Here is a 55,910-nt window from a genome sequence, read left to right on the forward strand (position 1 = left end):
CGGACGCCGCGGAGTGGATCGCCGTGCCCTTCCCGGCGGCGATGTCGACGCCGTCGTGCCCGGGCCGTTGGCTGGTGCGGTAACCGGAGCCGACCCGGCCGGCGATGGGGGCGGTCCAGCCCGAGGCCGCGACCTCCTTGCCGGAGGCCGCGTCGCACACCTCACGGCCCGACACGAGCGCGGTCCGCGCCGCGCCGCCGGCGAGCGCGTCGACGATCTGGGCGGCCACCGTCTCGTGCTTCGCATAGGCGTCGGGGAACGCGCTCACCTGCACCCGCTGCGCGGCCACCGTGAGCGGAAGCTGCTCCCAGCCTCGGATAGCGACGAGCTTCTCGTAGAACTTCTTCGCCGCGTACTCCGGGGTCATCCGCTGCCGCGCACTGCCCCAGGAGGCCCGCTGCTGGAACAGCCCGACCGAGTCGTGGTCGGCGCCGACGCCCTCGTTCGGCAGGTCCCGGGAGTCCCGGACGGTCCGGTTCGCCAGGTTCCGCAAGCCGGACTCCTGCATGGCGGTCGCCACCGCGACGACCCAGCCGCGCGGCGGCACCTTCATCTGCTGTCCGGTGCCGATGATCCGGGCCGCGTTGCGGAGCTGGCTGTCGCCGTAGTCGGCCATCCGCGGCATCTTCCCGCTCACGTTGACCTGGAAGTCTCCGGTGCACTCGACGCTCATCGGCGTCATCTGCTCGGCGGAGCCCCCACCGAGCTCGGTGAGGAAGAAGGCGGCCGTCCCGCCGGTGCAGCAGAGGAGCGCCAGCGCCACGGTGGACGCTGCGGCGAACGCACGCAGCGGCAGCCGCCGACGTCGGGGAGGCTTCTCGTCGTTCATCCCTGCTCCCAGTCCACCGCGTCGACCAGCCACTCGCCGTCCGGTGCCACCAGCTCCAGCCGGAGCCGGCCGGTGTCCATCGGCACCAGCACCTCGACGAAGGTCTCGGTTCTGGGCCGCAGGGTGGCCTCGTCGGTCGCCTCGTGAGCCGGCACCGTCTCAGGCGCCGCTTCGGCCATCTTCGCGATGAGCGCGGGCGTCGACAGCTGTCGCATGCCTTCGCGCCACTCGGTGGCGGTCATTCCCGGCTTCCCGAGCCAAGCCGTCACGAAGCGGTCGGCGGTCTGCTCCGGCTTCAGCGCACCCGGTCGGGTGACCGGGTCGCGTGGCTCCTCGCCGGCGATCAGCCCGTCGTCGCCCGCGTGCGGGTCGACAGTGGTTATCGGTTCGGTGGGCCGGTTACTCAGCCCGAGGGACGGATCGATCGGCCCCGACAGCAGCCGGGCCGCGCCGATGATGCCGAACACGACCACCGCGAGGGCGAGGGCGATCCCGATCCGGGACCGCAGCACCCGGGTGAAGAGGAATTCGAGCGCCCGTCGCACCGCGATCACCTGGCCTCGGTGCGGATCCGCGGTGCGCTTCGCTCGGGCACGCTCTCCCCGGATCCGGGCCGGTAGACGACGTACGAGGGGCGTTCCTCCGGCACGTCCGGCGCCGTCCAGGTGCCCGGCTGGCCGCGTCTGGGTCGCGGCGCGGCCGGTCGAGCCGCCGGGTTCTCCTCGATCGTCGGCGCGCCCTCGGTCCGTTCACGGCCGTCGGAGCGCTGCCGGTCGCCGCGGTCCGGCGCGGTGTGCACTGGGTCCTCGTGCCGGGCCTCCGGCCGAAGCCTCGTCTGCTCCGCCACCACCGCTTTTCGGCGTCCCATGGTGGGCTCGGCCGTGCCGCCGGGTTCGGCCGGGTCGAGCCGCGCGGCGGTCCGCATGTCGCGGAAGAACCGGCGGTGCCACGATCCGGCCGAGCCGACCGCCTCGCTGCTGTCCTTGCCACCGAGCTGGGTGATCCGGCGGTACGGACGCAGCAGCAACCAGCCGACCACGCCGCAGAGCCAGACCAGCACCACCTGGAGCCAGCCGGGAAGGCTCGGCGTGCTCATGATCAGATCAACCGCGAAGAGGTAGACGGCGGCCCCGGTGCCGAAGATGGCGATGTTGAAGATGGCGGCCACCACGGCGTTCCCGAGCCGGCGCAGGCCGGCGCTGGCCGGCCTGAGTAGACCGATGGTGCCGAGGATCGGCGCGGCGATCACGGCCCACCGGAAGATGAGGAAGCCGAGCAGCACCAGCAGCGATGCCGTCAGGTCGAACATGGCGAAGAGCAGCGACGCGAGCACCGCGATGAAACCGGCGCCCACCCGGTCCATGTCTCGGACCCCCTGGAGGTACTCGTACGCCTCCGGGTCCTCGATTCTTATCTGCTCCGCCACCTGGGCCCACTGCCGCTGTTTTGCTTGGATGGTGGCGGTACGCGTTGCCGGGTTAGCGCGAAGCTTCTCCGCTTCCTCCCAGGAGAGGGACTTCGCGTCGTAAAGGGCCCGACCGTACTTCTTCGCAGTCTCGCTGTCGGCCGAGCCCAGAACACCGCGCAGCCAGTTGCGGTAGAGCATGGCCTCGGTCGCGGTGTCACTGGCGCGCACCGCGGGGGGTCGCTTCTCGACACATGCGTCCGGGTTCGGCACAGCGCATCTGTCCGGAGGCGTGCCCCTGGACGCGGGGCCGAGGGCGTCGTGCACCACGCCGAGGCCGGTGATCAGAGTGCTGTCGGCGACGTTTGCCGACTTCACCGGCCAGGCAGCGAGGGCCGTCACGGCCACCATCACGAACAACGCCCAACCCGCCGTGGTCATGGCGTTGCTCATGTCGGATTGACGCGACCGCCAGAGCAGGTAGAGCCCGACCACACAGAGCGTGACGATGCCGAAGACGCTGAACACCTTCTGGTAGATCGCCTTGGTCGCCTGGTCCACCAGCGGGTCGGCCCAACTCCACATCGACCGCGGGTCCCAGGCCCGCTCGCGCAGCGCGTTGGACGCGCCCATGATCGCAGTGGCGACCATGAACTCGCCGTTGGCGATGGTGTTGCTGAACTTGTAGTCCGGGTGGAGCACGGTAGAGACGCAGCCGTCGTCGATCCGGTACGTCGTGTAGCTGTAACCGGCGTAGCCGTAGTCGGTGTAGAAGCCCTTCGGGCCGGGCTGTTTCGAGGCGTCGGGTCGTGAGGCGAACCAGCCGGCCAGGCCGGAATCGGGCGCAGTCGGCGTCGGAGACTTCCAACAATTGACTTGCCCCTCGACGGAATTCCCTAGCCGCTGGACGCAGGCGCGGAAGTCCGCCTGCCACTCCTGAGTCGTGCAGAGGTCGGCCTGCGACTGCGCGACCACCGGGGCGGCGGACGCCGGAGACGCCCCGATCAACGGCCAGGCGATCGTGGCTCCGGCCAGCAGGCCGAGCGCGAGCAGGAACGCCGTGATCCTTGCTCGGGCCCTCGCCATGTCACGCCTCCAGATCCGGCAGGGGGACGCTCGGCAGCACCCCGGCCGCTGCGGCGACCGCTGCGGGCGTGGTGTCGAGGTGTTCCAGCAGTCGGTCGACGTACGAGACGTCCACCCGGACCTTCTGCACCCGCCCGTCGACGTCCCGCATGACGAACTCGCGGAAGCCCAGTCGGGTGGACGATGTGGCGTCGGCGGTGGAGAGCGAGGCGAGGGTGGCCTCGTAGCCGTCGTTGACCGGTACCCGTAGCAGCCGCAGCGCCTCCGAGGCGATCTCGTTGTCCTCGGCGATCCGGCCGACGAAGACGGTCGAGACGAGGTTCTGCACGTCGAGACCGAGAATGTCGCGCGGGTTCTGGGAGGCGACCAGCGCGGCCAGGTTCCACTTGCGGGAGTCGCGGGCGAGCCGTACCAGGAAGGAGCGGCCGGAGCGCCACCCCTCCATGAAGTGCGCCTCGTCCAGGCCGACGAGCTTCCGGGACGACATCGACCCGCCGTAGCAGCGGCGTACGGCGAGCCGGTGCGCGGTGTGCAGCATCGGCAGGGCGAGCGCCTCCTCGGCCGACCAGTACTCGCGCTCGATCTTCAGGTCGGGCAGGCGCAGGCCGGCCATGGTGATCACGGTGAGCGCGGCGTCCGGACCGAGCATGCCCTCGGGCGGCCGGCCGAAGAAGAGCATCGCCAGCGGCATCTCGGCGGTGTCCAGCAGGAGGTTGGCGAGTTCCCGGCCGGTGTCGTCGTCGAGTTGGCCGAGCACGGTCACCACGTCGTCCAGGGTGGACGTCTCCTCGGCCGGCACCTGGCGTACCGCGTGCCGGAACAGCGTGGCGGTCGACGCCTCGCGGGCGACCTGCGGCGGCACCAGCATCATGCAGATGTCCTGGACGAGCATCCGCCGCTCGGCCCGCGCGTTGGAGACCGCGATCTCGTACTCCCGGTCGCCGGCGGCGCCGGTGCCGAACTCGCTGCGCCGGGGCGTCGGGATGAGCGCGTACGGGGCGAGGGTGCCGTGCTCGGAGCCGGTGAGGTTGAGCACCCGGGAGTACGGGGCCAGCTCCGGCATGCTGCAGAGCCGGGCGAGCGGGCCGGACGGGTCGAGCAGCGTGACCTGGACACCCCGCCGGGCGGAGAGGTAACCGAGCGCACCGAGCAGGGTCGACTTGCCACCGCCCGGCTCGGCCACGAAGACGGCGAGGCCGGAGCGTTCGCGTACCTCCATGGGGTAGTGCAGGTCCAGGAAGACGGGCCGCCGGCAGGTGCCCGCGGTGCGACCGATCAGGTCGCCGCGCCGGTCGCCGACGGTCGACGCGGCCTGCGGCAGCGCGGCGGCGAGCAGTGGCACCGGCATCCGGCGGACGTAGCCGGTGTTGGCGATCGGCTCACCCGGAATGAACTCCCGGGCCAGCCAGTCCTGGTTCTTCGGGTGTTGCAGGGAGATGCGCAGCTCACGCGAGTAGAGCTGGATGAGCCGGCGGGCCCGTTCCATGCACTCCTCCCGGGTCCGGCCGCCGACCGCGAGGCGGTGCCAGCCGTGGGCGCGGGCCGAGTCGATGGGCAGGCCGGTCGTCATCTCGTCGCCGATCACAAGCGCCCGTTTGGCCAGCCGCTCCAGCTCCGGCGGGGCGTCGATGCCGTGTTCGGCGTAGTCGAGCTGCTGCGAGCGGATCATGCGCAGGCGGTGCTCGAGGTTGCGGAACGAGTCACCCGAGCCGAGGATGTCGACCCGGGTCGAGAGCTCCATCGGCCAGGGCAGCCGCTCGTGGAAGTGCAGCCAGGGCTCGTGCCGTTCGGGGATCTCGAGTGGCTCCATCCGCCCCACGGCCAGCACGGCGACGTGGCGCTCCTCGCCGGTCATCCGGTTGACCAGCTTCACCGTCGTGCCGTACGGGGTGCGGTAGCGCTCGATCTGCTCGGTGAGCGCGAGCAGGTCGCCGCGTTCCCACCGTCCGTTGGTCACCGGCGAGAGCGTCCCGGGCGGTGCCATGCAGAGCGCCACCGAGCGGTAGAGCAGCCACTCCAGCTCCTGCGCGGTCACCCGTCGCCCGCGCATGCCGAACGCGCCGAGCACCTCGTCGAACTGCTCGACGGTCCGGCCGAGGCGGCGGCGTTCGCCCTCGGCGACGCCCCGGCCGAAGGTCCGCAGCACCCGCTCGCTGAGCGAGTCGCCGAGCGACCGGCGGGCGAAGGTCACCCCGAGGTACGTCTGCCCCTCGGCGTGGTTGACCGACATCAGGTGCCGCTGCGCGGCCACGAGATGGTCGGCCCAGCTCGGTGTGCCGGGCACGTCGGGCAGCGGGGCGACGGTGTGCGTGTCGACGGTCCGGGCCCACTCGTCGGCCGGGAACGGCCGGGTGGTGCGGCGCAGGTGCAATCGGAAGCCGGCGAGGCCCGCGTACTGCTCGGCGATGGCGGCGAGCAGCGCCTCGCGCTCGGCGTCCGGCCGGAACGCCCAGCGGACCTCGGGCAGCCAGTACCAGGCGGTGACGGTGTTCGGGGTGAAGGTGAGGTGACCGGCGATCTCGGTGATGGCCAGCTCCACCGACGGGTCGCGGTCACCGAACTTGATCTTCGGTGGCTTCACCCGGGTCGGCTTGATCGGCTTGTCCCGCCGTTCCGGTGACCGCTGCCGTGGCGGTGCGACCTCGCGCCCGAGGTGTTCCGCCGGGCTCTCCGCGGGAGGGCGGGGCGCGGGAGTGGGTACCGGCGGGGCAGGTGGTATCTGCCGAGGCTGCTCGGCCACCGGCTCCGGTTCGACCACCGGCCGTCGGGCCGGCAACCGGTCGCCGGCCTGGTGCGGCACTCGCGTACGGGTGACCGGTTCGGGTGCCTCTCCGGTCACCCGGTCGCTGCGGGAGCGGGGCGCGGTGGTCGGCACCGGCTCCTGCCCGGCGCCGGAGGGCTGCGGCCGCGGCGGCGTGGCGGGGGCCGCCGGCGCCGGCTCGATCGCGGCCGGCTGCGGCGGGATCGGGGGGTGTTCCCGCTCGGGACGTCGCGCCGCCGTGAGTGGGCGGGCGGTACCGGGGCGGGGGGCGCCGAAGAGGTCGAGGAAGGGTGAGTCGATGTCGGGACTCTCCGCGCCGGTCGGCGACGGGCTCCGGGGCGGTGGTTGCTCCGCCGGGTTGGCTCGTCGGGTCACCGGGTCGCCGGGCGGGGTGCGCCGCGCCAGCGGGCGGGGTGCCCGGAAGACGCCCACCCCGCCGTGCCCGGGTGAGGTGGCCAGCGCCGGATCGAGGGCGTTCTCGTCCAGCTCCTCGGCCTCTGGGTAGTCGAGCGAACGCGCACGGTGACTACCCGGCGCGGCCGGACGGCCAGCCGGGGAACCCGGCGTGGAATTGCGACTCATGCGACCGCCTCACCCGCATCGTGTGACCGCCCCGTCGGCGTACGTCCGGTCATGCCAGTTCCTCCCGGATCCTGATCCCGCTGCCGACCAGGCGAGGGTCGCGCTGCTCGGCGGCGGGCTCCCGGGTGCGTCGCCAGTCCGTCAGCGCGGTGCGGATCACCACTCGCGCGGGCCGGTCCGGGTCGACGTACCGGAAGACGAACGACGTGCTCACGATGGCGAGCGCGATCTCCCAGGCGGGGAAGAGCTCGACCTGCAACGTGAACAGCCAGTGGATGAACATGTAGAGGGGGACGAGCAGCATGAAGAGCCCGTACTGGGCGTACGGGAGGTGGACGGGAAGGGTGTAGCCGGGCGGCCCGAGATAGACCAGGCGGGCCCGGTAGATGTCGTCGTCGGTGCGCAGCCGCATGTCGCCCGCGCCCTATTCGAAGATCAGGTCGATCAGGTAGTCGCCGACGAAGAAGAGTGTCGCCGCCCCGGCGATGAAGGCCAGGCCGACGATCGCGATGGCCGAGCTGGTCAGCACCTTGGAGATCTCGCCGCGACTGGCTCGGCCGATGAAGATGACGCCGAGGACGGCGAGCAGGATCGGCGCGATCTTGCTGGCGAAGAAGGTGACGACACTGTTCGTGTCGATGCCCTTCGGTTCCGGCTCGGCGAGTGGAGTCGACGCCAAGGCGGAGAGCGCGTGGGCGACGCCGGACGACGCCTGCTCCATGAGCTCGATGGCGATCACTGAAACCTCCCCAAAACGCGGCCGGCGGCGCCGCAGCGGTGCAGTTGGAAAGCCCACGGGTAAAAATGTCCAATTCGAGCGCAGCCAAGTTGCTCTGCGTTCGTTACTCACCACAGAGGGTGGCGAGTTTTGGGCGATTTGGTCCCGCTTCGGCCCTCCCTCCACGCTTCGCCATCTCGATGCTGGGCAATTCCACAGCGTACGGGCCGCCCCGGAATGCGACAAGCCGCGAAGAGGCTGCCCGATACGACCCGGACGACCGATCGTACACCTGTTCCAATGCGCATGTCAGGGCCGCTCTGTAGGCCCGCCCCGGGACGGTGGAGGCCCCACCGCCGACCGGTACGGTCTAGTCGTGACCGATCTGGTGCGGGCCCCGGCCCCCGTTGTGATGGGCGTCCTCAACGTCACGCCCGACTCCTTCTCCGACGGCGGACGGTACGCCGACCTCGACGCCGCCGTCGGACACGGCGTCCGACTGCACGGCGAAGGGGCGCACCTGATCGACGTGGGCGGCGAGTCCACCCGGCCCGGCGCCGAGCGGGTCGACCCGGAGACCGAGGCCGCCCGGGTGGTCCCCGTCATCCGCGAACTCTCCGCCGCGGGCGTGCCCGTCAGCATCGACACCACCCGGGCCCGCGTCGCCGAGGCGGCCCTGACCGCCGGGGCGGCCGTGGTCAACGACGTCTCCGGCGGGCTGGCCGATCCGGACATGGCCCGGGTGGTGCGGGACGCGGGCTGCCCGTGGGTGCTGATGCACTGGCGCGGGCACTCCCGGGGCATGCGCGAGCTGGCCCACTACACCGACGTGGTCACCGACGTCCGGGCCGAGCTGGCCCAGCGCGTCGACGCGGCGCTGCGGGCCGGGGTGGCCGCCGACCGGATCGTCGTCGACCCGGGGCTCGGCTTCGCCAAGACCGCCGAACACAACTGGCAGCTCAGCGCCCGCCTGCCCGAGCTGCTCGACCTCGGCTACCCGCTGCTCTTCGGGGCCAGCCGCAAGTCCTACCTCGGCCGGCTGCTCGCCACCGCGGACGGGACCCCACGCCCGCCCGACGACCGCGAGGCGGCCACCGTGGCCACCAGCGTGCTCGCCGTGGCGGCCGGCGCCTGGGGGGTGCGCGTGCACGACGTACGCGCCACCGTGGACGCGCTCGCCGTCTGGCGGGCCACCGGCGGTCCGCGCCTGGTCGCGCCGGTCGGCGCGACGACCGGGTCGGCCGGCGCGGGAGAGGGGCGTCGGTGACCGACCGGATCACGCTGACCGGCCTACGGGCCCGCGGCCGGCACGGGGTGTACGACTTCGAGCGCGAACAGGGGCAGGACTTCGTCGTCGACGTGGTGCTGGAGCTCGACCTCGGCCCCGCCGCGCGCTCGGACGACGTCGCCGACACCGTTCACTACGGCGAGCTGGCCGACCGGCTGGTCGCCGTCGTGACCGGCGACCCGGTCGATCTGATCGAGACGCTCGCCGACCGGCTGCTGGACGTGTGCCTGACCGACCCGCGGGTGGCGAGCGCGACCGTGACCGTGCACAAGCCGGAGGCGCCCGTGCCGCACACCTTCACCGACGTCGCCGTCACCATGACCCGTGGCCGTGCCCGGTGAGCCGCGCGGTCCTCTCCCTCGGCAGCAATCTCGGCGATCGCCTCGCCCACCTGCGCTGCGCCGTCGCCGGCTTCGGCGACGCGGTCCGCCTGGTCTCCGACGTGTACGAGACTCCACCGTGGGGGGACCCGGACCAGCCCGCGTACCTGAACGCGGTGCTGCTCGCCGAGGACCCGACCGCCGGCCCGTACGACTGGCTGGAGCGGGCCCGGGCCGCGGAGCGCGCCGCCGGGCGGGTCCGCGACCCGCGACGGCGCTTCGGGCCGCGCACCCTCGACGTCGACGTCATCGCGGTCCGGCGCGACGACGACGAGCCGGTCTTCAGCGACGACCCCGAGCTGACCCTGCCGCACCCCCGCGCCCACCTGAGGGCGTTCGTCCTGCGGCCGTGGATCGACATTCAGCCGGACGGTGAGCTGCCCGGCCACGGCCGGCTCACCGAGCTGCTGGAGACCGGCGCCGCCGCCGCCGACGCGCCGGAAGTGCGCCCGCGCCCGGATCTGGAGTTAGAGTCGACGGCATGACCCAGCGGAGCCGGCCGGCATGACGCAGGCGCAGTCCCCGCAGCCGGGCGGGACGGGACCGGACCGCTCGCGGATGGGCCCGACCCGGATCTCCACCCTCGTGGTGGCCGGGCTGGCCGCCGCCGCGGCGGCCTGGTTGCTGATCAGCACCTTCTACTACAGCGGCATCCCCCAGCTGCCGTGGCTGCCGGTGGTCACGCTCGCCGTGCTCGCCGTGCTCGAGGGGTACGCCGCCGTCAACACCCGGGGCCGCATCGAGCGCCGACCGGGCCGGGAGCCGGTCAACGCGCTGATGGTGGCCCGGTTCGTGGTGCTGGCCAAGGCGTCGTCGCTGGCCGGCGCCATCTTCGCCGGCTTCTACGCCGGGCTGACCGGGTGGCTCTTCGTCGAGTCCACCCGCGCCGCCACCGAGGACCGTGCCCCGGCGGTCGGCGGGCTGATCGCCTCGCTGGCCCTGGTCGCCGCCGCGCTCTGGCTGGAGCGCTCCTGCCGGGTGCCGGAACGGCCCGAGGACGAGCGGGAGCCCGACGACCGGGAGAGCCGCCCCGGCCAACGCTGAGCCCAGCCACCGCCCTCCCGTGACGGCTGGGGGGTTACGTGCGGCTCACCACGCGGGTACGGTGCCTCCGACCGGACAGCAATGGCCGCCGCCGGTCCGCCCGCACGTCGGACCGGACGACCGGCCAGGGGGAGGCGGCGTCATGGGGTACGACGAACCGGGCCGGGAAGCGCCCGTCGAGCCCTCGTCCGGAGTGCCCGCCGCCGTGCTGGACAACGTCTTCGACGACCCGTTCCACGGTGAGCCCGGTCGGGACCGCGTCGGCGTTCACATCGGCTGGGAGATCGTCCTGCTGATCGGGCTGGCCGCCGTCGTCTGGCTGCTCTGGCAAGAGGACCCGGCCGTGCTGCGTGCCACCGCGCTGCAGTCGCTGCTGGTCGACGTGGCCGCCCTCGGACTGCTCGTCCTCGCCGCCGGGCTGAGCCTGCGTACCGCCGCGGTGAACCTCGCCATCGGGCCGGTCGCGGTCGCCGCCGGGCTGCACTTCGCCGAGCAGAGCGACCGGGGCGTGCTGGCCGCCATGGCCCCGGCCGCCGTGGTCGCCGCGATCGCCGGCCTGCTCCTCGGGCTGGCCGTGGTGGTGCTGCACGTGCCGGGCTGGGCGGCGAGCCTCGCCGGGGCGGCGGGCGTCATCGTGTACATCGAGCAGCGCTCCACGCCGGTGCTGGTGCAGGGTGAGTACGACCCGCGCCGGCACGCGTACTACCTCGTCGCCGGCTTCGCCGCGGTGGCCGTCCTCGGCGGCCTCTTCGGCGCGATCCGGCCGGTCCGTCGGCTCGTCGGCCGGTTCCGTCCGGTGGCGGATCCGGCGCGCCGCCGCGGGGCGGTCGCCGCGGTCGTCACCGCTGGCGCGTTGATCGGCTCGACCCTGCTGGCCATGCTGGCCGGTGTCCTCGTCGCCGCCAACGACGCCGCACCGGTGGCCCCCACCACCGGCCTGGACTGGACGGTGCTCGCCGTCGGCGTGGCGCTGCTCGGCGGCACCAGCGCGTACGGCCGCCGTGGCGGGATCTTCGGCACCGTCTTCGCGGTCGGGCTGGTCAGCGCGTTCCTCGCCTATGTCGACGCGCGCGACTGGACGGTGAGCCGGTGGGCGGTCGGCGGCGCGGCCCTGGGGATCGGGCTGCTCGTCACCCGGCTCATCGAGCGGTACGGGCGTCCCGGATCGCCCACCGTGCAGACGCCGGAGCCGCCCGCCGACGGCACGATCAGCTCGGGTTGGACGGTGCCCGGGCCGGTGGAGGACTGGCCGCCGGTCCTGCCGACACCGGCCGCGGACGCGCCGCTGGACCCGTGGCGGTCGCCCCGCTGGGAGAGCGAACCGCGCCGCTGGGACGACGCCCGCTGAGCTGGGGCCATGTCCGACGAGCCGGAGGTGATCTCGGCGGTTAGGCTCGGCGGCATGAGCGAGACACCTGCCACCCCCACCGGCGGTCACACCTTCGCGGAGTTGGACGCACTCCCCACCGAGGAGCTGCGGGAGCGGGCGTTCGCGCTCGCCCGGGAGCGGGTCGACGTCGGCTTCTTCTGGTCGGTGCTGCGTCACCTGCCGAACGCGGACGAGGCGGCCGCGCTGGACGGCGCCCCGAACTCCGTCGGGCCGATCATCGACGAGGCCGCCGCGCTCCTGCGGGAGCTCTCCGGCCACGACTACGAGGAGACGGCCCCGCTGCTGCGGGCCGCCTTCATCGACTACCTGATGAAGCACTGACGCGACAGGTACTCGGAGATCCGCCCGCCTCCGCGGGCCGGGAACGGACAACATCATGGCGCTCACCAACCGGACCGGCGCGGTCAGCCGGTACGGCACGGCCGCCGGCACCGGCGCGCTCGCCGCGCTCGTGCTCGTGGCCGTGGCCGGCAGCCCGGCGTACACCGGCTGGGCCGGGAACCACACCGATCCGAACTCGGCGGCCGGCTGGTACCTGCGGCTGCTCGCCTGGCCGGCCTGGCGGATCCACGACGGCGACCAGGGCGGCGGGGTGTTCGCCGCCGACCTGCGGGCCATCCTGCTGGTGATCCTCGCGGCGGCGCTGCTCTACGTGCTGCCGGCCTCGCAGGTGGCCCGGGTGCCGGGCGGGTTCAGCCAGTTCTTCTCCGGCTGGGCGGCGTTCGTGCTGGCCGGCGGCCTCGCCGGGCTGCTGGCGGTCCTCCTCGGGCCGGGGCCGTCGATGCTCGGCGCGTTGCAGGCCGCCGGTGAGGGGGCCAGCTACGGATTCCTCAGCGGCTGGGTCATCGGCGTGGCCAGCCTCGGCGGCCGCGCCTGATCCAGCCGGTCCGGGGCCCGTCGCCCCGGCCGCACCTGATCTCACGGTCGGCCACGGGCGAGGCGGCGGCGGCACGAGGCGTGGGCGACCCGGGACGGCCGCGCGGTTCCCGCTCCGCCCGGCCGGTCACTACGGCCGGGTCTGATCGCCGGGTCCGGCGGCGAGGTCGAGCAGGTGCTGGCGGTCCAGCGCGCCGACGGGTCGGCCCCCGTCGGTGACCACCACCCGCTGCGCCGCCGAGGTGAGCAGCGTCGCGAGCGCGTCGTACGCCGAGGCGTCGAGCGGTACGGTCGGCGCGTCCGTCGCCCCGTCGGCGGGCACCGGCTCCAGCGCCTCGCGGCGCAGCGGCGTGACCACCAGCCGACGGATGCCCCGGTCGGCGCCGACGAACTCGCGGACGAACGGGGTGGCCGGCGTGCCGAGCAGCGCCGCCGGTGGGGCGTACTGCTCCAGGTGACCGCCCTCGGAGAGCACCGCGACCCGGTCACCGAGCCGGACCGCCTCGTCGAGGTCGTGGGTGACCAGCACGATCGTCTTGCGTACCTCGGCCTGCAGCCGGAGGAACTCCTCCTGCAGCCGGGTACGGACGATCGGGTCCACGGCGGAGAACGGCTCGTCCATGAGCAGCACCACCGGGTCGGCGGCGAGCGCGCGGGCCACGCCGACCCGCTGCCGCTGCCCGCCGGAGAGCTCGTGCGGGTACCGGCCCCCGAACGTGCCCGGGTCGAGGCCGACCAGCTCCAGCAGCTCGTCCACCCGGCTCCGGACCTGCTCCCGGGGCCAGCCGAGCAGCTTCGGAACGGTCGCGACGTTCGCCCGGACCGTCTGGTGCGGGAAGAGGCCGACGTTCTGGATGACGTAGCCGATCCGGCGGCGCAGCCCTACCGGGTCGACCCGGGTGACGTCCTCGTCGCCGAGGAGGATCCGGCCTCCGGTCGGCTCGATCATCCGGTTGATCATCCGCAGCACCGTCGACTTGCCGCAGCCGGACGGGCCGATGAGCACCACCAGCTCGCCGGCGCCGACCTCGAGGCTCAGCCCGCGTACGGCTTCGGTCCCGTCCGGGTAACGCTTGCGGACGCCCTCCAGCGTGATCGACGCCGCGCGCCGCTCGCCGGTGGTCGCGCGCCCGTTGGCGCCGGAGGTCTCCGGGGTAACGTCCACGTATGTCCTTCCGCCTGAGCTACCGGGCCGACCCGGGCAACCCGTGGTTCTCCTGGCAGTACCTGCGGGACAACTCTGACACGCTCACCGTCGCGCTGCGCGACCACGCCTCGCTGACCGCCCGCGCGGTGCTGATCGCCGCCCTGATCGCCGTGCCGCTGGCCGTGGTGGCGTACTGGTTCCGTCCCCTCGCCGGCCCGATCCTCGCCTTCACCGGGGTGCTCTACACCATCCCCTCCCTGGCGCTCTTCGCGTTCATCGCCCCCTACCTGGGCATCGGTACGGTGACGGTGCTCACCGTGGTGGTGCTCTACGCCCTGCTCGTGATCGTGCGTAACACGGTCGCCGGGTTGACCCAGGTGCCACCCGAGGTGCGGGAGGCGGCCGAGGGCATGGGTTACGGCCGGTGGGGACGGCTGTTCCGGATCGAGCTGCCGCTCGCCCTGCCGGGGATCCTCACCGGGCTGCGGCTGGCCACCGTCTCGACCGTGGCGCTGGTCACCGTCGGGGTGGTGGTGGGGCGCGGCGGACTCGGCCAGGTGATCTTCGCCGGCTTCCAGAACAACTTCTACAAGGCGCAGATCATGGCCGGGACGCTGCTCTGCGTCCTGCTCGCCCTGGTGCTGGACCTGATCCTCGCCGGGGTCGGCCGGCTGCTCACCCCGTGGCTCACCCGGAGATCCTCATGAGCGTCATCGAGCAGGCCGTCGTCTGGCTCAACGACCCGCTGAACTGGACCAACCCCGGCGGGGTGCTGGACCGGCTCGGCGAGCACCTGGTCCTCTCCGCCGCCGCGGTCGCGCTGGGCTGCCTGGTGGCCTGGCCGATCGGGCTCTGGCTCGGCCACACCGGGCGCGCCGGTGGCCTGGTCGTGCTGGTGGCGAACGTGACTCTCGCCATCCCGACGCTCGCCCTGCTCACCATCCTGCCGCTGACCTTCCTCGGTTTCGGGCGGCCGTCGGTGATCGTCGCGTTGGCGGTCTTCGCGCTGCCGCCGCTGCTGGCCAACGCGTACACGGGGGTGCGGCAGGCCGATCCGGAGGCGCGGGACGCCGCACGCGGCATGGGGCTCTCCGGCTGGCAGGTGCTACGGCAGGTGGAGCTGCCGCTCGCCGTGCCGTACCTGGCGGCCGGGTTCCGGACCGCCGCCGTGCAGGTGGTGGCCACCGCGGCGCTCGCCTCGTTCGTCAACGGCGGCGGGCTGGGCCAGATCATCCGGGCCGGGTTCGGGTTGGACATCGCCGCCGGTGGTGGCCAGATCCTCGCCGGGGGTGTGCTGGTGGCGGCGCTCGCCGTCTCGGTGGAGGTGGTGCTGGCCCTGGTCGAGCGGGCGGTCACGCCGCGCCAGCTGCGCGCGGCGCGCCGGGGCGCGAACCGCCGGGCCGCCGACGCGGTCGCCGGCGGCTGACGGCGGAGCAGCGCGGCCCGGCGGTCGTGGTCGACGACCGGGGGCCACGGGGCCGGAGTGGTCGGCGGGACCGCTGTGGCCCTGGTCACGTGGCCGAACGCCGCCACACCCCCTCCCGCCTGGCGAGACGGTGACGATCAGGTGACGAACCTCCCCTCCGGTTGTCGTACTCGGCTGGAGGATGTTGGGTGGACGTCGCGGGCATCGGAACGATCGCCCGTCGGACACGCGGCCGGCCCGGAAGGGTCGCGCCGGGACACGGAAGGCGGGCTATACATGCGCGCACGTATTCGACTGGCCGTCGGCGCTGCGGCGGCCCTCACCGCCGCCGGACTGCTGAGCGGCTGCGGCGGCGCCGGCTCGTCCGGCACCGACGCCCCGAAGCAGGAGGCGAGCGGGGCGGGCTGCGCCCCGGTCGCGGGGGACCAGCTGATGGTCCTCGCCGACGACAAGGGGCAGCAGAACAGCGACAACGTCATCCCGGCCGTCAACGCCGACGCGGCGAACCCGCAGCTGCTCGCCGCGGTCGACAAGGTCTCCGCCGCGCTGGACACGCCGAAGCTCATCCAGCTCAACAAGGCTGTCGACGTGGACCGCAAGACCCCGAAGACCGCCGCGGAGGAGTTCGCCTCGGCGAACAACCTCACCGCGGGGATCGCCAAGGGCCCGGGCGGGCCGCTCGTGGTCGGCGCCGCCAACTTCAGCGAGAGCGAGACGCTCGGCGAGCTCTACCGGATCGTGCTGACCGCCGCCGGCTACCAGGTCCGCGTGCAGCAGATCGGCAGCCGGGAGCTCTACGAGCCCGCCCTGGAGAAGGGCGAGATCCAGGTGGTCCCGGAGTACGCCGCGAGCATGGCCGAGTTCCTCAACACCAAGGCCAACGGCCCGAACGCCAAGCCGGTCGCCTCGCCGGAGATCGACAAGACCGTGACCGCGCTGCGGGCCGAAGGCGACAAGGTGGGCATCACCTTCGGCACGCCGTCGGCCGCCCAGGACCAGAACGCCTTCGCGGTCACCAAGGCGTTCTCCGACAAGTACGGCGTCAAGACCCTCTCCGAGCTGGCCAGCAAGTGCTCCGGCCAGGCGACCGTGCTGGCCGGGCCGCCGGAGTGCCCGCAGCGGGTGACCTGCCAGGCCGGACTGGTCCAGGTCTACAACTTCCACGCGGGCTCCTTCAGCTCGCTGGACGCCGGTGGTCCGCAGACCAAGAACGCGCTGAAGACCGGTAGCGCCAGCGTGGGCCTCGTCCTCTCCTCGGACGGCGCGCTCGCCGGCTGACCCCTCTGCACGGGCTCGGCCCGGTCGGCTTCGGCCGGCCGGGCCGGGCCTTTTTCGGGTCGATCCCGGGTACGGCCGCGGTGGCACGGGCCCATTCCCACCCGAAGCCGACTCTCGGTAGGCTGCACAGCCATGCCGGCCCCCGAAGCCATGCGTAGCCGTTCCCTCCTGACGGCCCTCTTCTGGATCGGAGTGGGACTGGCGCCGGTGGCGGCGCTGATCCTGCTGGTCGCCGACGGCAATGGGACGCTGCGCTTCGGCGCGGTGCTCGCCATCCTGGCCGTGGTGCTGATCGGCCTGTCGATCGCGCTCCGCCCCGACGGGGAGAGCGGCCAGGGCCGCGTCGACGAGGTTCTCGACGAGCTGGACGAGCTCCGCCGTGAGCTGCGCAGTGAGATCGTGGCCGCCGCGCAACGCGGAAACCAGGCTCTCGACCAGGCCCAGCGGGCCCAGGAGGCGGTGACCGCGGTACGCCGCAGGCTGGAGGCGACCAGTGCCGCCCTCGCCGGTGCGGCCCTGGGCGGGGCCGAGGAGCCGGTTGGGTCAGGTCGGGCCCGGGTGCCGGTCGCCGAGCCCGAGGAGGACGTTCCGACCGGACGCGCGCGGGCGCCCCGGGAGGAGCCCGGGCCCCGCTGGGCCCGCTCCGGCGGGGCGGACGACGAGGAGCCGGCCCCCCGTTCGGCGTCGGGCCGGCACGGCGCCGACCGTCCGGACCCCGAGCCGGAGCGGCCGGCCGTCGGGACGTACGGCGAGCGGGCCGCCTCGGCCGGGGCGTACGGCGATCGTGCTGGCTCGGCCGGGGCGTACGGCGATCGTGCCGCGGCCGCCGGGTACGGCGGCGAGCGTGCGGGCGCCGCGGCCGGCGGCTACGCCGCCGCGCCCCGTCCCGGCGAGCCGGAGGGCCGGGGGGAGCCGCGGCCGCTGGGCGTGGTCCGGCACACCGAGACGGTGCACGTCACCACCCGGCACACGATCGTGGACGGCGGCCCGGCGGAGTCGGCCAGCGGGCGGTACGGCGGCGGGTACTCGGGCGGCTGGTCGCCGCCGGCCGAGGAGCGGCAGTGGGGCGCCGCCGAGGAGCGGTGGCCGGGCGGCAACCCGCAGGAGCGCTCCTGGTCCGGGTACGCCGGGCAGGACGAGCGCCCCCGCTCCGGTGACGAGCGCCCGTGGGCGGGCGCCGGTGGCCCGCGTGACGAGCCCGGCTGGGATGATCCGCGCGACGACCGGGTTCGCTCGGGTCGGCGCGACGAGCGGGGCTGGTCGGCCCCGGAGGGCCAGTGGGACCGGGCGGAGCCGCCGGCCGGCCCGGAGGCGCGGGGCTGGGGTGAGCCGGCGGAGCCGGACCGGCCGGTGCAGGCGGACGAGACCGGCCAGTACTGGGCGCAGCTGCGCGCCGGTGACCGGTGGGCCTCGGTCCGGGAGGACGACCGGGGCCGGGAGCTGCGGATGGGCGAGCGGCGGGCCGAGGCGCACGCCGACGCGACCGGCAGTGAGTACCGGGTCGCCGACCGCTGGGCGTCGGTCCGTCGGGACGAGCCGCGCCGCGAGTACGACCGGGGCCGCGACGAGGGCCGGCGGGGCGGCTGGGTCGAGCCGGAGGAGCGGGCGCTGCCCGCCGGCGGGGTACCCGTGCCCGACGAGTGGCGCCCGCCGCGCCAGCGGGGGCCGGTCGACGCCGAGCCGGAGCGGGTGAGCCGCCGCGCGCGGGTCGACGAGGACCCCTACGGCTACCCGCCCCGCGACGACGGCTCCCGCTGGCGCTGACCGGCGCCGCCCGGGGGCGGCCTACTTGTCGATGTCGCCGACCACGAAGAACATCGAGCCGAGGATCGCGATCAGGTCCGGCACCAGGCAGCCCGGCAGCAGGGTCGCCAACGCCTGCACGTTGGCGTACGACGCGGTGCGCAGCTTCAACCGCCACGGCGTCTTCTCGCCCCGCGAGACGAGGTAGTAGCCGTTGACGCCGAGCGGGTTCTCGGTCCACGCGTAGGTGTGCCCCTCGGGTGCCTTGACCACCTTCGGCAGCCGCGTGTTCACCGGCCCGGTGAGCCGGTCGACCCGCTCCAGGCACTGCTCGGCGAGGTCGAGCGAGACGTACACCTGCTCGAGCAGGAGCTCGAACCGGGCGTGGCAGTCCCCGGCGGTCCGCGTCACCACCGGCACGTTCAGCTCGTCGTAGGCGAGGTAGGGATCGTCGCGGCGCAGGTCCAGGTCGAGGCCGGAGGCGCGGGCGACCGGGCCGGAGGCCCCGAACGCCGCGGCGTCCGCCGCCGAGAGCACCCCGACGCCGACGGTACGGGCCAGGAAGATCTCGTTGCGCCGGATCAGGTCGTCCAGGTCGGGCATGCGTCGGCGTACCTCACCGATGGCGGCCCGCGCCCGGCCGGTCCAGCCGGACGGCACCTCCTCCTTCAGCCCGCCCACCCGGTTGAACATGTAGTGGATGCGGCCGCCGGAGACCTCCTCCATCACCGTCTGGAGCGTCTCCCGCTCGCGGAAGGCGTAGAACATCGGCGTGATCGCGCCGATCTCCAGGGGGTAGGAGCCGAGGAACATCAGGTGGTTGAGCACCCGGTTGAGCTCGGCGAGGGCCATCCGTAGCCAGGTCGCCCGCTCCGGCACCTCCAGCCCCATCAGCCGTTCGACGGCGAGCACCACGCCCAGCTCGTTCGAGAAGGCCGACAGCCAGTCGTGCCGGTTGGCCAGCACGATGATCTGCCGGTAGTCGCGTACCTCGAAGAGCTTCTCCGCACCCCGGTGCATGTAGCCGACGATCGGTTCGGCCGAGACCACCCGCTCACCGTCGAGCACCAGCTTCAGTCGCAGCACCCCGTGGGTGGAGGGGTGCTGCGGGCCGATGTTGAGCACCATGTCGGTGCCGAGCTGCTCCCCGCCGGCACCCGCCACCAGGCCGGCTCCGGTGCCGACGGTCAGCTCACGGAGATCCCGGGCGTCGGTGGTCATGCCCGTCATCGTGCCACGACCGGGTCGAGCGGCACGTCGACCGGTTGCCACAGCCACCGATGCCCGCCCAGGCCGGCCGGGTCGGTCAGCTCGGCCACCGTGGACGCCGCGGCGAGCGCCCGCACGTACCCGGCCGGGTCGGTGCCGGCCAGCGTCAGCGGCGGCCGGCCGCCGTCGGCCCCGAGCGCCCGCAACGCCTCCCGCTGCGACGACAAGGTGTACGCGCACCGGGCGACCCGCTCACCGGCGGAGGCGACGGAGTCCAGGGCGACGTGTGCGGTGACGTCGCACGATCCGTCCGGCACCGGCGGTACCTGCCGCCCGCCCCGGTATCCGGTGACCGTCCCGCCGATCGGCCGTTCCGCCCGCAGGTGCCCGTAGTCCACGGCCAACGCCAGCCCCCGGTCGACGTGGCGCACCGCCTCGGCCCAGGCCTCGTCCCTGCTCCGTCCGATCTCGGCCCGGGCGTCGGTCGCCGTGGCTGTCTCCGGGCCGGTCGAGTCGGCTGGGTCGCTGCCGGGCACAGGCCACCAGGTGGCGAGCCACTCGGCGTCCTCCGGACCGACCGGGTCACCGATCGACTCCTCGCCGGTCGCCGGGTCGACGAGCAGGTAGCGCCACCCGCCCTCGGTGTGGACGGCGATGTCCAGCGGTACGTTGTCGAGCCACTCCGTGGCCAGGAGCAGCCCGGTCATCCCGCTCGGGATCTCGGCCCTCCAGGTGATCTCGTCCGGCAGGTCGTCCGGCCGCGGTGCCAACTCGACAGCCGTGAGTCGCAACCGTGCCGCCGTCGCCGGCTGCATCCCGGCGAGGGCCCGCAGCAGCTCGCCGCGACCGGCGCCGACGTCGACCACGTCCAGCCGGTCGGGGTGGCCGAGGACGGCGTCGACCTGCTCGATCACGCGGAGCAGGGCAGCGGCGAAGACCGGGGACGCGTGCACGCTGGTGCGGAAGTGGTCGGCCGGGCCGGACCCGGAGACGAAGAAGCCGCCCGGGCCGTAGAGCGCCCGGTCCATCGCGTCCCGCCAGCGGATCGACATCAGTTCATTCCTCGGTCGGAGGGGCCGTCACGTGCCGACCCTACGGTCATCCGGCCCGGGGCGACTCCTCGTCCCCGCCGCGGACGGGCCGGGAGGGCGTCGCTTCCGACCCGCCGCCCCGGGTGGTGAAGGTTTTCACACCAGGGGTTTCGATGCCCTCCGGCGGGCGCATACTTCAGATCGACCGGTACCCCTCTCGAGGACTGGATCATCGCCATGAGCGCACCGTTGCGCCCGCGTCCGGCCGCCCCCAGGCGGGCCGCCGTCGCCGTGGGCTCCGCCCGTCCGGGCGCCCTTCCCCGTAGCCTCACCGTCGGCGTCATCGGCGCCGGCCGCGTCGGCGCCGTACTGGGTGCAGCGTTCTCCGCCGCCGGGCACCGGGTGGTCGCCGCCACCGGCGGATCGGGCGTCAACCCGCACCGGTTCGCGCTGCTGCCCGGCGTCGCGCCGAGCTCCGCCGCCGAGGTGGCCCGGGCCGCCACCGATCTGCTGCTGATCGCCGTACCGGACGACGCCCTCGCCCGGGTGGTCGCCGCGCTGGCCGACGGCGGCCTGCTCCACCCCGGGCAGGTGGTCGCGCACACCTCCGGGGCGCACGGGCTGGCCGTGCTCGACCCGGCCGAGGCGGTCGGCGCCCGACCACTCGCCCTGCACCCGGCGATGACCTTCACCGGCACCTCCGACGACCTCGGCCGGCTCGCCGGCATCTCGTACGGGGTGACCGCGCCCGCCGACCTCCGGCCGCTCGCGGCTCGGCTCGTCGCCGACCTCGGCGGGGTGCCGGAGTGGGTCGGTGAGGCGGACCGCCCGCTCTACCATGCGGCGTTGGCGCACGGCGCCAACCATCTGGTGACGCTGGTCAACGAGGCGGCCGACCGGCTGCGCGACGCCGGGGTGACCCAGCCGCAGAAGGTGCTCGCCCCGCTGCTGCGGGCCGCGCTGGAGAACGCGCTGCGCTACGGCGACGACGCGCTGACCGGCCCGGTCTCCCGTGGCGACGCCGGCACCGTCGAGCGCCACCTGGCCCGGCTCGCGGCGACCGCGCCCGAGTCGGTGGCCCCGTACCTGGCCCTCGCCCGCCGCACCGCCGACCGGGCCATCGCCGGCGGTCGGCTGGCCCCGACGGACGCGGCGTCGCTGCTCGGGGTGCTCGCCGACACCCAGCGGCGGACCGCCGCGTGACCGGGACGGTGCGGCATGAACAGGTCGACGACGATCCGGAAGGTGGCCGCCACATGGAGCTGGTGACGACCCGCGAGGAACTCGCGAGGGCGCGCGCCGAGCTGACCGGCGCGGTCGGCGTGGTGATGACCATGGGTGCCCTGCACGAGGGGCACGAGGCGCTGCTGCGCGTGGCTCGGGAACAGGCCGACCACGTGCTGGTGACGATCTTCGTGAATCCGCTGCAGTTCGGCCCGAACGAGGACTTCGACCGTTACCCGCGTACCCTCGCCGCCGATCTGGAGGTCTGCCGGCGGGCCGGCGCGGACGTGGTCTTCGCGCCGAGCCGGGAGGAGATCTACCCGGGTGGCGAGCCCCGGGTCCGGGTCAATCCGGGCGGCCTCGGTGAGGACCTGGAGGGGCAGAGCCGGCCCGGCTTCTTCCACGGGGTGCTGACCGTGGTGCTGAAGCTGTTCCAGCTCACCCGGCCCGACCTGGCCTTCTTCGGCGAGAAGGACTACCAGCAGTTGACCCTGATCCGGCGGATGGCCCGTGACCTGGACGTGCCGGTGCGGGTGGTCGGCGTGCCGACCGTGCGGGAGCCGGACGGGCTGGCTCTCTCCAGCCGCAACCGGTACCTCTCCGAGCCCGAGCGGGCCGCCGCGCTGAGCCTCTCCGCCGCGCTGCGTGCCGGTGCCGACGCCGCCGAGCAGGGCGGGGACGCCGGTGTGGTGCTCAGCGCCGCACACCACGCGTTCGGCGCCGGTACGCCCGGCGCGCAGCTGGACTACCTGGTGCTGACCGACCCGGAGCTGGAGCCGGGCCCGGTGGACGGCCCGGCGCGGCTGCTCGTCGCCGCCCGGGTCGGCGCCACCCGCCTGATCGACAACATGCCGGTCCACCTCGCCCCCCGTTCCTGAACCCCCCGCTCCACGAAAGGCCCACCCCGATGTTGCGAACGATGCTCAAGTCGAAGATCCACCGGGCCACGGTGACCCAGGCCGACCTGCACTACGTCGGCTCGGTCACGGTGGACGAGGATCTGCTCGACGCCGCCGACCTGCTCCCCGGCGAGCAGGTGGTGATCGTGGACATCACCAACGGCGCCCGGTTGGAGACGTACGTGATCCCGGGCGAGCGCGGCAGCGGCGTGATCGGCATCAACGGCGCGGCCGCACACCTGGTGCACCCCGGTGACCTGGTCATCCTCATCTCGTACGGGCAGATGGACGACGCCGAGGCGCGTACCTACCGGCCCCGCGTGGTGCATGTGGACGTCGACAACCGCGTCGTGGACCTGACGGCGGACCCGTCGACCGCGGTCCCCGGCACCGCGGGTGACCCCATCCGGAACCCGTACGCCGTGGTCTGACCGGCCCACGTTCGGCCCGTCCGGGGCGACTCGGCCGGCAAACGCGGTCTGTCACCGGAAGGTCATTGCTGGTTACCCTTGTCACACCTGCCGGGAGGCGGGCGGTGCCTGGGGGAGGCCGCGATGCGCCGTTCGATGACCGTCCTGCTCGCGGTCGCCACCACGGCGGTCCTGCTGGCGGGCTGCGCGACGGGTGACGGGGACGGCGACGTCACCGACGACTGGCCCGCCCTGCCGGCCGCCGCGGCCTTCACCCCGGCCGTCGGGGTGTGCCAGGCGGCCGACTTCGCGGACGTGGTGACCCTGGCGGCGTACCAGCCGATCGACTGCGCCGAGCCGCACCGGGTGGAGACCGTGCACGTCGGCGCGTTTCCGACGGCGTCGCCCGCCGCGCCCGCCGGTGGCTCTGCCGAGCTGCGGGGCGCGTTCGCCGAGTGCGACACCCGGGCCACCGGGTACGTGGGGGACGACTGGCGGGCCGGGAGGCTGCGACTCTCGGTGGCGGTGCCCTCGGGGGTGGGCTGGGCGGCCGGCTCCCGCTGGTACCGGTGCGACCTCTCCGAGCTGAACACCGTCGAGGCCGCCGCGACAGTGGTGACCCGTACGGGCAGTCTCCGCGACGCGCTGAAGGGCCCGTCTCCGCTGCGGCTGGGCTGCCAGCAGACCCGCGGCGGCGAGGGCGGGGCCGTGCAGGCGCTGGTACCGGTCGACTGCGCGACCCGCCACGACGCCGAGTTCGTCGGGGTGTGGCGGGCTCCCGAGGGCCCGTACCCGACGCGACAGGCGGACTGGCTGCCCCTCTACGCCGGGTGCCGCTCGGTGCTCGGCCGGTTCGTCGGTGTGCCCGACGACGCCCAGCTCCGTTTCCGCAGCGGTGTGGTGGTCCGTCCACCCGGGGCGGGGCGGTGGCGGGTCGGTGACCGGGGCGTGCGCTGCTACCTCTGGCTCAGCCACCGGACGGTCATCGGTTCGCTCAACGACGCCGGCCCGGCCGGCCTGCCGGTACGCACTCGCTGAGCCGGTACGGACGGAGTAGCCCAAACCACTCGTCCCGCCCCCGCCGCCTCTCGCGAGCCTCACTCGGGGTTGACTGTCTTCATGGAGTTTCCGACCGTCGACGTGCCGGCCCTGCCGAGGCTGCTGGCGGCGCCGGCCCCGGGCTGGGTGGAGACCACCGACGTGATCGTGGTCGGCTCGGGCGTGGCCGGGCTCACCGCGGCGCTGCACCTGCGGGAGACGGGTCTGCACGTCACCGTCGTGACCAAGGTCAACATCGACGACGGCTCCACCCGGTGGGCGCAGGGCGGCATCGCCGCGGTGCTCGACCCGGCGGACACCCCGGCCGCGCACGCCTCGGACACCGAGATCGCGGGGGTGGGGCTCTGCGACCCGGCCGCGGTCCGCGTCCTGGTCGAGGAGGGACCGATCCGGCTGCGCGAGCTGATGCGGATCGGCGCCGAGTTCGACCGGAATCCCGACGGCTCGCTGATGCTCACCCGGGAGGGCGGGCACCGGGCCGACCGGATCGTGCACGCCGGCGGCGACGCGACCGGTGCCGAGGTGCAACGGGCGCTGCACGCCGCCGTACGCCGTGATCCGTGGATCCGGCTGGTCGAGCACGCCCTGGTGCTGGACCTGCTGCGCGCACCGGGCGACGGCCCGGACGGGCTCGGCCCGGCGTGCGGGATCACCCTGCACGTGCTCGGCGAGGGCAGCGAGGACGGGGTCGGCGCCATCCTGGCGCGGGCCGTCGTGCTCGCCACCGGCGGCATGGGGCAGATCTTCGCGGCCACCACGAACCCGGCGGTCTCGACCGGCGACGGGGTGGCGTTGGCGATGCGCGCCGGCGCGGCGGTGACCGACGTCGAGTTCGTCCAGTTCCACCCGACGGCCCTGATCGTGCCGGAGCAGGCGGGGGTGCCCGGCACCGGCCGCGCCCAGCAGCCGCTGGTCTCCGAGGCGCTGCGCGGCGAGGGCGCGTACCTGGTGGACGGTGACGGGAAGCGCTTCATGGTGGGCCAGCACGAGCTGGCCGAGCTGGCCCCGCGGGACGTCGTGGCGAAGGGCATCCACCGGGTGCTGCTCGCCACCGGGGCGGACCACGTCTTCCTCGACGCCCGGCACCTCGGCGGTGACTTCCTGGCCCGCCGCTTCCCGACGATCGTGGCGTCCTGCCTGGCGATCGGGGTCGACCCGGCCACCGACCTGATCCCGGTCGCGCCGGCCGCCCACTACGCCTCCGGTGGGGTCCGCACGGACCTGCGCGGCCGCACCTCCATCCCCGGCCTGTACGCCTGCGGCGAGGTCGCCTGCACCGGGGTGCACGGCGCGAACCGGCTGGCCAGCAACTCGCTGCTGGAGGGGCTGGTCTTCTCCCGCCGGATCGCCGAGGAGATCGGCGTCGGGCTGCCCGAGCAGGCCCGGCCGGCCGAGGTCGGGGCCTGGGTGGGCGGCACCGGTTGGGTGGTGCCGGCGGAGGGGACGCCGACTTTGCAGCGGGCCATGACCCGGGGCGCGGGAGTGCTCCGCTCGGCGGAGACGCTCGCCGCGACGGCCGGGGTCCTCACCGACCTGGGTACCGGGCGGGGGCGGCCGCGGATGGCCGACTGGGAGGCGACCAACCTGATCACGGTGGCGTCGACGCTGGTCGCCGCCGCGTACGCCCGCCAGGAGACCCGTGGGTGTCACTGGCGGGAGGACTTCCCGACGGCTGACGAGCGGTGGCTGGGCCACCTCGTCGAGGCGGTCGGTGCGCATGGCCGGTTGACGCAGCAGTGGGAGGGGACGCGATGAGGGAGTCGACGGAGCAGGCGTTGCGGGTCGGCGGTCTGGACCCGAGCGAGGTACGCGGGTTGATCGTCGGCGCGCTGACCGAGGACCTGGGCCCGGAGTTCCTCGACGTCACGAGCGTCGCGACCATCCCGGCCGAACAGACCGACACCGCCGACCTGGTGGCTCGCGCGGACGGCGTGGTCGCCGGGCTGGCCGTGGCCGCCGCCGTCTTCGAACTGGTCGGGGAGGTGACGGGCGCCGGTCGTACGGTCGAGGTGTCGTTGGTGGCCCACGACGGCCGGCGGGTGGCCCGCGGTGACGTGCTGGCGACGGTGACCGGCCCGACCCGACTGCTGCTCACCGCCGAGCGGACGGCGCTCAACCTGCTCAGCCGGATGTCCGGGGTGGCCACGCACACCCGGGCCTGGGCCGACGCGCTGGCCGGCACGAAGGCGACGGTGCTGGACACCCGGAAGACCACGCCGGGCCTGCGCTCCCTGGAGAAGTACGCGGTACGCGCCGGTGGTGGCACCAACAAGCGGTTCGGCCTCTACGACGTCGCGATGATCAAGGACAACCACAAGTTCGCGGCGGGCGGCATCCCGGCCGCCTACCGGCGGGTCCGGGCGGCGTTCCCGGAGGTGCCGGTGCAGGTGGAGGTGGACACCGTCGCCGAGGCGGTGGAGGCGGTCGAGGCGGGCGCCGACTTCCTGCTGCTGGACAACATGACCCCGGCGCAGCTGCGTGAGGTGGTCGCCCAGGTGGGGGACCGGGCCGAGCTGGAGGCGACGGGCGGGCTGACCCTGCCGGTGGCGGCGGAGTACGGGGCGACCGGGGTCGACTACCTCTCGGTCGGCGCGTTGACCCACTCGTCGCCGATCCTCGACATCGCCCTGGACCTCCGTACCGAATAACGCCTCGGTCTGGCTGCTCGGGCTCGCCGATGGACACGTTTGCGCCGGGCTCGGCCTGTGCGTCGGGCTCGGGTGGTTGTCCTGTTCGGCTCCTTTGGAGCTGAGTTGTTGGCGTCATCGCGCGCCGCGCGGTCGGTCCGCCGACGGCGGGCGCGCGGGTGGTGGCGGGTGCGCGCCGGGAGCGGCGCGGCGACCGCCGGCTCGTACCGAATCGTCTACGTCATCAGCTCCGAAGCGTCGCCGTGGCCATAGCCCGACCCGCTCCGCGCCCTGCCCGGACGCGCGTTGTCTAGGCTTCGTGCGTGCTGCTCTGCATCGACATCGGAAACACCAACACCGTGCTGGCGACCTTCGACGGCGACAAGCTGGTGCACTCGTGGCGGATAAAGACGGACGCCCGGTCCACCGCCGACGAGCTGGGGCTGATGTTCCGGGGACTGCTCGCCGGCGACGCCGTCGAGATCACCGGAGTAGCGGCCTGTTCGACAGTTCCGGCGGCGCTGCGCTCGCTGCGTTCGATGCTCGCCCGCTACTACGACAAGCTGCCCAGCGTGATCGTCGAGCCGGGGGTGCGGACCGGGGTCCAGCTGGCGATCGACAACCCCAAGGAGGTGGGCTCGGACCGGGTGGTGAACACCCTGGCCGCGTACACGCTCTACGGCGGTCCGTCGATCGTTGTCGACTTCGGTACCACCACAAACTTCGACGTCATCAGCGAACGCGGCGAGTTCCTGGGGGGCGCCTTCGCCCCGGGTATCGAGATCTCCTTCGACGCGCTCGCCGCGCGCGCGGCCCAGCTGCGCAAGGTGGAGGCCACCAAGCCGCGGTCGGTGATCGGCAAGAACACCGTGGAGTGCCTCCAGTCCGGCCTCTACTTCGGCTTCGCGGGGCAGGTGGACCGCATCGTCGAGCGGATGGCCGAGGAGCTCGGCGACGTGAAGGCGGTCATCGCCACCGGGGGCCTCGCCTCGCTGGTCATCGACGAATGCCGGACGATCACCCACCACGAGCCGATGATCACGCTGATCGGCCTGCGGATGATCTACGACCGCAACACGTGATCGACGGGGCCGCGCCGGTCAGCGGCGCCGGGCCCGCAGCACGACGGTCCAGTACGGCAGCTCCACCGTCGCCCGCCCGGCCAGGTCGGGGTGGGTGGCGAGGAGCTGCCGCAGGCCCCGCTCCACCCGCTGCCGCTCCTCGGCGGATGCGGTGAGCCAGTACGAGCGGGTCCTGATCAGCGCGACCACGTCGTCCGGGGTGAGCGTGGTGGTGTGCTCGAACTCGCCCGCCTCGATCGGCTGGAACTCCGGGCCGAAGTCGGCGTACTTCTCGACGACGTTTCCGGCGCTGTCCCCCAGGTGGGCGATCCGGCCCAGCTCCGCCACCCAGCCGACCCGTTCGTCGCGGATGTTCCAGATCGGCGCGAAGGTGCCGCCGGGCCGGAGCAGTCGGGCGAGCTCGGCGTGCGCCGGCTCCCGGTCGAACCAGTGGTACGCCTGCCCCACCAGCACCGCGTCCACCGTGCCGTCGGGCAGCGGCACGGCCTCTGCGCTGCCCGCGAGCGCCGTCGTGCCGGGCGTCGCCGCGTCGAGTTGGGCGCGCATGCCCGGGTCGGGCTCCACCGGGATCACCTCGTGCCCAAGGGCCAGCACGCCCCGGGTCAGGATCCCGGTGCCGGCGCCGAGGTCGACGACGCGAGCGGGCACGGTGGCCACGCCCGCGAGGGCCCACCGCAGCGCCGCTTCCGGATAACGCGGCCGGAAACGGTCGTACTCGGCCGCGGCGGCCCCGAAGGAGAGGGCCTGGGTGTGATCAACCATGACGCGGAGGTTATCCCGTAACAGCCGACTGGGGGCTTGAGTACGCTCGGGCGTGACCCCCGTATCTCCCTGACGAGGAAGCATGCCGTGATCGAGCAGAACGCCCTACCCGTGGACCCCGCCGACGACCTTCCGGAGCAGATGAAGGTTCGCCGGGAGAAGCGGGACCGCATGCTCGCCGACGGCGTCGAGCCCTACCCGGTCGGCTACTCCCGCACGCACACCCTCGCCGAGGTGCGCGCGCGCTACGCCGACCTGCCGACCGACACCGCGACCGGCGACCGGGTCTCCGTCACCGGCCGGGTGATCTTCGTACGGAACACCGGGAAGCTCTGCTTCGCGACCCTCCGGGACGGTGACGGCACCGAGTTGCAGGCGATGCTCTCCCTGGACCGGGTCGGCCCGGAGCGGCTGGAGGACTGGAAGCGCCTGGTGGACCTCGGTGACCACGTCGGCGTCACCGGCGAGGTGATCACCAGCCGGCGCGGTGAGCTCTCCGTGCTGGTCGAGGAGTGGGCGGTCACGGCGAAGTCGCTGCGTCCGCTGCCGGTGGCGCACAAGCCGCTCTCCGAGGAGGCCCGCGTCCGGCAGCGCTACGTCGACCTGATCGTCCGCCCCCAGGCGCGGGAGATGGTCCGTACCCGGGCCGCGGCGGTCCGTAGTCTGCGCGACTCCCTGCACGGGCGGAACTTCATCGAGGTCGAGACCCCGATGCTTCAGTTGCTGCACGGCGGCGCCGCGGCGCGCCCATTCGTGACCCACAGCAATGCGTTGAACACCGATCTGTATCTGCGAATCGCGCCGGAACTGTTTCTGAAGCGCGCGGTGGTCGGTGGTGTCGACCAGGTCTTCGAGATCAACCGCAACTTCCGGAATGAGGGTGTCGACTCTTCGCACTCTCCGGAGTTCGCGATGCTGGAGACCTACCAGGCGTACGGCGACTACGACACGATGGCCGAGCTGACCCGCAATCTCGTGCAGCAGGCGGCGATCGCGGTGAGCGGCTCGACGGTTGTCACGCACGCCGATGGGCGGGAGTTCGACCTGGGCGGCGAGTGGCGGTCGGTGACGCTGTTCGGGGTGCTTTCCGAGGCGCTCGGCGAGGAGGTCACGGTCCGCACGGAGCGCGCCCGCCTGGTGGAGTACGCCGACAAGGTGGGGCTCGCCGTCGACCCGAAGTGGGGCCCCGGCAAGCTCGCCGAGGAGCTGTTCGAGGAGCTGGTCGTCCCGGGGCTGATCGAGCCCACGTTCATCCGGGACTACCCGGTGGAGACGAGCCCGCTCACCCGGGCGCACCGCACCGAGCCGGGGCTCGCCGAGAAGTGGGACCTCTACGTGTGCAGCTTCGAGCTGGCCACCGCGTACTCGGAGCTGGTCGACCCGGTCGTGCAGCGGGAGCGGCTGGTGGCCCAGGCGCAGCTCGCCGCCCGCGGTGACGACGAGGCGATGCGGCTCGACGAGGACTTTCTCCGCGCCATGGAGTACGGAATGCCACCGGCCGGTGGTATGGGAATGGGAATCGATCGGCTCTTGATGGCGCTCACCGGGCTGGGAATTCGGGAAACGATCCTGTTCCCGTTGGTCCGTCCCGAGTAGTCGCCGGTCGCCGCCGGGCTGTCATACCGCATCCTATTGACGCCATGTGCGTCGTACGGGTTATTGTGCTTGCGAGTTAGCAGGAGCACCCTGCTCGAAAGGAATGTGGGACGTGGCCAAGCAGATCATTCACAAGCTGGTCGATGACCTGGACGGCGGGGACGCGGACGAGACGGTCAAGTTCGCGTTGGACGGCGTCCAGTACGAGATCGACCTGTCGAGTTCGAACGCCGAGAAATTGCGCGACGTATTCGCGCCGTACGTCGGGGCGGGCACCAAGGTCGGCCGCGGCGGCGTGGTGGTCGGTGGCCGGGCGGCCCGCGGCCGGGGCGGCGCGACCGCCGACCGGGAGCAGAACCGCGCGATCCGCGACTGGGCCAAGAAGGCGGGGAAGGACATCTCCGACCGGGGACGCATCCCCCAGGAGATCGTCGACGAGTACCACGCCCGGCGCTGATCGAGGCGACTGTGGCGGCGACCGACGCCGGGCCGGAGCATCTCCGGGCCGGCGTCGCCGCATCTGGGGCCCGGAGTGCGAGCTTCCCGCCGCCGTGTCCGGTATCAACCTGATTGTGATTCGCTGCGCTGGGAAGAAACCCCCGCGGGGCGGCGTTGTCCACAGCCGGTGGAGTATTCGTCCACAGCCTGTGGATGACTCCCGGGCGGCCCGCCGACGGGCCGCGCCGACGCGGATCCGGCCCACCCGAGGGCCCGGACAGCCCGTTCGGGCGACGGTGAGAATTTCGCTCTACGCGTAGCGCCGGGGGTACCGGAACACCTCCTGAGCGCGCACGGTTGTGCAAAACGACGCGTACGCGGCAGCTGCCGGAGCCACACGACCTCAGCTGAGTCGGTCCGCGGCGATAGAGTAATGAGGCACGGACGCCCGTCCCGGACGTCCGCGCACCGGCCCCGCCAAGATCTTTGACCATCAAGGCGCACGGCACGTGAGGAGCACGAGGGCATGTTCGAGCGGTTCACCGACCGAGCGCGACGGGTTGTCGTCCTGGCCCAGGAAGAGGCCCGGATGCTCAACCACAACTACATCGGTACGGAGCACATCCTGCTGGGCCTGATCCACGAGGGCGAGGGCGTCGCCGCCAAGGCTCTGGAGAGCCTCGGCATCTCGCTGGAGGGCGTCCGCCAGCAGGTCGAGGAGATCATCGGCCAGGGCCAGCAGGCGCCGAGCGGGCACATCCCGTTCACGCCGCGGGCCAAGAAGGTGCTGGAGCTGTCGCTGCGCGAGGCGCTGCAGCTCGGCCACAACTACATCGGCACGGAGCACATCCTGCTCGGTCTGATCCGTGAGGGTGAGGGCGTCGCCGCCCAGGTGCTGGTCAAGCTCGGCGCGGACCTCAACCGGGTCCGCCAGCAGGTGATCCAGCTGCTCTCCGGCTACCAGGGCAAGGAGCCGGCTGCCGCCGGCGCCGCTTCGGGTGAGGCCGCGCCGTCCACCAGCCTCGTGCTGGACCAGTTCGGCCGTAACCTGACCCAGGCCGCCCGTGAGGGCAAGCTCGACCCGGTCATCGGGCGCGAGAAGGAAATCGAGCGGGTCATGCAGGTGCTCTCCCGCCGTACCAAGAACAACCCGGTCCTGATCGGTGAGCCCGGCGTCGGTAAGACCGCCGTGGTGGAGGGGCTGTCCCAGAAGATCATCAAGGGCGAGGTGCCCGAGACTCTGAAGGACAAGCAGCTCTACACGCTCGACCTCGGTGCGCTGGTCGCCGGTTCCCGTTACCGCGGTGACTTCGAGGAGCGCCTCAAGAAGGTGCTCAAGGAGATCCGGACGCGCGGCGACATCATCCTCTTCATCGACGAGATCCACACCCTGGTGGGCGCGGGTGCCGCCGAGGGCGCGATCGACGCGGCGAGCATCCTCAAGCCGATGCTGGCCCGCGGCGAGCTGCAGACCATCGGTGCCACCACCCTCGACGAGTACCGCAAGCACCTGGAGAAGGACGCCGCTCTCGAGCGCCGCTTCCAGCCGATCCAGGTGGGTGAGCCCTCGCTGGCCCACACCATCGAGATCCTCAAGGGACTGCGCGACCGCTACGAGGCGCACCACCGGGTCTCGATCACGGACGCCGCTCTCGTGGCTGCCGCGACCCTGGCCGACCGGTACATCTCCGACCGCTTCCTGCCGGACAAGGCGATCGACCTGATCGACGAGGCCGGTGCCCGGATGCGGATCCGGCGGATGACCGCGCCGCCAGACCTGCGCGACTTCGACGAGCGGATCGCCCAGGTCCGCCGCGACAAGGAGTCCGCGATCGACGCGCAGGACTTCGAGCGCGCCGCCCAGCTGCGGGACAAGGAGAAGCAGCTCCTCGGCCAGAAGGCGCAGCGGGAGAAGGAGTGGAAGGCCGGTGACCTGGACGTCGTCAGCGAGGTCGACGACGAGCAGATCGCCGAGGTGCTCGGCAACTGGACCGGCATCCCGGTCTACAAGCTGACCGAGGAGGAGACCTCGCGCCTGCTGCGCATGGAGGACGAGCTGCACAAGCGCGTCATCGGCCAGGAGGACGCGGTCAAGGCGGTGTCCAAGGCGATCCGGCGTACCCGCGCCGGCCTGAAGGACCCGAAGCGTCCGTCGGGCTCGTTCATCTTCGCCGGTCCGTCCGGTGTCGGTAAGACCGAGCTCTCCAAGGCGCTGGCCGAGTTCCTGTTCGGCAGCGAGGACGCCCTCATCCAGCTGGACATGTCCGAGTTCCACGACCGCTACACGGTCTCCCGGCTGGTGGGTGCCCCTCCCGGCTACGTCGGCTACGACGAGGGCGGGCAGCTGACCGAGAAGGTGCGGCGTCGGCCGTTCTCGGTGGTCCTCTTCGACGAGATCGAGAAGGCCCACCCGGACGTCTTCAACACGCTGCTCCAGATCCTGGAGGACGGTCGGCTCACCGACGGTCAGGGCCGGATCGTGGACTTCAAGAACACGGTCATCATCCTGACCACCAACCTCGGTACGCGTGACGTGGCCAAGGCGGTGTCGCTGGGCTTCCAGGCGTCGGAGGACTCCGACTCCAACTACGACCGGATGAAGCAGAAGGTCAACGACGAGCTCAAGCAGCACTTCCGGCCTGAGTTCCTGAACCGGATCGACGACACCATCGTCTTCCACCAGCTGCGCGAGTCGGAGATCCTCTCGATCGTCGACATCATGATCCAGCGGATCGAGACGCAGCTGCGCAACAAGGACATGGGTCTGGAGCTGACCGACAACGCCAAGAAGTACCTGGCGAAGAAGGGCTTCGACCCGGTGCTCGGTGCGCGTCCGCTGCGTCGCACGATCCAGCGCGACATCGAGGACAACCTCTCCGAGCGGATCCTCTTCAACGAGCTGACCCCGGGTCAGATCGTGGTGGTGGACTGCGAGGGCGACCCGGCCGACATCGACAAGTCGAAGCTCGTCTTCCGGGGCGCGGACAAGCCGGACACCGTTCCGGACGCCGTGCCGGCGGATCTCGGTGGCGCTGCCACCGCGGGCGCGGACGACGCGGCGGCGTAACGTCGGAGAGCAGTAAGGGGCGGGGCCCCGGTGGCAGCAGCCACCGGGGCCCCGCCTTTCCCGTCCTCCGCGGGTGATCGACTCGACTTCAAGGAAGTCGGGTCATCCGGCCACGCGGACAGCCCGACTTCAAGGAAGTCGAGTCGATCAATAGCCGTCGCCGACGAGGCGGTACGAGTCGTCGCCGACCGGCTCGACGAGGCCGTCCTGGACCAGACCGGTCAGTGCCCGGGTGCGCTGCGCGCCGTCGGTCCACACCTGGTCGAGACGCTGCCGCGGCACCGGTCCGGTCGTCTCACGGAGCACCCCGAGCAGCAGCCCGCGTACCTGGCGGTCGGTGCCCGCGTACCGCTGGGGGCGGCGGGTGGGGCCGGCCGGCGCGGCCTGCCCGGACGCGCGCCAGGCGCAGGTCGACTCGACGGGGCAGAGGTCGCAGCGCGGTGACCTGGCGGTGCAGATGACCGCCCCCAACTCCATGAACGCCGCGCTGGCGAGCGCCGCCGCGGCCGGTTCCGCCGGCAGGAGCGCCTCGGTGGCGAGCAGGTCCGCCGGGCGGGTGGCGGGTCCGGCGTCGGGTTCGCCGGCCACCGCGCGGCAGACCACCCGCCGTACGTTGGTGTCGACGACCGGGTGGCGCTGCCCGTACGCGAAGGCGGCGACCGCACGGGCCGTGTACGTGCCGACGCCCGGCAACGCCAGCAGTTGGTCGAGCCGGTCCGGGACCTTCCCGCCGTGCCGCTCCACGATCGCCGTCGCGCACTCCCGGAGCCGTAGGGCCCGGCGCGGGTAGCCGAGCCGTCCCCACATCCGGATCGCCTCGGCGGGGCTCTCCGCCGCCAGCGCGGCCGGCACCGGCCACCGGGCGAGCCACGCCTCGTACGCGGGCAGCACCCGGACCACCGGCGTCTGCTGAAGCATCACCTCGCTGACCAGGATCGCCCACGGGCTGACGCCCGGTTTGCGCCACGGCAGGTCGCGGGCGTTCTCCTCGTACCAGCGGCTGACCAGGGTGGCGAACGTCGGCTCACTCATCGTTCGCCGATCATGTCACGCGTCGCTCTTCCCGTAGCGTGGGCAGCCTGGGCGGGGCGACTCCGGCCCGGGGGTCGGGTCGGCGAGAATGCGCGAATGAACGAGCTCGCGATCACCGTCATCGGCCGGGACCGTCCGGGCATCGTGGCCGACGTCGCCGAGGTCCTCGCCCGGTTGGGTGCGAACCTCACCGACAGCACGATGACCCGGTTGCGGGGCCACTTCGCGATGACGCTGATCTGCGTGGGTCCTGCGGCCGCCGAGGTGGAGGCCGCGCTGGCGCCGCTCGCCGCGGACAGCCAGCTGCTGGCGACCGTACGCGCGGTCACCCCGGACGGCGCTGCGGCGTCGGCTGGCGAGCCGTACGTGATGGCCGTGCACGGGGCGGACCGGATGGGGATCGTGGCGGCGATCACGCGGGTCCTCGCCGACGTGGGCGGCAACGTCACCGACCTGAGCACCCGGCTGGCCGGCTCCCTCTACGTGGTGGTCGCCGAGGTCGACCTGCCGGCCGGCACCGCCGACGACCTGGTCGACCGGCTGGACCGGGCCGCCGCCGAGCTGGGCGTCGAGGTCAGCCTCCGGCCCGCGGATCCGGATCTGCTGTGAGCGACGGGGTGCGCGGGTCCGACGCGGCCGGCGACGAGGAGTACGCCGGGCTGGGTGACTGGACGCCGGAGGCGCTGGGCGTCCATGGTGAGGTCCGTCCGGTGGTGACCGCCCCGCATCCGGCGCTCAGCCGGGCGGGCGCCGCGGTGGATCCCACCTCGGCGGAGACGGTCCGGCTGGCCGCCGACCTGATCGCCACCATGCGGGTCTCGCCCGGTTGCGTGGGCCTCGCGGCTCCGCAGGTCGGGGTGGGCGCCCAGGTCTTCGCGGTCGAGGTGACCGGGCATCCGAAGGCCGTCACCGTGCACGGCACCTTCGTGCTCTGCAACGCCCGGGTGGTCGAGGCGACCCGCTGGAAGGCCGGGCGCGAGGGGTGCATGTCGGTGCCGGATCTGACCGGGGACGTGAAACGGGCCAGCCGTCTGGTGGTGGCGGGTGAGTTGCCGGGCACCGGCGCCGCCGTGCGACTGGTCGCCGACGGCTTCGAGGCCCGCGCGCTCCAGCACGAGATCGACCACTGCGCGGGGCTGCTCTTCCTCGACCGGGTGGCCGGTGCGCACGCCGTTTACCAGCGCAAGGTCTACCTCTGAGCCCGCCGCCCGGTTGGGCTAGGCTGTCGACAGTGGATGCCGATCTTGGCGCGGTGGTGAACCTTCCGGCGCGTCGTGTCGCGCCACGGCGCTGCTACGCGGATACGGTGGGGGCATCATGCGTCTGACGGTCGGCCCCCTGGCACCCGCCGTTTACTGGCGGCGTCGCGCCGTCGTACTCGGAGCGGGGCTTCTCTTCCTGATTGTCCTGCTCTACTCGTGCACCGGGTCGGGTAACACCGGCGACAAGAAGCCGCAGGCCGGGGTGAGCCCGACCTCGTCGGGCAGTCCGAGCCCGACCCAGACGCTGCTCACCCCGAAGACCGGGGCGCCCCCGCCCGAGGTGTCGGGAAGCCCCGACGGCGGCGACGGAAGCGCAGGCGCGCCCACCTCGCAGGGCGACGACACCCCGACGACTCCCGTGAACGGTGGGGGCAACGACGGGAGCTGCGCCGACGCCGAGATCAAGGTGACCGCCGTGGCGCTGCCCGCCTCGGTGGGCGTCGGCGCCTCCGCCGACCTGCAGTTGCGGATCAAGAACGTCTCCGACCGGACGTGCAGCCGCGACGTCGGCGCAAGCCTCCAGGAGATCTTCATCAAGTCCGGTGCGGAGAAGATCTGGTCCTCCGACACCTGTGGTCAGGCCAAGGGCTCGGACGTGAAGTCGTTCACGCCGAACATCGAGCACATGTTCCAGGTGACCTGGAACGGCCGGGACACCACCCGATGCGCGGACGGGTTGGCGGCCGGGCCGCAGGTGCAGCCCGGGACGTACCAGGTCTTCGCCCGGGTGGACACGAAGCTCAGCGAGCCGCTGAAGCTGACCGTCAACGACTGAGCGCGGCCCGGGAGTCGCCGCCGCGCAGGTCGGGTCCGAGCATTGCCGGCCTGCGCCGGGACGGGTCAGACGTACCGCTCGAGGATGGACGCCTCGGCGAGCCGGGAGAGGCCCTCGCGTACGCCGCGTGCCCGTGCGTCGCCCACGCCCTCGACCGCCTGGAGATCCTCCACCGTCGCGCCCAGCAGCCGCTGGAGGCTGCCGAAGTGCAGGACCAGCCGGTCGACCACGGCGGCGGGCAGCCGGGGCACCTTGGCGAGCAGCCGGAAACCGCGTGGGCTGACCGCCGCGTCCAGCGCGTCGGACGCGGCCGGGTAGCCGATCGCCTTGGCGACCGAGACCAGGTCGATCAGCTCGGTGGCCCCGAGCAGGTCCAGCTCGACCAGCGCCTCGTCCAGGGTGCGCGACTTGCGGCCGGCCGGGAGGTAGTCCCGGATGACGAGCGTACGGTCGGCGTCGACCCCCGCCATCAGCTCGTCGAGCTGCAGCGCCAGCAGCCGGCCGTCGGTGCCGAGCTCGACCACGTAGCCGGCGATCTCGTCGGCGATCCGGCGGACCATCTCCAGCCGCTGCACGACGGCGACCGCGTCCCGTACGGTGACCAGGTCCTCGATCTCCAGCGCGGAGAGCGTGCCGGAGACCTCGTCGAGGCGGAGCTTGTAGCGCTCGAGGGTGGCCAGCGCCTGGTTGGCCCGGGAGAGGATGGCGGCCGAGTCGTCCAGCACGTGCCGCTGGCCGTTGACGTAGAGGCTGATGATCCGCATCGACTGGCTGACCGAGATGACCGGGTAGCCGGTCTGCCGGGCCACCCGCTCGGCGGTGCGGTGCCGGGTGCCGGACTCCTCGGTCGGGATGGACGGGTCGGGCATCAGGTGCACGGCGGCCCGGACGATGCGGGTGCCGTCGCTGGAGAGCACCACGGCGCCGTCCATCTTGCACAGTTCCCGGATCCGGGTCGCGGAGAACTCGACGTCGAGGGGGAAGCCGCCGGTGCAGAGCCCTTCCACGACCTTGTCGTAGCCGAGGACGATCAGCGCGCCCGTGCGGCCGCGCAGGATCCGCTCGAGGCCGTCGCGCAGCGCGGTGCCGGGCGCCATCAACGCCAGGTTCGCGCGCAGCGGGTCACCCACGGCGCCGCCGGCCACGTTCACGCTGATCGGACGGGCGGGCGAGCCCACGGGGCCGGTGCGGGCGTGGGGTGTCGCGCCGGCAGGCTTGGTGGTATCGCGGTCGATCGGCACGGGCACAGTCTACGGACTGCCGTGCGGTGGGTGCTGTCGTGGTTACTGTGATGTGTCACGATGCGCCGTCGTCCGGCCCGTGACGCCCTGTCCGGTATCGCCCTCGCGGTCCGGTCGCCCGGCCACGGTGGGTCACTCCGCCGACGCACGCGCGGCAGCCTGCAACGCCGACCGGACATCGGTGACCTCCATCACCCGCATCTGGTTCGCCGTCACGCCCGTCGACTCCGGCCCGCACCCGGGCGGGACGAGCGCGAGCCGGAACCCCAGCCGGGCGGCCTCGGCCAGCCGGCGCGGCACCGCGCCGACCCGCCGGACCTCTCCGGTGAGCCCGACCTCGCCGATCGCCACGAGATGCGGCGCGATGGCCAGGTTGAGCCCGCCGGAGGCGACCGCGAGCGCCACCGCCAGGTCGGCGGCCGGCTCGACCACGCGGATGCCGCCGACCGTCGCGGCGAAGACCTCCCGGTCGTGCAGGGTGAGCCGTTCGGTGCGCCGTTGCAGTACCGCCAGCACCATCGCCAACCGGGCCGAGTCGAGGCCGGAGACGGTACGCCGGGGGGAGCCGGCCACCGTCGCGCCGATGAGCGCCTGCACCTCGGTGACGAGCGCCCGCCGGCCCTCCATCGCCACGGTGACGCAGGTGCCGGGCACCGGCTCGGCGTAGCGGGTCAGGAAGAGGCCGGAGGGGTCGGCGAGGCTGGTGATGCCGCCCTCGTGCATCTCGAAGCAGCCGACCTCGTCGGCCGCGCCGAACCGGTTCTTGACGCCGCGCACCATCCGCAGCGAGGAGTGCTTGTCGCCCTCGAAGTGCAGCACCACGTCGACCAGGTGCTCGAGCACCCGGGGGCCGGCGACCTGGCCCTCCTTGGTCACGTGGCCGACCAGGACCGTGGCGATGCCCCGCTCCTTGGCGACGGAGACCAGCGCGGCCGTGACCGCCCGGACCTGCGTCACGCCGCCGGGCACGCCCTCGGTGCCGGGGGTGGAGATGGTCTGCACCGAGTCGAGCACCAGCAGCCCGGGCTTCACCGCGTCGAGGTGGCCGAGCACCGCTGACAGGTCGCTCTCGGCGGCCAGGTAGAGCTGGTCGTGCAGGGTGCCCATCCGCTCGGCGCGCAGCCGCACCTGGCTGACCGACTCCTCGCCGCTGACCACCAGTGACGGGCTGCCCGCCCCGGCGGCCCACTGCTGGGCCACGTCGAGCAGCAGGGTGGACTTGCCGACGCCCGGCTCGCCGGCGAGCAGCACCACGGCGCCGGGCACCAGGCCCCCACCGAGCACCCGATCGAGCTCACTCACCCCGGTCGGCCGGGCCCGGGCGGGTGCGGCGCTGATGGTGGCGATCGGTCGGGCGGGCTCGGCCGGCATCCGCGAGCTGACCACCCGGCCGGAGACGGTCGGCCCGGTGACGGTGCTCTCGACCACGGAGCCCCACTCGCCGCACTCCGGGCAGCGCCCCACCCACTTGGGCGGCTGGTGGCCGCACGCGTCGCACTCGTAGGCCGGGCGAGGCTCACGAGCGGCGGCGCGGCCGCGCGTGCCGGCCGCCGCGCCGCGGGCGGAGGTGGATCGGGAGGTCGTCACACCAGGACGCTAGCCCGGCGGTACGACCGAATGGCGCAGACCCCGCCGTACGACGGAACACCCCGGCGTGGGGCTTGCCACGCCGGGGTGTTCCGGGAACTCGTTGCGACTGGTCAGTCGCCGTGCTGGGCGTCGCCCGCCGGCTCCTCGCCACCCTCCCGGTGCACGATCGGCGACGGCGGGGCGGCCGGGGTGAGCGGCACCGCGATCGGGGCCGGCCCCGTGATGGTGTTCCCGTTGCCGAAGTCGAACGTGACGACGACGTTCTGGCCGGAGTGCAGCGACTCGTTGAGGCCGAGCAGCTGGAGCATGCGGTCGGACTGCTGGTTCAGCTGGATGTAGCTCAGCGGCGCGATCTCGAAGCGCGCCGGCTCCCCGGCCGGGGCCGACGGCGACGGGCTGGCGGAGTCCGACGGGCTGGCCGAGTCCGACGGGCTTCCGGAGTCCGACGGCGAGGCCGAGCCGCTCGGCGAGGCCGACTCCGACGGCGACCCGGACGGGGTCGGGCTGGCCGACGCGCCGGTCCGGGTGATCACGACCTCGCGGGCGTCCTGGCTGGTGACGGTGACGGTGACCGGCTCCTGCGAGTCGTTGTAGATCACCGCGTTGAGCAGCGCGTCCTCGCCGGCCCGGTAGCCCTCCACGCCGGGGAAGTCGACCAGCAGGCCGCGTACCGCGAGCTTGCCGTCCTCGGTCTCGATGTTGACGCCCTGGACCGACGGCACCTTCTCGGCGGTCTCCGATATCTGGCCGGCGCCGCACCCGGACAGCAGCAGGCTCGTCGCCGCCGCCACGCCGGACAGCAGCAGGGCCGCCCGCCGGGAACCCCTGATCGAGCGCGTCACGTCGGTCCTCCTCGTCACGATCCCACCCGGTGCGTACGCCGGGCACGGTGGCCATGCCCGCGCAGACCGCGCTCCAGGGTAATTGGGGCTGATCGAGGGCCGCACTCCGACCCGGGGATGCCACCTCCCGGAGTGATGCTCAAACCACCCGGCCGCTCGTGACCAGCAGCACCACGTCGATGAGCGCCACCAGCATCACCGCGCGGAAGGCGGCCACCGGGCGCCGCCCCGAGCGGGCCGCGCCCCGCCCGCCGTACCAGCTGAGCGGCGGAACCACGACGGCGGTGACGACCGCGGCGAGCCCGACCCCGGACGGTGGCCCGGGCGGGCCGAGGACGAGCGTGCCCGTCGCCGCGAGCAGCAGCACCGCGGCGGCCACCCGGCTTCCCGCCGCGCCGATGCGGTGGGGCAGGCCGCGCACCCCCGTGCGGGCGTCGTCGGCCAGGTCGGGCAGGACGTTGGCGAAGTGCGCACCGGCCCCGAGGCAGGCGGCCGCGGCCACCAGCCAGATCGGCGGCGCCGGTGCCCCGGGCAGCGCCAGGACCACGAAGGCGGGCAGGGTGCCGAAGGAGAACGCGTAGGGCAGCACCGACGCCGGCCCTGACTTGAGCGGCCAGTCGTAGAGCAGCGCCGAGACAAGCCCGGCGGTCATCCAGGCCGCCGCGGTGGGGTTCGTCGAGAGCGCCAGCACCGGGGTGGCGAGCGCGGCCAGCACCGCCCCGACGGCCACGATGCGCCGGCTGACCGCGCCGGCGGGGATCGGTTTGTCGGTACGCCCGACCGCGGTGTCCCGCCCGGCGTCGAGCGCGTCGTTGGCCCAGCCCACCGCGAGCTGGCTGGCCAGCACGGTGAGGACGACGGCGACCACCCCGGCGGGCCGGTGTCCCACCCCGACGGCCAGCAGACCGGCCACCAGGGTCACCGCCGCGGCCGGTTCCGGATGGCTCGCCCTGACCAGCCCTAACACCGAAGTCGACATAAGAGAAGTCTGGTTGTTACCCGGGAGTCGTGCCACGCTCGATTCCATGCGAGACGCGGCTGCGGCGCCCACCAGGTCCAGGGTGCTGCCGCGCAACGATCCGCGCCAGTACGACGACCTGGTCGACGAGTGGTGGCGGCCCGACGGTGTCTTCGCGATGCTGCACTGGCTCGCCGAGGCCCGGGCGGCCCTGGTGCCGCCGGCCGACCGTCCCGACGCGTTGCTGGTGGACCTCGGCTGCGGGGCCGGGCTGCTCGCACCGCACGTCGCCGGCAAGGGCTATCGGCACGTGGGTGTCGACCTGACCCGTTCGGCCCTGGCCCAGGCCGCCGCGCACGGCGTGACACCGGTCAACGGCGACGCGACGGCGGCGCCGCTCGCGAACGGCTGCGCCGACGTGGTGGCCGCCGGCGAGGTGCTCGAGCACGTTCCGCAGTGGCGTAGCGCGGTGGCCGAGGCGTGCCGCCTGCTCCGGCCGGGCGGGCTGCTGGTGCTCGACACCTTGAACGACAACTTCCTGAGCCGGCTGGTCGCGGTCCACATCGGGGAGCGGTTGCCGACCGTGCCACGCGGCATCCACGACCCGCGGTTGTTCGTGGATGCCCGCGCGTTGGTCGCCGAGTGCGCCCGGCACGGCGTCACGCTGCAGCTGCGCGGTGTGCGACCGGAGGTACGCGGCCTGCTCGGCTGGCTGCTGCGCCGGGCGCGGGGTGCCGCGGGGGCCGCCTCGGACGGCCGGGCCCCGCGGATCGTTCCGACGCGCTCGACCGCGGTGCTGTACCAGGGCTGGGGGGTCCGGAAAGGATAGTTCGGACCCCGGCGGGGGTAAGGACGCCGAAGAGGGGGCGTAGATGACGGTGCATGCGTTGGAGGCGGTCCGCCGGTTGGCGCCGCGACTCGCCGCCCGGGCGGCCGAGCACGACCGGGAGGGCACCTTCCCGGTCGAGGACTTCGAGGATCTCCGCGAGGCGGGTCTCTTCGGCCTGATGGTGCCTCGCGAGCTGGGCGGGTTCGGCGCGACGTTCGCCGAGTACGCGGCCGTCGCCACCGAGCTCGCCAAGGGCAACGGCGCCACCGCGCTGGTCTTCAACATGCACGCCTCGGTGACCGGAGCGCTCGGTGCGGTCACCGAGGAGCTGGCCGAGGCGCTCGGCGTGCCGGACGACGCGCTCGCCGCCCGGGACCGGCTGCTGCGGGCGGCCGCCGACGGCGCCTGGTACGCGGTGGCGATGAGCGAGCGTGGTGCGGGCGCCCGCCTCTCCCAGCTCAGCACCGTCTACGAGCCGGTCGAGGGCGGCTGGCACCTGAAGGGCAGCAAGACGTTCTGCTCCGGCGCCGGGCACGCCGACGGCTACCTGGTCGCCGCGCGCAGCGCCGCCGATCCGTCGGTGGTCTCCCAGTTCCTGGTGCCCGCCGGGGCCGGGCTCACCGTCGAGCCGACCTGGGACGCGCTCGGCATGCGCGCCACCGCCTCGCACGACCTGCATCTGGAGCTGACGGTCCCGACCGACCGTCTGCTCGGTGGGGTCGAGGGGCTGGCGCTGATGGTCGCCCAGCTCATGCCGCACTGGCTGGTGGCCAGCTACGCGGCCGTCTACGTCGGGGTGGCCCGGGCGGCGATCGAGGCGGCGGCCGAGCACCTGAACGCCCGCAACCTCGCCGGGCTGCCGGCGGTGCGGGCGCGACTCGGTCGCGCCGACGCGGCGGTGGCGGCTGCCGAGTTGGTGGTGGGCGAGGCGGCCCGCCGGGTGGACGAGGCGCCGGGCGACGCCGAGACCAATCGCTGGGTGTGGCGGGCGAAGCTGCTCGCCGGCACGACCGCCGCCGAGGTGGCCGCGTCGATGCTGGAGGCGGCCGGCACCTCGGCCACCCGACGGGGCCACCCGTTGGAGCGGCTCTACCGGGACGCCCGGTGCGGATCGCTGCATCCGGCCACCTCGGACGTCTGCGCCGACTGGCTCGGCATCGCCGCCTTGGGGGGTGACCCGGACCGCGACGGCTCGGCCCCTCGTTGGTGAGCGTGGAGCCGTCCGGAGCCGCCCCGGATGGGGGGACGGCTCGGGGGAGGGCGGCGTCGGACGAGAGGTGGGGATCGTGTCGGTTCCAGTGATCGCGGGCCTCGGGACGGCGCAGCCGCCGTCGGCCCGGCAGGACGAGTTGTGGGAGGGCTTCTTCTCCCGGCACTTCACCGGCGCCACCCGGTCGTTGGCGGAGCGCATCTTCGCCCACTCCGGGGTCACCACCCGGCAGGCCGCGGTCAATCCGCTGCTGGAGGACGTCTCCGACTGGCCGACCGAGCGGCGGATGCGCCGTTACCTGGTGGAGGCGTTGCCGCTGGGCAAGGAGGCGGTGGGCCGGGCGTTGACCGCCGCCGGTCTGGACGCGGGTGACATCGGGCTCTTCGTGGTCTGTTCGTGCACCGGGTACGCCACTCCGGGGCTGGACATCCTGCTCGCCCGGGACCTCGGCATGGCCCCCGGCACCCAGCGGATGTTCGTCGGGCACATGGGTTGCTACGCGGCGCTGCCGGGGCTGGGTGCGGCGAGCGACTTCGTGGCGGCGCGGGGTCGCCCGGCGCTGCTGCTCTGTGCCGAGCTGACCAGCCTGCACATCCAGCCGTCGACGGCCCGGGTGGACACCCAGCAGATCGTCTCGCACGCGCTCTTCTCGGACGCGGCGGTCGCCGCCGTGTTGCTGCCGGGTGGCCCCGGGTACGCGTTGCGCGAGGTCACCTCGGTCACCGACACCTCCACGGCCGACCACATGACCTGGGACGTCACCGACGCCGGTTTCCGGATGGGGTTGTCGCCGAAGGTGCCGCAGGTGCTCTCCAGGCATGTGCGGGGCCTGGTCGACGACCTGCTGGCCCGGCACGGCACCACCATCGACGAGCTGGACGGCTGGGCGGTGCATCCGGGCGGTCCCCGCATCCTCAACGTGGTGGAGCGGGAGCTGGGGTTGCCGGCGCAGGCGCTGGTGGCGTCCCGCGCGACGCTGGACGAGCATGGCAACTGCTCCTCCCCGACGGTGCTGCTCATCCTGGACCGGCTGCAGCGTGCTCCGGTCCCGCCGGAGCGGATCCTGATGCTCGCCTTCGGCCCGGGCCTCACGCTCTACGCCGTACTGCTCGATCGACAGGGCTGAGCGTCCGGCTTACTCTCGGTGGGTGGACGTCGATGCGCAGGACCGGCTGCGTGGTCGGGTGTTGGTCGGTGCCACCGTGCTCGCCCTGGTCGTCGGTGGCTGGTGGTGGCGGGCCGCCGCGCCGGAGGACGAGAGGGCGCTCGGCCTGGCCGCGTCGGTACCCGGGCTGGCTGCCCGGGCGCCGGGTGCGGCTCCTCCGATTGCCGGTCTGACCGCGCGGGCGACGGATATGCGGATCGGCCCCATGGACGTCGACCCTGGTGCCGTCTACGAGGTGGATCCGGCCACCGGAGTGGCTGTCCGCGCCGAACCCGGCGACAGGCTGGTCTTCCGGGTGGAGCCGGATGGTTCCGTCTTTCGGGTCGATCCGGAGACCGGCGAGGTCGTCCGGGTCGAGTCGGGAGCCGGAGCCACCGGTTCCGGCAGCGGCCGGTACGGCGGCGGCCGAGCGGCGACCGGCGGGGCGAATCGGCCGCTCTATCTGCCGCCGACCTCGGACATGCTCTGGCAGGAGATGGTCACCCTGACGCAGCAGGGGGTGACCCGGCAGGTGGGCAGCCGCCAGGGTGCCCGGTTCCGGCTCCTGTTCCGCTGCGCGGGGCCCGGCGAACTCCACATCGAGATCAGCGGCGGCCGGAGCTCCGGCGGGAACGGGTCGGACTGTGACGGCGCGCTCCGGACGCAGGTGGTGACCGGGACGGGTGGGCCGCTGCGGGTCTCGCTCGCGGCGGCCGACGCCGAGTGGGTGCGGATCGTGGCACAGCTGGTGCGGCTGGGCTGAGGGTCCGTAACTCCGGCCGGCGTCCGCTCAGCCGGCGGGCGGTGCTCTCGGGCTGAGGGTCCGTAACTCCGGCCGGCGTCCGCTCAGGCGGCGAGCGCGGTCAGGTCGGCGCGGTACGTCTCGATCGGGCCGAGCTGGGGCAGCACCCGGACCACCGTGCCGGAGCGGTCGACGAGTACGGCCACCGCGGCGTCCGGGCGGGGTGACAGGTGCAGGAACGAGCGCAGCCCACCGGCGGGGTCGGCGAGCGTACGCGTGCCCGTCGATCCGCCGGGCGGGGCGGAGGGCGCCGACCGGCCACCCGTGACGGCCACCAGATTCACCTGGGGTGGGGCCGCAGCGGCGGCCTCGCTCACCCGTTCGGGGCAGGCGCAGCCGTCGACCAAGATGATCATCATGGGCAGGAGGCTGCGCAGCGGCACCGGATTCTGCCCGGTGTCGACCAGGTCCAGCGCGGGCAGCGGCCGTCCGGTCGGCGCGGCGGGTGGGGCCGCCGGGCTCGAACTCACTCCTTCGGCGGGGGTGGCGGTCGGGCCGGGCCGGGTGACGGCGGCGAGGCCGGCGAGTGTGATGAGCACGGCCACCACCAGCCACACGAGGGGCTGCCGGAGCGCCCCGAACCGTCTCCGGGCGGCCAGCCGGGCGCGTTCGCGCAGCTCGCGTCGGACCTGCGCGGCCTCCTGCGCGAGCGCCGAGGCGTCGTCCGGTACGACCACCCGACCCCACTCCGGCGGCAGGTCGGGCAGCCCGTTCCCCCCTGTGCCCGGCGTATTCATCGCCGCCCCCCTGGAACCGTCTCTTGGAGCCGACATTGGCTCACCTTCCAGCCTCGCGTACGGGGGGCAGCTCCCGCTACACCTGGGCGCAGAACCGCCCGGCGGGATACCATGGGAAGAGCGCATAGCCCTTGATCTCGACGTTCCGTTCACCCGACCCGGGTGTCATCCGGCGGTCACGGAGCGTGTTCAAACCATCGGTTTGGCCGCCTGTCAAGTCGAAGAAAGACCTCTCACAGGGCCCCTGAGCTGCGCCAACGGTCAGGACAGCGGTGAGACATCGGTGCCTGAGCGTGTTACCCTAGACACAGCGAAAGGGGTTTCGAACCTATGGTTTTCAGTGTCGGCGAGACCGTTGTTTACCCCCACCACGGGGCCGCACTCATCGAGGCAATCGAGACTCGGGTCATCAAGGGCGAGGAGAAGCAGTACCTCGTTCTGAGGGTCGCGCAGGGTGACCTCACGGTCCGGGTTCCCGCTGAGAACGCCGAGATCGTGGGTGTGCGCGAGGTGGTCGGCGAAGAGGGCCTGGGCAAGGTCTTCGACGTGCTCCGTGCCCCGCACACCGAGGAGCCGACCAACTGGTCGCGGCGTTACAAGGCAAACCTGGAGAAGCTCGCCTCCGGCAACCCGCTGAAGGTCGCCGAGGTTGTGCGTGACCTGTGGCGTCGTGAGCGGGAGCGGGGTCTCTCCGCCGGCGAGAAGCGCATGCTGGCGAAGGCCCGGGACATTCTCGTCGGCGAGGTCGCGCTGGCCGAGAAGAGCACCAAGGACGAGGCGGAGACGCTGCTCGACAAGGTGCTGGCCGAGGCCTAGTCCGCAGAGCATCGTCGTACCCAGTCTGTAGCGAAGAAACCACCGAGGACCGCGACGTGACCGCGCAGCTCAATCCGCGCGGTGACGTCGCGGTCCTCGTCCCTGCGGCGGGTGCCGGCGTACGGCTCGGCCCCGGCCGACCCAAGGCGCTGCGCCTGCTCGCGGGGGAGCCACTTCTGGTGCACGCGGTGCGCCGGCTCGCCGAGGCCCGCAGCGTGCACACCATCGTCGTCGCGGCGCCCGTGGCCGAGGTCGACGCGGTCCGGGAGCTGCTCGCCCCGGTGGCACCGGTGAGCGTGGTGCCGGGTGGCGCGGAGCGGCAGGCGTCCGTGGCCGCCGCGCTCGCGGCGGTGCCCGCCGGTCCGGAGATCATCCTGGTGCACGACGCGGCCAGAGCGCTCACGCCGCCGAGTCTGGTCGAGGCCGTGGCCGCGGCGGTCCGCGCGGGTCGGCCCGCGGTCATCCCGGTGCTGCCGGTCGTCGACACGATCAAGGAGGTCGACGCCGGGGAGGTCGTTCTCGGCACCGTCGACCGCTCCGCCCTGCGGGCGGTGCAGACCCCGCAGGGCTTCCTCCGGTCGGTGCTCACCTCGGCGCACGCCGCGGCCGGCGACCCGCTCACCGACGACGCCGGTCTGGTGGAGAAGCAGGGCGTTCCGGTCTCCTGCGTGTCGGGTTCGGAGTACGCTCTCAAGATCACTCGCCCGTTCGACCTGGCGCTCGCCGAGCATCTGCTGGCCGGCGGCGGTTGACGCGTACCCTCTGATCATGATCGTTCCCCGGGTGGCCATCGGCACCGACGTGCACGCCTTCTCGGCCGGTCGGCCGTGCTGGGTGGCCGGCCTGCACTGGCCGGACCAGGACGGGCTGGCCGGGCACTCCGACGCCGACGTCGCTGCCCACGCCGCCTGCAACGCCCTGCTCTCCGCGGCGGGCCTCGGTGACCTGGGCGCGAACTTCGGCGTCGACCAGCCGGAGTGGGCCGGGGCGTCGGGGGTCGCGCTGCTCACCGAGTCGGCCCGCCGGGTCCGCGCCGAGGGGCTGACGATCGGCAACGTCTCGGTGCAGGTGATCGGGAACCGGCCGAAGATCGGGCCGCGCCGGGCGGAGGCCGAGCAGGTGCTCTCCGCCGCCGTCGGCGCGCCGGTCACCGTCTCCGCCGCGACGACCGACGGGCTCGGCTTCACCGGACGCGGCGAAGGGCTCACCGGAATCGCGGTGGCTCTGGTGTACGAGGCGCCGGCCGCCTAGGCTCGCCGCGATGTCCAGCGACGCCGCCTCCGACCAGTCCGCCGCCGACGGCTACTTCCAGCGGGCGCAGCTCCTCGCCGAGCTCGGCCGCTACGACGAGGCCGCCGCGGAGGTCTCGTACGTGGTGGCGGTCGAGCCGGCCAACGCGGCCGCGCTGACGCTCCTCGCCCGCCTGCACGTCGCCGCCGAGCGGCCCACCGAGGCGCTCACCGCCGCCGACGCGGCGATCGCCGCCGCCCCGGGCGTCGTCGCGCCGCTGCTGGCCCGCGGGCTGGCCCTCGCCGACCTGGAGCGGTACGCGGAGACGGCCCGGGTTGCCGACGAGATCCTGGCGATCGGCCCGGACGACGCGTACGCCCAGCGGAGCGCGGCCGCGCTCCTGGCCGGCTCCCGCAACGGCCAGACGGCGTTGAACGCGGCCTGGCGCGCGGTGGAGCTGACGCCCGAGGAGCCCGAGTCGCATCTGGTGCTCGGCCTGGTGGCCGCGAACATGCGGCTCTACGACCTCGCCGAGCGGGCCTACCGGGAAGCGCTGCGCCTGGACCCGCAGCTCGCCGAGGCGCGCCACGACATCGGGGTGATCCGGCTGGAGCAGCGGCGCTGGAGTGAGGCGTTGGAGCACCTCGCCGAGGCCGCCGCGATGAACCCGGGGCAGATCGACTCGCGCCGTACGATCTCCGCCGGCCTGCGGCAGCTGGTGCTCTACGGCGCCGGCTGGTCGATGATCACCGCGGTGCTGATCGCCTGCCTCGCGCCCGCCGGGGCGGGGCTCTCCCGCGTCGCCGCGACGTTCGCCGCGCTCGGTGGGGCGCTGGTCATCTGGCGCTTCGCCGCCCGGATGCCGGGCCTGGCGCGGACCGTCCTGCCGGGGCTGCTCCGCTCCGACCGCGCGCTGGCTCTGGCCGTCTACGCGGCGATCGCCTCGCCGGCGTTGATCCTGCTCTACGCCCTCGTCGGCACCCCGTGGCCGCTGGTGCTGGCGATCGCCGTGGCCGCCGTCGCCGAGGTAGTGGTCGCCACCCGAACCCCAGCCTGACCACCGACCTACGTCCCGGAAAATCCACCAGCGCCGCCTGGCTCAACCCGGTAGGGACCCGCCGACGCCACCGATCGGAGATCCACCAGCGCGGCCTGGCTCGACCCGGTCGGGGTTTCGCCGGAGCCCGACCCGCGGAGGGATCAAGCCTGACCGCCCGGAGCGGGGCGGGCTCCGGCGAAACCCAGGGACGATCAGGCGCGACGCGCCCAGGTCCAGGCGTAGCCCGGGTCCTCGCAGGCGGGGGCGGCGTCGCAGAGGTCGAGCGGGCGGAAGGTGTCGACCATGACGGCCAGCTCGTCGAAGTAGTCGACGCCGATCGCCCGCTCGGCGGCGCCGGGCTGCGGGCCGTGGGTGAAGCCGGAGGGGTGCAGCGAGATCGAGCCCTGTTCGATGCCGGAGCCGCGCCGGGCCTCGTAGTTGCCGCCGGTGTAGAAGAGCATCTCGTCGGAGTCGACGTTGTGGTGGTTGTACGGGACCGGGATCGCGTCCGGGTGGTAGTCCACCTTGCGCGGCACGAACGAGCAGACCACGAAGTTCGGGCCCTGGAAGGTCTGGTGCACGGGTGGCGGCTGGTGGATCCGCCCGGTGATCGGTTCGAAGTCGTGGATGGAGAACGCCCACGGGTACAGGTGCCCGTCCCAGCCGACCACGTCGAAGGGGTGGTTGGCGTACGTGTAGCGCGTCCAACCACGACGGTGCCGGACCAGGACCTCGACGTCCTCCCCGTCGGCCAGCAGCGGCGCGTCCGGGCCGCGCACGTCGCGCTCGCAGTACGGCGAGTGCTCCAGGAACTGGCCGCGGACCGAGAGGTAACGCTTCGGCGGGCCGACGTGACCGGCGGCCTCGATGGTGAGCAGCCGGACCGGCTGGTCGCCCGTGGGTACGAGCCGGTGGATGGTCGAGGTCGGGATGATGACGTAGTCGCCGCCGGTCACGTCGAGCGCCCCGAACGTCGACTCGACCCGCATGCTGCCCGCCTCGACGTAGAGGCAGTGGTCGCCCGTGGCGTCCCGGAACAGCGGGGACGGACGGTCGGCCAGCACGTACGCGATGCGTACGTCGTCGTTGGCGAGCAGGTACTGCCGGCCGAGCACCGGGTCGGCGCCGGTGCCGTCGAGCTTGTGGGTACGCAGGTGCCGCGGCTTGAGCGGCAGGTTCGGCACCCGGGTGAAGGCCGGTGGGGTGAACTCCTCGGCCGCCACGATCGCGGTTGGGGCGTGACGGTGGTAGAGCAGCGACGAGTCGGAGGAGAACCCCTCCTGGCCCATCAGCTCCTCGGCGTAGAGGCTGCCGTCGGGCTGGCGGAACTGGGTGTGGCGCTTGCGCGGCACCTCGCCGACGCTGCGGTAGTAGGGCATCTCGCCTCCCGGTATGTCCCGTCAATCGGCTACCAGCGTCCGATAATCGGACACTGTTGTCCGCTCCTCGTAGCGTCCCGTAGATTCTTGTTCCGTGTCAACGCAGGTGCCCGCGCTCCTCGACGGCCTGGTGGACGACGCCGCCGTCTTCCCGCCCGGCAGCGCCGCGCTGCCGGACGCCGTCGCCGCACACCGTCGCCATCGCGACGCCTGGTACGCCGACCTGGTCGGCCCGCTGCTGGTGCCGGCGTCGACCGTCTCCTCGGGCGAACTGAGCGGTCTCGTCGACCCGGCCGAGGGCTTCGTCATCGGGGTCATCGGTGACACCGGGATCGAGGCCCTGCCCTTCGCGCTCTCCCTCCTGCCGCCAGACGGTGTGACCGCGCGGCAGGTGGAGGTGGCGGTGGCGAAGCGGGGCGAGGACCCCCAGCCCGGGATCAGCGGCCTGCTGCGTCTGGTCGACAAGCTGGCCGGGATCGAAGCCGTCTACGCCGAGATCCCGTTGACGTTCGGCCTCATGGAGGCGCTGGACCGGCTCGCCGCCGCCCGGGCCGAGGGAGTGCCGATCGCGGCGAAGTTCCGCACCGGCGGGTTGGCCGCCGAGCTCTTCCCCACCCCGGTCGAGCTGGCCGCGGTGATCTGCGGCTGCCGGGACCGGGCTCTGCCGTTCAAGCTGACCGCCGGGCTGCACCAGGCGGTCCGCCACCTCGATCCGGCGACCGGGTTCACCCACCACGGCTTCGTGAACGTACTGGCCGCCACGCTAGCCGCCGCGCAGGGGGCGGGGCCGGCGCGGGTCGCCGAGCTGCTCACGGCCACCGACCCGCGTCCACTCCTGGAGCTGGTCGAGGGGCGGCTGAGCGGCGCACGCCCACTCTGGGTCGGCTACGGCTCGTGCAGCATCGAGGAACCCCTGACCGACCTGGCCCGACTGGGTCTACTGACGTCGGCCGGCGAAGTGACCGGGCCGGCGGCGCCGGACCTACCCGTTGCCAGGATCGGGCGGCACCGGGCGAACGAGGAGAGCATCGACGACGTGGACAGGGGCGAGGACCGATGACCTGGGTGGCGGGTGCCGACGGATCGGCGTACGGAGTGACCAACCTTCCGTACGGGGTCTTCACTCACGACGGTCGGGAGCCGCGGATCGGCGTACGCGTCGGGGACTTCGTGCTCGACCTGGCCGGCGCCGAGGCGGCCGGGCTGGTCCTGGCGGCCGGTGCGCTGGGCCGCCCGACCCTCAACGACTTCATGGGCCTCGGGCGTCCACAGTGGACGGCGGTGCGGCAGCGGCTGGTCGAGCTGCTCACCGACGAGGCGCACCGAGCCGAGGTGGAGCCGCTGCTGCTGCCACTGGCCGAGGTGCGCCTGCTGCTGCCCTTCGACGTGGCGGACTACGTCGACTTCTACTCCTCGGAGCACCACGCCGGCAACGTGGGGCAGATCTTCCGGCCCGGCCAGCCGCCGCTGCTGCCGAACTGGCGGCACCTGCCGATCGGCTACCACGGCCGGGCCGGCACGGTGGTGGTGTCGGGCACGCAGGTGCTCCGTCCGTCGGGTCAGCGGCCGGGGCCCGACGGCCCGACGTACGGCCCGTCGGGCCGGCTCGACATCGAGGCCGAGGTCGGTTTCGTGGTCGGCGTACCGAGCCCGCTGGGCGCTCCGGTCGCCGTCGACGACTTCGCCGACCACGTCTTCGGCGTGGTGCTCGTCAACGACTGGTCCGCCCGGGACATCCAGGCCTGGGAGTACCAGCCGCTCGGCCCCTTCCTCGGCAAGTCCTTCGCCACCTCCGTCTCGGCGTGGGTCACGCCGCTGGAGGCCCTGGGCGACGCCTTCGTGCCCGCCCCGCGGCAGGAGCCGCCGGTCGTGGACTACCTGCGCGACGAGCCGCACCTCGGGCTGGACCTGCGTCTCGCCGTCGAGTGGAACGGCGAGCGGGTCAGCGAACCGCCGTTCGCCACCATGTACTGGACGCCGGCCCAGCAGTTGGCGCACCTGACCGTCAACGGGGCGTCGCTGCGTACCGGTGACCTCTACGCGTCCGGCACCGTCTCCGGTCCCGAGCGCGGGCAGGTCGGCTCGTTCCTGGAGCTGACCTGGGGCGGGGCCGAGCCGGTGCGGCTCGGGGGCGAATCGCGGACCTTCCTGGCCGACGGGGACACGGTCACGATCACCGCGACCGCGCCCGGTCCGGGCGGCACCACCATCGCCCTCGGCGAGGTGACCGGCACCATCCTTCCTCCCCGCTGACCGGCTCGGAACGCCGATCGGCGGCGTCCTGTCGGGTACCAATCCGTGATCAGCCCGATCGCACAGATGGTGCGACCGGGCTCAACGCCTCCCGCGTTGATCGCTCCGGATTCCGACGCCCCGTCGCGCCGGACGGGCCCATGACAGGTCCCGCCGGTCGTGCACGGGGCGTCCCGACGCACAGGGAGGTAGTTCACGATGCACGATCTGACCGGTGCCATCTGGCGCACCAGCAGCCGCTCCAACGACCAGGGCCTCTGCGTGGAGGTGGCGGACAATCTGGTCGACGTCCTCGGCGTGGTCGGGGTACGCGACTCCAAGGACCAGGCGGGTCCCACGCTCGCGATCAGCCCGCCCGGCTGGACAGCTTTCGTCGGCGCGATCCGGGCCGGCCAGTTCGGCCGTTGACCGTGGGGGACCGGTCCTCGCGGACGTCGTCGGCTCTGGATCGGTCCTTCTGGACGGCCCTGTCGCGGGTGGTAGCTGTACCGATTCGGGGTCTCCGGTGGGAATTGCGCCCGGAGACCCCCGCTCAACGCTCACGCGGCGTACCGTCGACGCCACGGGAGGTGGCATGCCGACGGTGACGGTGACCGGGCGCATCGAGGCGCACGCCGTCGACGTCTGGCGTCTCCTGACGGACCTGCCCGGCCGGGCTCGGCGACACCTCGCCGGCCCGGTCGAGCTGCTCACCCCCGGGCCGTTCGGGCCGGGCACGGCGTGGCGGGAACCCCGTCACCGGCCGGACGGCGGGCTCCTGGTCGAGGAGTTCCACGTGGTGGAGGCGGCTCCGCCCCGGCGTCTCGTGCTCAGCTCACCCGGCGACAGCGTGGACTACCGGATCACCTGGACGCTGCGCGGCCCGCGCCGCCGGCAGCGCGGCGGCACCCTGACCACCGTCACGCTGGAGGCGCTGCCGGCCGACCCGTACGGCCGGGTGGCCGCACTGCTCCTCGGTGCGCTGGCCGCCCGCGCGGTGGAGCACGCGCTACGGCGGGACCTCGCCGACCTGGCGGCCGCCGCCGAGGGGCCGACCGAGGCGACCCGGGCCGCCTGAGCGACACCGAGCAGACCCCGACCGGGCCTCGGCTCGCGCGCGCCGCACAGAACCCGTCCCGAGGCCCGTTTCAAAACGCTCGCCCTAGCGAGCCGAGGCCCGGGGCCGGCGCAGCCGGGCACGACCTTACGAAACGGGCCCTGGGGCGTGTGTCGAACTCCCTGGCCGGCCTGCGACGGGCCCAGACGACGACCGGCGACGTCGGCGCTTCGTCCGGATACAACACCGGTATCCGAACGGATCCCCGCCTTGCCGGACCGCCGCCTGGACTCCGCCTCGGCTCGACCGAGGACTTCGACACACGCCCTAGTACTGTGCCGGGCGGAGGTGCGCATGGGGTTCCGGAACGGCCGGCGACGTGTCGTGCTGGCGGTCGCGGCGCTGCTCGTCACCGCCGCGGTCGCGGCGACGGTCTACCGGGTGCTCGCCCCCGCCGAGGTCAGCACGGTCGCCCAGGCCGCCTACCCGGCCCCCGCGCAGCCTTCGGCGGGGGTGATCGGACGGCTGCCCGTCGCCCCGCTGATCGTGGACGGCCGGCTGCGCGTCTACACGGGCCACCGCCAGGTGTACGCGGACACCCCGGTCGACGGTCGGCACCGCACCACCCCGTTCTGGTCGTACCGCCGCTGGCCGGCCGAGCTGGTCGGGGTGGTGGCGAGCGGGACCACCGTCGTCAGCCGCTGGTCGGACGGACGGTTGGTTGCGCTGGACGCGCGAAATGGGCGGGTGGCCTGGCGGACCGACGGGCCGGAGCCGCAGCGGAAGCCGGACGCCCGGCGCACCGGGGCCGCGATCGTGTGGGATCCGGTCGGGCTCTACCTCACCCGTACCGCCGACGGGCGGGACGTGGTGGTGGCGACCGGCGACGGTGAGGCGCGCGGTGTCGACCTGATCGGCGGTCGGCGGCTCTGGCGGTCGGAGGTCGGAACCGAGTGCCGTAGCGACGTCGGTGCCACCTCGACGGGCCAGTTGGTGAGCGTGGCCGGTTGCGCCGGGGAGGCGGCCGTCGAGTTCCGGGACGCGGCCACCGGCGAGGTGACCAGCCGCTGGCGACCGCCGGGCGCGGGCGACAAGCTGGTCGTGACCCTGGTCGGCTGCCGGGTCGGGCCTTCGGGCTGCTCCGGACTGCGTACGGCGGGCCCGGGTGACGGGGCGGGTCGGGGTTGGTTGACGGGCGCGGGGGCGCCGGTGCCGGCGCCCGCGTTGGACGGGCTCGACACCCAGCTCGCCGGGGAGCAGGCGGTCGGAGTCGTCGACGGCGCGCTGGTCGGCCGCTCCGCCCGGACCGGCGCCGAGCTGTGGCGTCGCCCCGACCTCGGGCAAGGGCGGGTGATCGCCGTGCAGCCGGGCCGGGTGCACGTGCTGACCGACGCCCGGGAGCTGGTCACGCTCGATCCGGTGACCGGCGCCGAGCGGTCCCGGTTCCCGCTCACCGTCGGGCAGGACGGTACCGGCTACGTGCCGGGCGGGGTGTACGCGGCGGCCGGGTACGTGATCGTGGAGCGCCTGCGGGCGCCGGTCGACCCGGACGCGGACGACCAGGCGTACTTCCTCACCTCGGAGCCGCTGGTCCTGGCCGCGACCTGAGCTGGGACACGCGCCAGCCTGCTCGACAAATCGGACATAAGTTACTTATAGTCACTCTGTGCGACTCCTGGCAGCCCTGTTGGGCGTAATCATCATCCTGATCAGCCCCGCGCCGGCCGACGCGGCGCCGGCTCTCCGTACGTTTCAGGTGACCCTGACGCCCGGCGTCGACATCACCGTCCCGGCCGTCGTCAACCTGGGCGCCGGTCTCGTCGGCGGAACGCTCACCGGTCAGCTCGGCCGGGTCGAGGTGAGCGACTTCCGGGGCCCGGTGAACCCGAACACCTGGGTCGCCACCGTCTCCGCCACCCTCTTCACCACCGGTCCGGGCGGCGCGCAGCGCACGATCACCCGGGACCGGATCTCCTACTGGTCAGGTCCCGCCGTTCGCAGCACCGGCGGTGGCACGGTGGTGCCCGGGCAGCCCACCGCGGCGCAGGCCGTCACGCTGGCGGCGACCCGGGAGGCGTTCCGCAAGACCGGCGGCAACGGCAACAACACGGTCGCCTGGGTGCCCTCCGTCCGGGTGGCGATCCCGACCGGCATCGTCGCCGGCACCTACCAGGGAACAATCACCCACTCTGTAGCCTGAAGCGTGATTTGTCCGAATACTGCCTGTCCAGTGCTTTCTGCGCCATAACGTCGTCGGCATGAAGAAGCCGCTTCTTGCCCTGACCGCCGCCGCGGCCACCGTGGTGGCCCTGGCGACACCCGCCGCCGCCGCGCCGACGGGCGACACCATCGTCACCTTCACCGTGGCCACCGCCGAC

Annotated in this window: 54 protein-coding genes and 2 pseudogenes (2 of these 56 cut by a window edge); 39 read left to right on the top strand and 17 right to left on the bottom strand. The window is 73.2% G+C overall.

The features are described from left to right. The 6 genes and pseudogenes from D7147_RS20490 to D7147_RS20515 form a co-directional block, all read right to left on the bottom strand. Positions 1-829, bottom strand: partial view of a M23 family metallopeptidase gene (locus tag D7147_RS20490; protein WP_120680115.1) — the 5' portion only. 341 nt of this gene lie to the left of the window's left edge; the window shows 829 of its 1,170 coding nt (coding positions 1-829); it begins with the start codon at positions 827-829; its stop codon lies beyond the left edge, outside the window. Continuing rightward, entirely contained in the window at positions 826-1,383 is a 558-nt protein-coding gene (locus D7147_RS20495) for a hypothetical protein (RefSeq protein WP_120680117.1), read from the bottom strand. The genes D7147_RS20490 and D7147_RS20495 overlap by 4 nt, the downstream gene beginning before the upstream one ends. Beyond that, complete coding sequence (locus tag D7147_RS20500; protein WP_120680119.1) at positions 1,380-3,320, bottom strand: MraY family glycosyltransferase; 1,941 nt, start codon at positions 3,318-3,320, stop codon at positions 1,380-1,382. The genes D7147_RS20495 and D7147_RS20500 overlap by 4 nt, the downstream gene beginning before the upstream one ends. Position 3,321: 1 nt before the next feature. Beyond that, positions 3,322-6,387: pseudogene (locus D7147_RS20505) on the bottom strand (ATP-binding protein); the annotation flags it as partial. 325 nt (positions 6,388-6,712) lie between these two features. Then, positions 6,713-7,075 (bottom strand): hypothetical protein, encoded by a 363-nt coding sequence (locus D7147_RS20510; RefSeq protein ID WP_120680123.1) that lies wholly within the window; start codon positions 7,073-7,075, stop codon positions 6,713-6,715. Positions 7,076-7,087: 12 nt separating this feature from the next. After that, positions 7,088-7,402 carry a hypothetical protein gene (locus D7147_RS20515; RefSeq protein ID WP_120680125.1) on the bottom strand — a complete coding sequence of 105 codons (315 nt, stop codon included), beginning with the start codon at positions 7,400-7,402 and terminating at the stop codon, positions 7,088-7,090. A 355-nt stretch (positions 7,403-7,757) separates the two neighbouring features. Between D7147_RS20515 and folP the strand changes: the two genes are divergently transcribed. The 7 genes from folP (at position 7,758) to D7147_RS20550 (ending at position 12,360) form a co-directional block, all read left to right on the top strand. Next, positions 7,758-8,648, top strand: coding sequence for a dihydropteroate synthase (gene folP, locus D7147_RS20520; RefSeq protein ID WP_120680127.1), 891 nt, complete (start codon positions 7,758-7,760; stop codon positions 8,646-8,648). Beyond that, the gene (folB, locus tag D7147_RS20525; RefSeq protein ID WP_120680129.1) at positions 8,645-9,010 is read left to right on the top strand and encodes a dihydroneopterin aldolase; all 366 of its coding nucleotides are present in this window, start codon (positions 8,645-8,647) and stop codon (positions 9,008-9,010) included. Before folP ends, folB begins: the two co-directional genes overlap by 4 nt. Then, positions 9,007-9,534 carry a 2-amino-4-hydroxy-6-hydroxymethyldihydropteridine diphosphokinase gene (folK, locus tag D7147_RS20530; protein WP_120680131.1) on the top strand — a complete coding sequence of 176 codons (528 nt, stop codon included), beginning with the start codon at positions 9,007-9,009 and terminating at the stop codon, positions 9,532-9,534. Before folB ends, folK begins: the two co-directional genes overlap by 4 nt. A gap of 19 nt (positions 9,535-9,553) precedes the next feature. Further along, on the top strand, positions 9,554-10,093 hold the full coding sequence (locus D7147_RS20535) for a DUF3180 domain-containing protein (protein ID WP_120680133.1): 540 nt from the start codon (positions 9,554-9,556) through the stop codon (positions 10,091-10,093). A 142-nt stretch (positions 10,094-10,235) separates the two neighbouring features. After that, entirely contained in the window at positions 10,236-11,441 is a 1,206-nt protein-coding gene (locus D7147_RS20540) for an ABC transporter permease (RefSeq protein WP_120680135.1), read from the top strand. 54 nt (positions 11,442-11,495) lie between these two features. Further along, positions 11,496-11,804, top strand: a complete 309-nt coding sequence (locus tag D7147_RS20545) for a hypothetical protein (protein WP_120680617.1) — start codon at positions 11,496-11,498, stop codon at positions 11,802-11,804. Between the two features lie 55 nt (positions 11,805-11,859). Next, a complete protein-coding gene (locus D7147_RS20550; RefSeq protein WP_120680137.1) occupies positions 11,860-12,360 on the top strand; it encodes a hypothetical protein in 501 nt (166 codons plus the stop codon). Positions 12,361-12,489: 129 nt separating this feature from the next. Here D7147_RS20550 and D7147_RS20555 read toward each other — a convergent pair whose 3' ends face one another. Further along, positions 12,490-13,524, bottom strand: a complete 1,035-nt coding sequence (locus D7147_RS20555; protein ID WP_120680139.1) for an ABC transporter ATP-binding protein — start codon at positions 13,522-13,524, stop codon at positions 12,490-12,492. A gap of 2 nt (positions 13,525-13,526) precedes the next feature. Between D7147_RS20555 and D7147_RS20560 the strand changes: the two genes are divergently transcribed. The 4 genes from D7147_RS20560 (at position 13,527) to D7147_RS20575 (ending at position 17,974) form a co-directional block, all read left to right on the top strand. Then, the gene (locus tag D7147_RS20560) at positions 13,527-14,213 is read left to right on the top strand and encodes an ABC transporter permease (RefSeq protein WP_120680141.1); all 687 of its coding nucleotides are present in this window, start codon (positions 13,527-13,529) and stop codon (positions 14,211-14,213) included. Then, on the top strand, positions 14,210-14,932 hold the full coding sequence (locus D7147_RS20565) for an ABC transporter permease (RefSeq protein ID WP_120680143.1): 723 nt from the start codon (positions 14,210-14,212) through the stop codon (positions 14,930-14,932). The genes D7147_RS20560 and D7147_RS20565 overlap by 4 nt, the downstream gene beginning before the upstream one ends. Before the next feature lie 276 nt (positions 14,933-15,208). Continuing rightward, positions 15,209-16,210 carry a glycine betaine ABC transporter substrate-binding protein gene (locus D7147_RS20570; protein WP_120680145.1) on the top strand — a complete coding sequence of 334 codons (1,002 nt, stop codon included), beginning with the start codon at positions 15,209-15,211 and terminating at the stop codon, positions 16,208-16,210. 132 nt (positions 16,211-16,342) lie between these two features. Then, positions 16,343-17,974, top strand: a complete 1,632-nt coding sequence (locus tag D7147_RS20575) for a hypothetical protein (RefSeq protein WP_199734216.1) — start codon at positions 16,343-16,345, stop codon at positions 17,972-17,974. A gap of 21 nt (positions 17,975-17,995) precedes the next feature. On the opposite strand, the gene D7147_RS20580 is transcribed toward D7147_RS20575, so the two are convergent. Next, positions 17,996-19,183 carry an NADH-quinone oxidoreductase subunit D gene (locus D7147_RS20580; RefSeq protein ID WP_199716654.1) on the bottom strand — a complete coding sequence of 396 codons (1,188 nt, stop codon included), beginning with the start codon at positions 19,181-19,183 and terminating at the stop codon, positions 17,996-17,998. Next, entirely contained in the window at positions 19,180-20,214 is a 1,035-nt protein-coding gene (locus D7147_RS20585; protein WP_120680149.1) for an SAM-dependent methyltransferase, read from the bottom strand. The genes D7147_RS20580 and D7147_RS20585 overlap by 4 nt, the downstream gene beginning before the upstream one ends. A 216-nt stretch (positions 20,215-20,430) precedes the next feature. Here D7147_RS20585 and D7147_RS20590 point away from each other — a divergent pair, with 216 nt between their 5' ends. From D7147_RS20590 to D7147_RS20620, 7 genes are all read left to right on the top strand, one after another. Beyond that, the gene (locus tag D7147_RS20590) at positions 20,431-21,396 is read left to right on the top strand and encodes a Rossmann-like and DUF2520 domain-containing protein (RefSeq protein WP_120680151.1); all 966 of its coding nucleotides are present in this window, start codon (positions 20,431-20,433) and stop codon (positions 21,394-21,396) included. A 53-nt stretch (positions 21,397-21,449) separates the two neighbouring features. Continuing rightward, positions 21,450-22,295, top strand: a complete 846-nt coding sequence (panC, locus tag D7147_RS20595; RefSeq protein WP_120680619.1) for a pantoate--beta-alanine ligase — start codon at positions 21,450-21,452, stop codon at positions 22,293-22,295. Between the two features lie 29 nt (positions 22,296-22,324). Next, the gene (gene panD, locus D7147_RS20600; protein ID WP_120680153.1) at positions 22,325-22,747 is read left to right on the top strand and encodes an aspartate 1-decarboxylase; all 423 of its coding nucleotides are present in this window, start codon (positions 22,325-22,327) and stop codon (positions 22,745-22,747) included. Positions 22,748-22,870: 123 nt separating this feature from the next. Beyond that, positions 22,871-23,764: a septum formation family protein gene (locus tag D7147_RS20605; RefSeq protein WP_120680155.1), complete on the top strand. Its 894-nt coding sequence runs from the start codon at positions 22,871-22,873 to the stop codon at positions 23,762-23,764. An 81-nt stretch (positions 23,765-23,845) separates the two neighbouring features. Then, entirely contained in the window at positions 23,846-25,540 is a 1,695-nt protein-coding gene (locus D7147_RS20610) for an L-aspartate oxidase (protein WP_120680157.1), read from the top strand. Then, the gene (gene nadC / locus D7147_RS20615; RefSeq protein ID WP_120680621.1) at positions 25,537-26,433 is read left to right on the top strand and encodes a carboxylating nicotinate-nucleotide diphosphorylase; all 897 of its coding nucleotides are present in this window, start codon (positions 25,537-25,539) and stop codon (positions 26,431-26,433) included. The genes D7147_RS20610 and nadC overlap by 4 nt, the downstream gene beginning before the upstream one ends. A gap of 302 nt (positions 26,434-26,735) precedes the next feature. Further along, positions 26,736-27,494, top strand: a complete 759-nt coding sequence (locus D7147_RS20620) for a type III pantothenate kinase (RefSeq protein ID WP_120680160.1) — start codon at positions 26,736-26,738, stop codon at positions 27,492-27,494. Positions 27,495-27,512: 18 nt separating this feature from the next. On the opposite strand, the gene D7147_RS20625 is transcribed toward D7147_RS20620, so the two are convergent. Continuing rightward, positions 27,513-28,256: a class I SAM-dependent methyltransferase gene (locus tag D7147_RS20625; RefSeq protein WP_120680162.1), complete on the bottom strand. Its 744-nt coding sequence runs from the start codon at positions 28,254-28,256 to the stop codon at positions 27,513-27,515. An 87-nt stretch (positions 28,257-28,343) separates the two neighbouring features. Here D7147_RS20625 and lysS point away from each other — a divergent pair, with 87 nt between their 5' ends. The 3 genes from lysS (at position 28,344) to D7147_RS20640 (ending at position 33,357) form a co-directional block, all read left to right on the top strand. Further along, on the top strand, positions 28,344-29,852 hold the full coding sequence (gene lysS / locus D7147_RS20630) for a lysine--tRNA ligase (protein ID WP_120680164.1): 1,509 nt from the start codon (positions 28,344-28,346) through the stop codon (positions 29,850-29,852). A gap of 112 nt (positions 29,853-29,964) precedes the next feature. Next, complete coding sequence (locus tag D7147_RS20635; protein WP_199716655.1) at positions 29,965-30,309, top strand: histone-like nucleoid-structuring protein Lsr2; 345 nt, start codon at positions 29,965-29,967, stop codon at positions 30,307-30,309. Between the two features lie 507 nt (positions 30,310-30,816). Then, positions 30,817-33,357, top strand: coding sequence for an ATP-dependent Clp protease ATP-binding subunit (locus tag D7147_RS20640; protein ID WP_120680167.1), 2,541 nt, complete (start codon positions 30,817-30,819; stop codon positions 33,355-33,357). 147 nt (positions 33,358-33,504) lie between these two features. Here the strand turns inward: D7147_RS20640 and D7147_RS20645 are convergent, their stop codons facing one another. After that, the gene (locus D7147_RS20645) at positions 33,505-34,389 is read right to left on the bottom strand and encodes an HhH-GPD family protein (RefSeq protein WP_120680169.1); all 885 of its coding nucleotides are present in this window, start codon (positions 34,387-34,389) and stop codon (positions 33,505-33,507) included. Between the two features lie 96 nt (positions 34,390-34,485). Between D7147_RS20645 and D7147_RS20650 the strand changes: the two genes are divergently transcribed. From D7147_RS20650 to D7147_RS20660, 3 genes are all read left to right on the top strand, one after another. Continuing rightward, entirely contained in the window at positions 34,486-34,998 is a 513-nt protein-coding gene (locus D7147_RS20650) for a glycine cleavage system protein R (protein WP_120680171.1), read from the top strand. Further along, complete coding sequence (locus D7147_RS20655; protein WP_199734217.1) at positions 34,995-35,588, top strand: peptide deformylase; 594 nt, start codon at positions 34,995-34,997, stop codon at positions 35,586-35,588. The genes D7147_RS20650 and D7147_RS20655 overlap by 4 nt, the downstream gene beginning before the upstream one ends. A 118-nt stretch (positions 35,589-35,706) precedes the next feature. Next, the gene (locus D7147_RS20660) at positions 35,707-36,426 is read left to right on the top strand and encodes a hypothetical protein (RefSeq protein ID WP_120680173.1); all 720 of its coding nucleotides are present in this window, start codon (positions 35,707-35,709) and stop codon (positions 36,424-36,426) included. A gap of 65 nt (positions 36,427-36,491) precedes the next feature. Here the strand turns inward: D7147_RS20660 and disA are convergent, their stop codons facing one another. The 4 genes from disA to D7147_RS20680 form a co-directional block, all read right to left on the bottom strand. Continuing rightward, positions 36,492-37,667, bottom strand: coding sequence for a DNA integrity scanning diadenylate cyclase DisA (gene disA, locus D7147_RS20665; protein WP_120680625.1), 1,176 nt, complete (start codon positions 37,665-37,667; stop codon positions 36,492-36,494). 132 nt (positions 37,668-37,799) lie between these two features. Further along, on the bottom strand, positions 37,800-39,254 hold the full coding sequence (gene radA, locus D7147_RS20670; protein ID WP_120680175.1) for a DNA repair protein RadA: 1,455 nt from the start codon (positions 39,252-39,254) through the stop codon (positions 37,800-37,802). Between the two features lie 113 nt (positions 39,255-39,367). Then, entirely contained in the window at positions 39,368-40,099 is a 732-nt protein-coding gene (locus D7147_RS20675) for a hypothetical protein (protein WP_120680177.1), read from the bottom strand. 139 nt (positions 40,100-40,238) lie between these two features. Beyond that, positions 40,239-41,078, bottom strand: a complete 840-nt coding sequence (locus D7147_RS20680; RefSeq protein ID WP_120680180.1) for a UbiA family prenyltransferase — start codon at positions 41,076-41,078, stop codon at positions 40,239-40,241. A gap of 46 nt (positions 41,079-41,124) precedes the next feature. On the opposite strand from D7147_RS20680, the gene D7147_RS20685 reads away from it, so the two are divergent. From D7147_RS20685 to D7147_RS20700, 4 genes are all read left to right on the top strand, one after another. Continuing rightward, entirely contained in the window at positions 41,125-41,886 is a 762-nt protein-coding gene (locus tag D7147_RS20685; protein ID WP_120680182.1) for a methyltransferase domain-containing protein, read from the top strand. Between the two features lie 43 nt (positions 41,887-41,929). After that, positions 41,930-43,096 carry an acyl-CoA dehydrogenase family protein gene (locus D7147_RS20690; protein WP_120680184.1) on the top strand — a complete coding sequence of 389 codons (1,167 nt, stop codon included), beginning with the start codon at positions 41,930-41,932 and terminating at the stop codon, positions 43,094-43,096. A 76-nt stretch (positions 43,097-43,172) separates the two neighbouring features. Beyond that, positions 43,173-44,222 (top strand): type III polyketide synthase, encoded by a 1,050-nt coding sequence (locus D7147_RS20695; RefSeq protein WP_120680627.1) that lies wholly within the window; start codon positions 43,173-43,175, stop codon positions 44,220-44,222. 22 nt (positions 44,223-44,244) lie between these two features. Beyond that, a complete protein-coding gene (locus tag D7147_RS20700) occupies positions 44,245-45,003 on the top strand; it encodes a hypothetical protein (RefSeq protein WP_120680186.1) in 759 nt (252 codons plus the stop codon). A gap of 83 nt (positions 45,004-45,086) precedes the next feature. On the opposite strand, the gene D7147_RS20705 is transcribed toward D7147_RS20700, so the two are convergent. Beyond that, the gene (locus tag D7147_RS20705; RefSeq protein WP_120680188.1) at positions 45,087-45,779 is read right to left on the bottom strand and encodes a hypothetical protein; all 693 of its coding nucleotides are present in this window, start codon (positions 45,777-45,779) and stop codon (positions 45,087-45,089) included. 330 nt (positions 45,780-46,109) lie between these two features. Here D7147_RS20705 and D7147_RS20710 point away from each other — a divergent pair, with 330 nt between their 5' ends. Genes D7147_RS20710 through D7147_RS20725 form a run of 4 tightly spaced genes read left to right on the top strand, consistent with a single transcriptional unit; the run spans position 46,110 to position 48,882 of the window. Further along, positions 46,110-46,595 (top strand): CarD family transcriptional regulator, encoded by a 486-nt coding sequence (locus D7147_RS20710; protein WP_076467066.1) that lies wholly within the window; start codon positions 46,110-46,112, stop codon positions 46,593-46,595. 56 nt (positions 46,596-46,651) lie between these two features. After that, positions 46,652-47,347 (top strand): 2-C-methyl-D-erythritol 4-phosphate cytidylyltransferase, encoded by a 696-nt coding sequence (gene ispD / locus D7147_RS20715; RefSeq protein ID WP_120680190.1) that lies wholly within the window; start codon positions 46,652-46,654, stop codon positions 47,345-47,347. Between the two features lie 13 nt (positions 47,348-47,360). Next, positions 47,361-47,846 carry a 2-C-methyl-D-erythritol 2,4-cyclodiphosphate synthase gene (gene ispF, locus D7147_RS20720; RefSeq protein WP_120680629.1) on the top strand — a complete coding sequence of 162 codons (486 nt, stop codon included), beginning with the start codon at positions 47,361-47,363 and terminating at the stop codon, positions 47,844-47,846. A gap of 10 nt (positions 47,847-47,856) precedes the next feature. Continuing rightward, positions 47,857-48,882: a tetratricopeptide repeat protein gene (locus D7147_RS20725; RefSeq protein ID WP_120680192.1), complete on the top strand. Its 1,026-nt coding sequence runs from the start codon at positions 47,857-47,859 to the stop codon at positions 48,880-48,882. A 194-nt stretch (positions 48,883-49,076) separates the two neighbouring features. Here the strand turns inward: D7147_RS20725 and D7147_RS20730 are convergent, their stop codons facing one another. Continuing rightward, entirely contained in the window at positions 49,077-50,243 is a 1,167-nt protein-coding gene (locus D7147_RS20730; protein WP_120680194.1) for a homogentisate 1,2-dioxygenase, read from the bottom strand. 94 nt (positions 50,244-50,337) lie between these two features. On the opposite strand from D7147_RS20730, the pseudogene D7147_RS20735 reads away from it, so the two are divergent. From D7147_RS20735 to D7147_RS20765, 7 genes and pseudogenes are all read left to right on the top strand, one after another. Continuing rightward, a pseudogene (locus D7147_RS20735) lies at positions 50,338-51,186 on the top strand (hypothetical protein); the annotation flags it as partial. 113 nt (positions 51,187-51,299) lie between these two features. After that, complete coding sequence (gene fahA, locus D7147_RS20740) at positions 51,300-52,496, top strand: fumarylacetoacetase (RefSeq protein ID WP_120680196.1); 1,197 nt, start codon at positions 51,300-51,302, stop codon at positions 52,494-52,496. A gap of 198 nt (positions 52,497-52,694) precedes the next feature. Then, positions 52,695-52,904, top strand: coding sequence for a DUF397 domain-containing protein (locus D7147_RS20745; protein ID WP_120680198.1), 210 nt, complete (start codon positions 52,695-52,697; stop codon positions 52,902-52,904). A gap of 166 nt (positions 52,905-53,070) precedes the next feature. After that, positions 53,071-53,553, top strand: coding sequence for an SRPBCC family protein (locus D7147_RS20750; RefSeq protein ID WP_120680200.1), 483 nt, complete (start codon positions 53,071-53,073; stop codon positions 53,551-53,553). Positions 53,554-53,886: 333 nt separating this feature from the next. Beyond that, positions 53,887-55,140 (top strand): outer membrane protein assembly factor BamB family protein, encoded by a 1,254-nt coding sequence (locus tag D7147_RS20755; RefSeq protein ID WP_120680201.1) that lies wholly within the window; start codon positions 53,887-53,889, stop codon positions 55,138-55,140. A gap of 58 nt (positions 55,141-55,198) precedes the next feature. Next, positions 55,199-55,732, top strand: a complete 534-nt coding sequence (locus tag D7147_RS20760) for a hypothetical protein (protein ID WP_120680202.1) — start codon at positions 55,199-55,201, stop codon at positions 55,730-55,732. A gap of 58 nt (positions 55,733-55,790) precedes the next feature. Beyond that, a protein-coding gene (locus tag D7147_RS20765) for a hypothetical protein (RefSeq protein ID WP_120680204.1) crosses the window boundary here: on the top strand, positions 55,791-55,910 show its 5' portion. It continues 429 nt past the right edge of the window; the window shows 120 of its 549 coding nt (coding positions 1-120); the start codon lies at positions 55,791-55,793; the stop codon falls past the right edge of the window.

It is taken from the genome of Micromonospora musae, from assembly GCF_003626545.1.
GTDB classification, from domain to species: domain Bacteria; phylum Actinomycetota; class Actinomycetes; order Mycobacteriales; family Micromonosporaceae; genus Micromonospora; species Micromonospora musae.

What these genes read in the sequence shown, in the direction of transcription:
- D7147_RS20535 (WP_120680133.1), top strand. Translation starts at nt 9,554, where the DNA reads ATGACGCAGGCGCAGTCCCCGCAGCCGGGCGGGACGGGACCGGACCGC.
- D7147_RS20685 (WP_120680182.1), top strand. Translation starts at nt 41,125, where the DNA reads ATGCGAGACGCGGCTGCGGCGCCCACCAGGTCCAGGGTGCTGCCGCGC.
- D7147_RS20565 (WP_120680143.1), top strand. Translation starts at nt 14,210, where the DNA reads ATGAGCGTCATCGAGCAGGCCGTCGTCTGGCTCAACGACCCGCTGAAC.
- D7147_RS20590 (WP_120680151.1), top strand. Translation starts at nt 20,431, where the DNA reads ATGAGCGCACCGTTGCGCCCGCGTCCGGCCGCCCCCAGGCGGGCCGCC.
- fahA (WP_120680196.1), top strand. Translation starts at nt 51,300, where the DNA reads ATGACCTGGGTGGCGGGTGCCGACGGATCGGCGTACGGAGTGACCAAC.
- D7147_RS20710 (WP_076467066.1), top strand. Translation starts at nt 46,110, where the DNA reads ATGGTTTTCAGTGTCGGCGAGACCGTTGTTTACCCCCACCACGGGGCC.
- D7147_RS20745 (WP_120680198.1), top strand. Translation starts at nt 52,695, where the DNA reads ATGCACGATCTGACCGGTGCCATCTGGCGCACCAGCAGCCGCTCCAAC.
- D7147_RS20560 (WP_120680141.1), top strand. Translation starts at nt 13,527, where the DNA reads ATGTCCTTCCGCCTGAGCTACCGGGCCGACCCGGGCAACCCGTGGTTC.
- D7147_RS20680 (WP_120680180.1), bottom strand. Translation starts at nt 41,078, where the DNA reads ATGTCGACTTCGGTGTTAGGGCTGGTCAGGGCGAGCCATCCGGAACCG.
- D7147_RS20755 (WP_120680201.1), top strand. Translation starts at nt 53,887, where the DNA reads ATGGGGTTCCGGAACGGCCGGCGACGTGTCGTGCTGGCGGTCGCGGCG.
- D7147_RS20550 (WP_120680137.1), top strand. Translation starts at nt 11,860, where the DNA reads ATGGCGCTCACCAACCGGACCGGCGCGGTCAGCCGGTACGGCACGGCC.
- panD (WP_120680153.1), top strand. Translation starts at nt 22,325, where the DNA reads ATGTTGCGAACGATGCTCAAGTCGAAGATCCACCGGGCCACGGTGACC.
- D7147_RS20690 (WP_120680184.1), top strand. Translation starts at nt 41,930, where the DNA reads ATGACGGTGCATGCGTTGGAGGCGGTCCGCCGGTTGGCGCCGCGACTC.
- D7147_RS20730 (WP_120680194.1), bottom strand. Translation starts at nt 50,243, where the DNA reads ATGCCCTACTACCGCAGCGTCGGCGAGGTGCCGCGCAAGCGCCACACC.
- D7147_RS20540 (WP_120680135.1), top strand. Translation starts at nt 10,236, where the DNA reads ATGGGGTACGACGAACCGGGCCGGGAAGCGCCCGTCGAGCCCTCGTCC.
- D7147_RS20570 (WP_120680145.1), top strand. Translation starts at nt 15,209, where the DNA reads ATGCGCGCACGTATTCGACTGGCCGTCGGCGCTGCGGCGGCCCTCACC.
- D7147_RS20500 (WP_120680119.1), bottom strand. Translation starts at nt 3,320, where the DNA reads ATGGCGAGGGCCCGAGCAAGGATCACGGCGTTCCTGCTCGCGCTCGGC.
- D7147_RS20645 (WP_120680169.1), bottom strand. Translation starts at nt 34,389, where the DNA reads ATGAGTGAGCCGACGTTCGCCACCCTGGTCAGCCGCTGGTACGAGGAG.
- D7147_RS20610 (WP_120680157.1), top strand. Translation starts at nt 23,846, where the DNA reads ATGGAGTTTCCGACCGTCGACGTGCCGGCCCTGCCGAGGCTGCTGGCG.
- D7147_RS20660 (WP_120680173.1), top strand. Translation starts at nt 35,707, where the DNA reads ATGCGTCTGACGGTCGGCCCCCTGGCACCCGCCGTTTACTGGCGGCGT.
- D7147_RS20640 (WP_120680167.1), top strand. Translation starts at nt 30,817, where the DNA reads ATGTTCGAGCGGTTCACCGACCGAGCGCGACGGGTTGTCGTCCTGGCC.
- nadC (WP_120680621.1), top strand. Translation starts at nt 25,537, where the DNA reads ATGAGGGAGTCGACGGAGCAGGCGTTGCGGGTCGGCGGTCTGGACCCG.
- panC (WP_120680619.1), top strand. Translation starts at nt 21,450, where the DNA reads ATGGAGCTGGTGACGACCCGCGAGGAACTCGCGAGGGCGCGCGCCGAG.
- D7147_RS20650 (WP_120680171.1), top strand. Translation starts at nt 34,486, where the DNA reads ATGAACGAGCTCGCGATCACCGTCATCGGCCGGGACCGTCCGGGCATC.
- D7147_RS20625 (WP_120680162.1), bottom strand. Translation starts at nt 28,256, where the DNA reads ATGGTTGATCACACCCAGGCCCTCTCCTTCGGGGCCGCCGCGGCCGAG.
- D7147_RS20725 (WP_120680192.1), top strand. Translation starts at nt 47,857, where the DNA reads ATGTCCAGCGACGCCGCCTCCGACCAGTCCGCCGCCGACGGCTACTTC.
- D7147_RS20545 (WP_120680617.1), top strand. Translation starts at nt 11,496, where the DNA reads ATGAGCGAGACACCTGCCACCCCCACCGGCGGTCACACCTTCGCGGAG.
- D7147_RS20580 (WP_199716654.1), bottom strand. Translation starts at nt 19,183, where the DNA reads ATGACGGGCATGACCACCGACGCCCGGGATCTCCGTGAGCTGACCGTC.
- D7147_RS20510 (WP_120680123.1), bottom strand. Translation starts at nt 7,075, where the DNA reads ATGCGGCTGCGCACCGACGACGACATCTACCGGGCCCGCCTGGTCTAT.
- D7147_RS20705 (WP_120680188.1), bottom strand. Translation starts at nt 45,779, where the DNA reads ATGAATACGCCGGGCACAGGGGGGAACGGGCTGCCCGACCTGCCGCCG.
- D7147_RS20575 (WP_199734216.1), top strand. Translation starts at nt 16,343, where the DNA reads ATGCCGGCCCCCGAAGCCATGCGTAGCCGTTCCCTCCTGACGGCCCTC.
- D7147_RS20585 (WP_120680149.1), bottom strand. Translation starts at nt 20,214, where the DNA reads ATGTCGATCCGCTGGCGGGACGCGATGGACCGGGCGCTCTACGGCCCG.
- D7147_RS20605 (WP_120680155.1), top strand. Translation starts at nt 22,871, where the DNA reads ATGCGCCGTTCGATGACCGTCCTGCTCGCGGTCGCCACCACGGCGGTC.
- D7147_RS20750 (WP_120680200.1), top strand. Translation starts at nt 53,071, where the DNA reads ATGCCGACGGTGACGGTGACCGGGCGCATCGAGGCGCACGCCGTCGAC.